General features: G+C 62.9%; 50 protein-coding genes (2 of these 50 running past the window's edge). 21 read left to right on the forward strand and 29 right to left on the reverse strand.

The window, feature by feature from the left end:
* The 3 genes from AC5E6W_RS08855 to AC5E6W_RS08865 all read right to left on the reverse strand — a co-directional run.
* Positions 1 to 340, reverse strand: partial view of an MFS transporter gene (locus tag AC5E6W_RS08855; protein ID WP_491751919.1) — the 5' end (the start) only. 1019 nt of this gene lie to the left of the window's left edge; the window shows 340 of its 1359 coding nt (coding positions 1-340); the start codon lies at positions 338 to 340; its stop codon lies off the left edge, out of view.
* A gap of 256 nt (positions 341 to 596) precedes the next feature.
* Complete coding sequence (gene gatB, locus AC5E6W_RS08860) at positions 597 to 2105, reverse strand: Asp-tRNA(Asn)/Glu-tRNA(Gln) amidotransferase subunit GatB (RefSeq protein WP_491751920.1); 1509 nt, start codon at positions 2103 to 2105, stop codon at positions 597 to 599.
* Positions 2106 to 2117: 12 nt separating this feature from the next.
* Positions 2118 to 2756 carry a DUF6338 family protein gene (locus AC5E6W_RS08865; protein ID WP_491751921.1) on the reverse strand — a complete coding sequence of 213 codons (639 nt, stop codon included), beginning with the start codon at positions 2754 to 2756 and terminating at the stop codon, positions 2118 to 2120.
* 218 nt (positions 2757 to 2974) lie between these two features.
* Between AC5E6W_RS08865 and mfd the strand changes: the two genes are divergently transcribed.
* The 5 genes from mfd to AC5E6W_RS08890 all read left to right on the forward strand — a co-directional run bounded on the left by mfd (position 2975) and on the right by AC5E6W_RS08890 (position 11926).
* A complete protein-coding gene (mfd, locus tag AC5E6W_RS08870) occupies positions 2975 to 6976 on the forward strand; it encodes a transcription-repair coupling factor (protein ID WP_491751922.1) in 4002 nt (1333 codons plus the stop codon).
* Between the two features lie 157 nt (positions 6977 to 7133).
* Complete coding sequence (locus AC5E6W_RS08875) at positions 7134 to 7535, forward strand: GIY-YIG nuclease family protein (RefSeq protein ID WP_491751923.1); 402 nt, start codon at positions 7134 to 7136, stop codon at positions 7533 to 7535.
* Positions 7536 to 7669: 134 nt separating this feature from the next.
* Positions 7670 to 9439: a DUF885 domain-containing protein gene (locus AC5E6W_RS08880; protein WP_491751924.1), complete on the forward strand. Its 1770-nt coding sequence runs from the start codon at positions 7670 to 7672 to the stop codon at positions 9437 to 9439.
* 265 nt (positions 9440 to 9704) lie between these two features.
* Positions 9705 to 10580 carry a UTP--glucose-1-phosphate uridylyltransferase GalU gene (galU, locus tag AC5E6W_RS08885; RefSeq protein ID WP_491751925.1) on the forward strand — a complete coding sequence of 292 codons (876 nt, stop codon included), beginning with the start codon at positions 9705 to 9707 and terminating at the stop codon, positions 10578 to 10580.
* Between the two features lie 284 nt (positions 10581 to 10864).
* Positions 10865 to 11926: a hypothetical protein gene (locus AC5E6W_RS08890; protein WP_491751926.1), complete on the forward strand. Its 1062-nt coding sequence runs from the start codon at positions 10865 to 10867 to the stop codon at positions 11924 to 11926.
* Between the two features lie 102 nt (positions 11927 to 12028).
* Here the strand turns inward: AC5E6W_RS08890 and AC5E6W_RS08895 are convergent, their stop codons facing one another.
* The 3 genes from AC5E6W_RS08895 to moaA all read right to left on the reverse strand — a co-directional run bounded on the left by AC5E6W_RS08895 (position 12029) and on the right by moaA (position 15318).
* Positions 12029 to 12550, reverse strand: a complete 522-nt coding sequence (locus tag AC5E6W_RS08895) for an energy transducer TonB (RefSeq protein ID WP_491751927.1) — start codon at positions 12548 to 12550, stop codon at positions 12029 to 12031.
* A gap of 362 nt (positions 12551 to 12912) precedes the next feature.
* On the reverse strand, positions 12913 to 14022 hold the full coding sequence (locus tag AC5E6W_RS08900; RefSeq protein WP_491751928.1) for a GGDEF domain-containing protein: 1110 nt from the start codon (positions 14020 to 14022) through the stop codon (positions 12913 to 12915).
* A gap of 204 nt (positions 14023 to 14226) precedes the next feature.
* The gene (gene moaA / locus AC5E6W_RS08905; protein ID WP_491751929.1) at positions 14227 to 15318 is read right to left on the reverse strand and encodes a GTP 3',8-cyclase MoaA; all 1092 of its coding nucleotides are present in this window, start codon (positions 15316 to 15318) and stop codon (positions 14227 to 14229) included.
* A 346-nt stretch (positions 15319 to 15664) separates the two neighbouring features.
* Here moaA and AC5E6W_RS08910 point away from each other — a divergent pair, with 346 nt between their 5' ends.
* Positions 15665 to 16126, forward strand: a complete 462-nt coding sequence (locus AC5E6W_RS08910; protein ID WP_491751930.1) for a hypothetical protein — start codon at positions 15665 to 15667, stop codon at positions 16124 to 16126.
* A 146-nt stretch (positions 16127 to 16272) separates the two neighbouring features.
* Here the strand turns inward: AC5E6W_RS08910 and AC5E6W_RS08915 are convergent, their stop codons facing one another.
* Together AC5E6W_RS08915 and AC5E6W_RS08920 are read right to left on the reverse strand one after the other, a co-directional pair.
* Positions 16273 to 16443: a hypothetical protein gene (locus AC5E6W_RS08915; protein ID WP_491751931.1), complete on the reverse strand. Its 171-nt coding sequence runs from the start codon at positions 16441 to 16443 to the stop codon at positions 16273 to 16275.
* 351 nt (positions 16444 to 16794) lie between these two features.
* Positions 16795 to 17412 (reverse strand): FmdB family zinc ribbon protein, encoded by a 618-nt coding sequence (locus tag AC5E6W_RS08920; RefSeq protein ID WP_491751932.1) that lies wholly within the window; start codon positions 17410 to 17412, stop codon positions 16795 to 16797.
* Between the two features lie 225 nt (positions 17413 to 17637).
* Between AC5E6W_RS08920 and AC5E6W_RS08925 the strand changes: the two genes are divergently transcribed.
* The 4 genes from AC5E6W_RS08925 to AC5E6W_RS08940 all read left to right on the forward strand — a co-directional run bounded on the left by AC5E6W_RS08925 (position 17638) and on the right by AC5E6W_RS08940 (position 22677).
* Positions 17638 to 17913: a hypothetical protein gene (locus AC5E6W_RS08925; RefSeq protein WP_491751933.1), complete on the forward strand. Its 276-nt coding sequence runs from the start codon at positions 17638 to 17640 to the stop codon at positions 17911 to 17913.
* Between the two features lie 68 nt (positions 17914 to 17981).
* Entirely contained in the window at positions 17982 to 19313 is a 1332-nt protein-coding gene (locus AC5E6W_RS08930; RefSeq protein ID WP_491751934.1) for a class I SAM-dependent methyltransferase, read from the forward strand.
* Between the two features lie 196 nt (positions 19314 to 19509).
* On the forward strand, positions 19510 to 21021 hold the full coding sequence (locus AC5E6W_RS08935; protein ID WP_491751935.1) for a sulfatase-like hydrolase/transferase: 1512 nt from the start codon (positions 19510 to 19512) through the stop codon (positions 21019 to 21021).
* 147 nt (positions 21022 to 21168) lie between these two features.
* A complete protein-coding gene (locus AC5E6W_RS08940) occupies positions 21169 to 22677 on the forward strand; it encodes a glycoside hydrolase family 27 protein (protein WP_491751936.1) in 1509 nt (502 codons plus the stop codon).
* A 234-nt stretch (positions 22678 to 22911) separates the two neighbouring features.
* Here AC5E6W_RS08940 and AC5E6W_RS08945 read toward each other — a convergent pair whose 3' ends face one another.
* A complete protein-coding gene (locus AC5E6W_RS08945; RefSeq protein ID WP_491751937.1) occupies positions 22912 to 24522 on the reverse strand; it encodes a DUF8728 domain-containing protein in 1611 nt (536 codons plus the stop codon).
* Between the two features lie 126 nt (positions 24523 to 24648).
* Here AC5E6W_RS08945 and ruvB point away from each other — a divergent pair, with 126 nt between their 5' ends.
* The 3 genes from ruvB (at position 24649) to AC5E6W_RS08960 (ending at position 27377) form a co-directional block, all read left to right on the forward strand.
* Entirely contained in the window at positions 24649 to 25749 is a 1101-nt protein-coding gene (gene ruvB / locus AC5E6W_RS08950) for a Holliday junction branch migration DNA helicase RuvB (RefSeq protein WP_491751938.1), read from the forward strand.
* A gap of 91 nt (positions 25750 to 25840) precedes the next feature.
* Entirely contained in the window at positions 25841 to 26725 is an 885-nt protein-coding gene (locus AC5E6W_RS08955; protein ID WP_491751939.1) for an AbiJ-NTD4 domain-containing protein, read from the forward strand.
* Positions 26726 to 26861: 136 nt separating this feature from the next.
* Positions 26862 to 27377 (forward strand): REP-associated tyrosine transposase, encoded by a 516-nt coding sequence (locus AC5E6W_RS08960; RefSeq protein ID WP_491751940.1) that lies wholly within the window; start codon positions 26862 to 26864, stop codon positions 27375 to 27377.
* A gap of 361 nt (positions 27378 to 27738) precedes the next feature.
* Here the strand turns inward: AC5E6W_RS08960 and AC5E6W_RS08965 are convergent, their stop codons facing one another.
* Positions 27739 to 28875, reverse strand: coding sequence for a GGDEF domain-containing protein (locus AC5E6W_RS08965; protein WP_491751941.1), 1137 nt, complete (start codon positions 28873 to 28875; stop codon positions 27739 to 27741).
* Between the two features lie 848 nt (positions 28876 to 29723).
* Between AC5E6W_RS08965 and AC5E6W_RS08970 the strand changes: the two genes are divergently transcribed.
* From AC5E6W_RS08970 to AC5E6W_RS08980, 3 genes are all read left to right on the forward strand, one after another.
* A complete protein-coding gene (locus AC5E6W_RS08970) occupies positions 29724 to 31028 on the forward strand; it encodes an MFS transporter (RefSeq protein WP_491751942.1) in 1305 nt (434 codons plus the stop codon).
* A 150-nt stretch (positions 31029 to 31178) separates the two neighbouring features.
* Positions 31179 to 31832 carry a hypothetical protein gene (locus tag AC5E6W_RS08975; protein ID WP_491751943.1) on the forward strand — a complete coding sequence of 218 codons (654 nt, stop codon included), beginning with the start codon at positions 31179 to 31181 and terminating at the stop codon, positions 31830 to 31832.
* Between the two features lie 103 nt (positions 31833 to 31935).
* Complete coding sequence (locus AC5E6W_RS08980; protein WP_491751944.1) at positions 31936 to 32718, forward strand: hypothetical protein; 783 nt, start codon at positions 31936 to 31938, stop codon at positions 32716 to 32718.
* 4 nt (positions 32719 to 32722) lie between these two features.
* Here the strand turns inward: AC5E6W_RS08980 and AC5E6W_RS08985 are convergent, their stop codons facing one another.
* From AC5E6W_RS08985 to murQ, 12 genes are all read right to left on the reverse strand, one after another.
* Positions 32723 to 33262 (reverse strand): cupin domain-containing protein, encoded by a 540-nt coding sequence (locus AC5E6W_RS08985; protein WP_491751945.1) that lies wholly within the window; start codon positions 33260 to 33262, stop codon positions 32723 to 32725.
* Between the two features lie 220 nt (positions 33263 to 33482).
* Positions 33483 to 34433, reverse strand: coding sequence for a hypothetical protein (locus AC5E6W_RS08990; RefSeq protein ID WP_491751946.1), 951 nt, complete (start codon positions 34431 to 34433; stop codon positions 33483 to 33485).
* 118 nt (positions 34434 to 34551) lie between these two features.
* Complete coding sequence (locus tag AC5E6W_RS08995) at positions 34552 to 35196, reverse strand: LPXTG cell wall anchor domain-containing protein (protein ID WP_491751947.1); 645 nt, start codon at positions 35194 to 35196, stop codon at positions 34552 to 34554.
* A 7-nt stretch (positions 35197 to 35203) separates the two neighbouring features.
* Positions 35204 to 35788: a class D sortase, LPxTATN-specific gene (srtD, locus tag AC5E6W_RS09000; protein ID WP_491751948.1), complete on the reverse strand. Its 585-nt coding sequence runs from the start codon at positions 35786 to 35788 to the stop codon at positions 35204 to 35206.
* Between the two features lie 125 nt (positions 35789 to 35913).
* Positions 35914 to 36384, reverse strand: a complete 471-nt coding sequence (locus AC5E6W_RS09005; RefSeq protein WP_491751949.1) for a CcdC family protein — start codon at positions 36382 to 36384, stop codon at positions 35914 to 35916.
* A 44-nt stretch (positions 36385 to 36428) separates the two neighbouring features.
* The gene (locus AC5E6W_RS09010) at positions 36429 to 37145 is read right to left on the reverse strand and encodes a TetR/AcrR family transcriptional regulator (protein ID WP_491751950.1); all 717 of its coding nucleotides are present in this window, start codon (positions 37143 to 37145) and stop codon (positions 36429 to 36431) included.
* 41 nt (positions 37146 to 37186) lie between these two features.
* Positions 37187 to 38005, reverse strand: a complete 819-nt coding sequence (locus tag AC5E6W_RS09015) for an SDR family NAD(P)-dependent oxidoreductase (protein ID WP_491751951.1) — start codon at positions 38003 to 38005, stop codon at positions 37187 to 37189.
* A gap of 117 nt (positions 38006 to 38122) precedes the next feature.
* Entirely contained in the window at positions 38123 to 39064 is a 942-nt protein-coding gene (locus AC5E6W_RS09020; RefSeq protein ID WP_491751952.1) for an EamA family transporter, read from the reverse strand.
* Between the two features lie 102 nt (positions 39065 to 39166).
* Positions 39167 to 41386, reverse strand: coding sequence for a catalase/peroxidase HPI (katG, locus tag AC5E6W_RS09025; protein ID WP_491751953.1), 2220 nt, complete (start codon positions 41384 to 41386; stop codon positions 39167 to 39169).
* A gap of 128 nt (positions 41387 to 41514) precedes the next feature.
* Positions 41515 to 43206, reverse strand: coding sequence for a carboxylesterase/lipase family protein (locus AC5E6W_RS09030; RefSeq protein ID WP_491751954.1), 1692 nt, complete (start codon positions 43204 to 43206; stop codon positions 41515 to 41517).
* Positions 43207 to 43314: 108 nt separating this feature from the next.
* Positions 43315 to 43932, reverse strand: coding sequence for a GNAT family N-acetyltransferase (locus AC5E6W_RS09035; protein WP_491752024.1), 618 nt, complete (start codon positions 43930 to 43932; stop codon positions 43315 to 43317).
* Positions 43920 to 44855, reverse strand: coding sequence for an N-acetylmuramic acid 6-phosphate etherase (gene murQ / locus AC5E6W_RS09040; RefSeq protein ID WP_491751955.1), 936 nt, complete (start codon positions 44853 to 44855; stop codon positions 43920 to 43922). The genes AC5E6W_RS09035 and murQ overlap by 13 nt, the downstream gene beginning before the upstream one ends.
* Positions 44856 to 44993: 138 nt before the next feature.
* Here murQ and AC5E6W_RS09045 point away from each other — a divergent pair, with 138 nt between their 5' ends.
* From AC5E6W_RS09045 to AC5E6W_RS09055, 3 genes are read left to right on the forward strand one after another with little or no spacing between them, the layout of a single operon-like run.
* A complete protein-coding gene (locus AC5E6W_RS09045) occupies positions 44994 to 46172 on the forward strand; it encodes a DUF2157 domain-containing protein (protein ID WP_491751956.1) in 1179 nt (392 codons plus the stop codon).
* The gene (locus tag AC5E6W_RS09050; RefSeq protein ID WP_491751957.1) at positions 46169 to 46711 is read left to right on the forward strand and encodes a hypothetical protein; all 543 of its coding nucleotides are present in this window, start codon (positions 46169 to 46171) and stop codon (positions 46709 to 46711) included. Before AC5E6W_RS09045 ends, AC5E6W_RS09050 begins: the two co-directional genes overlap by 4 nt.
* A 35-nt stretch (positions 46712 to 46746) precedes the next feature.
* On the forward strand, positions 46747 to 47187 hold the full coding sequence (locus AC5E6W_RS09055; RefSeq protein WP_491751958.1) for a DUF1801 domain-containing protein: 441 nt from the start codon (positions 46747 to 46749) through the stop codon (positions 47185 to 47187).
* Here the strand turns inward: AC5E6W_RS09055 and AC5E6W_RS09060 are convergent.
* Both AC5E6W_RS09060 and iscU read right to left on the reverse strand, forming a co-directional pair.
* Positions 47184 to 47591, reverse strand: a complete 408-nt coding sequence (locus AC5E6W_RS09060; RefSeq protein ID WP_491751959.1) for a DUF1801 domain-containing protein — start codon at positions 47589 to 47591, stop codon at positions 47184 to 47186. The two genes, AC5E6W_RS09055 and AC5E6W_RS09060, sit on opposite strands and share 4 nt — an antisense overlap.
* A 160-nt stretch (positions 47592 to 47751) precedes the next feature.
* Positions 47752 to 48171, reverse strand: a complete 420-nt coding sequence (iscU, locus tag AC5E6W_RS09065; protein ID WP_491751960.1) for a Fe-S cluster assembly scaffold IscU — start codon at positions 48169 to 48171, stop codon at positions 47752 to 47754.
* Between the two features lie 274 nt (positions 48172 to 48445).
* On the opposite strand from iscU, the gene AC5E6W_RS09070 reads away from it, so the two are divergent.
* Positions 48446 to 49822 carry a TCR/Tet family MFS transporter gene (locus AC5E6W_RS09070; protein WP_491751961.1) on the forward strand — a complete coding sequence of 459 codons (1377 nt, stop codon included), beginning with the start codon at positions 48446 to 48448 and terminating at the stop codon, positions 49820 to 49822.
* Between the two features lie 9 nt (positions 49823 to 49831).
* Here AC5E6W_RS09070 and AC5E6W_RS09075 read toward each other — a convergent pair whose 3' ends face one another.
* From AC5E6W_RS09075 to AC5E6W_RS09095, 5 genes are all read right to left on the reverse strand, one after another.
* Positions 49832 to 51970, reverse strand: coding sequence for an O-linked N-acetylglucosamine transferase, SPINDLY family protein (locus AC5E6W_RS09075; protein ID WP_491751962.1), 2139 nt, complete (start codon positions 51968 to 51970; stop codon positions 49832 to 49834).
* A gap of 117 nt (positions 51971 to 52087) precedes the next feature.
* A complete protein-coding gene (locus tag AC5E6W_RS09080; RefSeq protein ID WP_491751963.1) occupies positions 52088 to 53653 on the reverse strand; it encodes a zinc dependent phospholipase C family protein in 1566 nt (521 codons plus the stop codon).
* 74 nt (positions 53654 to 53727) lie between these two features.
* Positions 53728 to 53868 (reverse strand): hypothetical protein, encoded by a 141-nt coding sequence (locus AC5E6W_RS09085; protein WP_491751964.1) that lies wholly within the window; start codon positions 53866 to 53868, stop codon positions 53728 to 53730.
* A 76-nt stretch (positions 53869 to 53944) separates the two neighbouring features.
* Entirely contained in the window at positions 53945 to 54283 is a 339-nt protein-coding gene (locus tag AC5E6W_RS09090; protein WP_491751965.1) for a hypothetical protein, read from the reverse strand.
* A gap of 128 nt (positions 54284 to 54411) precedes the next feature.
* Entirely contained in the window at positions 54412 to 56181 is a 1770-nt protein-coding gene (locus tag AC5E6W_RS09095) for an AsmA family protein (protein WP_491751966.1), read from the reverse strand.
* 114 nt (positions 56182 to 56295) lie between these two features.
* On the opposite strand from AC5E6W_RS09095, the gene AC5E6W_RS09100 reads away from it, so the two are divergent.
* Positions 56296 to 57328 carry the 5' end (the start) of an ABC-F family ATP-binding cassette domain-containing protein gene (locus AC5E6W_RS09100; protein WP_491751967.1) on the forward strand. Its footprint extends 1157 nt past the window's final position, so 1033 of the gene's 2190 nt are visible here — the first part of the coding sequence; the start codon lies at positions 56296 to 56298; its stop codon lies off the right edge, out of view.

Here is a 57328-nt window from a genome sequence, read left to right on the forward strand (position 1 = left end):
GCTCCGGAAACACATTCGCAATGATCGACAGCGCGACCGGGTTCATCATCGACGCACCCAACCCCTGGATCGCGCGGAAGATGATCAGCCACTCAATCGTAGGAGCCGTGCCGCATAGCAGCGACCCCGCAATGAACCCCACCATGCCGATCAGGAAGATCCGCCGCCGCCCGAACCGGTCGCTCATCGCGCCCGAAAACATCAGCAGGCTCGCCAGCACCAGCGTGTACGCATCGATCACCCACTGCAGCTGCGCCACGCTCGCATGCAGGTCACGCTGAATCGCCGGCAGCGCCACGTTCACGATCGTCACATCCATGCTGAGCAGCAGCACGCTCATGCAGCAGATCGCAAGGACCGCGTTTGGATGGGTAGCTTTTTTCGTTTGGGTCGTAGTCACCACAAGTTGGATTCGATGCACGCCACGAGGATGCAGCAACCCACCGCACCATCACGCAGAAGCAATCTCAACCGGACAAGAACAGCTTCGCGAGGCAATAAACCTCATACCTGCCTCCCTCAAACCTCATAGCTCTACAGAAAAGCCCTTCGCCAATAAGCACTATGGAACTCAAGGCTTACGACAACCGGGCGCCCTACGCGTCCAGCTTCTTCACCACCAGCTCATTCAGCAGCGCTGGGTTCGCCTGTCCCTTGCTGGCCTTCATCACCTGGCCCACAAAGAACGCGCTCACCGTCCGCTTGCCGCCCTTGAACTGCGCCACCTGGTTCGGGTTCGCCGCGATCACCTCATCGATCATCGCTTCCAGCGCCGAGGTGTCCGTGATCTGCTGCGGCTTGTCGCGGTCGTAGATGTACGCAAAGTCGCGACCCTCTTCAAAGCAGCTGTCCAGCAGTTGCTTCAGCTGCTTGGAGCTGATCGCCCCACCTTCGGTGAGATCCGCCGCCAGCACCAGCCCATCCAGCGATACCGGCGACTTCGCCAGCTCGATCTCCCCCGCACGCAGCCGCATCGTGATCTCGCTCAGCAGGATCGACGCCACGCGCTTCGGGCTCTTCGCCTTGGCCGCAGCCTCCTGGAAGAAGTCTCCCAGCTCGCGATCCGTCGTCAGCGTGGCTGCATCCTGCGCGCTCAGGCCATACTCGTTCGCAAGCCGCGCTCGACGCGCCTCCGGAAGCTCCGGCATCGCGCTCAAAATCTGCTTCTGCCACTCCGTTCCCACCACCAGCGCCGGCAGGTCCGGCTCCGGGAAGTACCGATAGTCATGCGCCTGTTCCTTGCTGCGCATCGAGTACGTGCGGCCCTCGGCGTTGTTCCACAGCCGCGACTCCTGCACCACCCGCCCGCCGTCCTCAATCACATTGATCTGACGCTCAATCTCGTACTCCACCGCCGACCGAATGTACCGGAACGAATTGACGTTCTTCACCTCGGCTTTGGTGCCGAATGCCTTCGCGCCATGCTGCTCCCAGTCGGACTTCAGCATCACCGACACATTGGCATCGCAGCGCAGCGAACCCTCTTCCATGTTGCAGTCGCTCACGCCCGTGTACAGCAGGATCTCCTTGAGCTTCGTCAGGTACTCGAAGACCTCATCCGCCGTGCGCAGGTCGGGCTCGCTCACGATCTCGCACAGCGGCGTCCCGCAGCGATTCAAATCGATGTACGTCCGCGTGCCAGAGTCCGGAAAGCCATCATGCAGGCTCTTGCCCGCATCCTCTTCCATGTGCAGCCGCGTGATGCCAATAGCCTTGGTGATCGCATTGCCCGCCTCATCGAACGCGGGCACATGCAGTACACCGTTCTCCGCAATCGGCTTGTCGAACTGCGAGATCTGGTAGCCCTTCGGCGAGTCCGGATAGAAGTAGTTCTTGCGCGAAAACACGCTCGTCTCGCGGATCGTGCAACCGATCGCCTTCGACGCGAGCACCGCGAACTCCACCGCCTGCCGGTTCAACACCGGCAGCGCGCCAGGCAGCCCCAGGCAGGTCGGGCAAACATGCGTATTCGGCTCGCCGCCGTACTCGTTCTTGCAGCCACAGAAGGCCTTCGTCTTCGTCAGCAGCTGAACATGAACCTCAAGCCCGATGACGGGCATGTACTTGGCGCGAACTTCAGGCGAAAGACCAGCAGCAGCAGGCATGGTGCAAGTTTATCAACCTTCGCCAGCTTCCTCCTTGTTGGCCGAAGGCGAATCCAGCAGCGAGATGCTTTTGATCTTCGCTTCTTTCGTCAGCAGCACACCGGGGCCAATGACCGGCGTCTTGGTTCCGTCCTGGGTGACCCACTGCGCCTGCTGGATATAGAGGGAGCCATCATCCGCGGAGTCCGACCAGTAGGCCAGCACTCCGATCACGCTGCGGTCGTCCTCCAGTTCCACCTGGACGGCCTGGTCGGTCGCTGCCTCTCCCTCGAAGATGTCATTCCAGACGGAGCGGCGCGTCGTTCGAGTTGTAAGTCCAACCCTCCGCAGCAGCTGGTTCCCATCTTTATTGATGTACACCACCGCAGCCACTGCCACCAGCAGCGTTACGCCCAGCAGGATGACCAGGCTCTTCGGGTACCAGTTGATGGTGGGGTTCGCTGTGTTCGCGCCGATCAGGACAAAGGGCAGCTTTCCCCGGCTGATGGCCGAGTAACCACCGTAGATCAGCACGCTGTACAGCGCCGCTTCAATCACCTTGTCGAAGTCAGTCTGCGCGCCGCGTACGGCCAGCATCTGCACGACATAAGCCGCGGCAAAGCCCGGCAGCAGGATCAACAGCACCTGCAGGGCAAGCAGCGAGGTCGGCATCCTACCGCTCGGTCACTCGCGGCACAGCCTGCTGAGGCGGCTCAGGGGCCATCGGCCTGCTCGGAGGAATGCGGACGGGCTCAGGGAGTGTTTTGCGAATCGGGCGTCCATCGGGTCCGCGCGTTACCTTGGCGTATGGCATCGTCTCGCCCTCCTGGTTCGACTATACGCTCCGCTGTAACGGCCAATCGCGCGCCAGTTGCTATCCTGATATCTGCATGATTCTTCCCTTCGTCCGCGAACTCATGGCGGACCTGGAGAGCTCCGCCGCCTTCGAGCGTGTGCGCCGCCATCTCGCGGGCGGCACGGGGCGGCGACGTGTGTCCGGACTCACCGCCACGGCTCGCTCTCTCTATCTCCCCTACTTCGTTCGCGCAGCCAATGACGCACCCGCGCTCGTCCTCGTCGCCGACAACAAGGCGGCTGAGGCCCTGCATGCCAACGTCCTTGCTGCCTGCGAGCTCACCGGAGCCCTCAAGTCCGACGAAGTCCTGCGCCTCCCCGCGCACGACGTCCTGCCCTTCGAAAATCTCTCGCCCCACGGCGAGATCCAGGAGCAGCGCGCCGCCACGCTCTGGAAGATCGCCACCGGCACCGCCCGTCTCGTCATCGCGCCCATGGAAGCCGCCTGCATGCGGCTCTTCCAGCGCGACTACTACGCCGCCCTCGCGCTGCGCCTGGCCAAAGGCGAAGAGCACCTGCCCGAGATGCTGGTCGAGCACCTCCTGTCGGTGGGGTATACGCGAGTCGACGTCGTCGAGATGCCCGGCCAGGTCACCATCCGCGGCGGCATCGTCGACGTCTACGGCCCGGAGCCCAGCGGTTTGGATTTCGCCCGCCCCGTGCGCGTGACGTTCTTCGGCGATGAGATCGAGTCCATCCGCCGCTTCGATCCCGAGTCCCAGCGCTCCAGCTCGCACATCGAAGAAGTCCTGCTGCTCCCGCTCACCGAGACACCCGCAACCGAGAAGCTCCTCCGCGCCATCAACGCCCGCCTCGTCCGCGGAGGCAAAGCCGGCGCCGACCTCGAAGGCGGCGAGACGCCACGCGAACTCGAAACCACCGTCGGCAACGACTGGCGCGAAGCCACCATCTTCCCCGGCTGGGAGTTCTACGCCCCCGTCGCCGGCGCCAAGTCCTCGCTCCTCGAGCTCATGGGCAAGACCACCCGCGTCTTCGTCGAAGAGCCCGCCATGGTCACCAACCAGGGCGAGCGCTGGTGGAACAAGGTCGAGCAGCGCCACGACCGCTCCGGCATCGGCTCGCTCGTCGGACCTGGCGATCTCTACATCTCGCCCTGGGAGCTTGAAGACCAGCTCCGCTTCTACGCTGGTTGCGACCTCGACCAACTCGGCGCGGTCGACATCCTCGAAGGCGACTCCTCCAACGCCTCCGAGATCGAGTTCGCCACGCGCCCCACGATGCGCTTCCACGGCTCCATCCCTGCGTTCGTCGATCAACTCCGCGCGCTCATGGAGTCCGAAGCAAGAATCCTCGTCGCCGCGCCCAACCAGGGCGAAGTCGAGCGCCTCGCCACGCTCCTGCAGGAGTACGGCGTCGCCTACCGCATCGGCTGGAGGCCGCAGCAGGGCCAGTCCACCACCATGGTCTCGGAGTCCAGCTACCTCGCCGGAGACCTGCGCACGCCCGTCATCGTCCGAGCCGCCGTAGCCAACGGCGTGCAGGTCCTCGACCTCGACCAGCGCACCGCAAGACAGTTCATCGTCATCGGCGCCAACGACATCTCGGACGATGCCGACGTCCACGCGCGCCCCGTCCGCAAGTCCAAGACCTCGGCCTTCGTCTCCGACTTCCGCGACCTCGCCGTCGGCGACTACGTCGTCCATGTCGAGCACGGCATCTCCCGCTACGACGGCCTTCGCGTCCTCGATAACCCTGATGGCTCTCAGCTCGAGCTGATGATCCTCACCTTCGCCGAAGACGCGAAGCTCTACGTCCCTCTCACACGCCTGGACCTCATCCAGAAGTACCGCTCGACCGACACTGGCCCGGCCCCGCAGCTCAATCGCCTCGGCAGCCAGTCCTGGACCAAGACCAAGGCCCGCGTGAAGAAGGCCATGGAGGACATGGCCGAAGAGCTGCTCAAGCTCTACGCGCAACGTCACGCCGCCGTCGGCTACGCCTTCGCGCCCGACAACAACCTGCAGCGCGAGTTTGAAGACGCCTTCGACTACAACGAGACCGAAGACCAGCTCCGCGCCGTCGCCGACATCAAGGCCGACATGGAATCCACCCAGCCCATGGACCGCCTCCTCTGTGGCGACGTCGGCTACGGCAAGACCGAGGTCGCCATGCGCGCGGCCTTCAAGGCCGTGCAGGATGGCAAGCAGGTCGCCGTGCTCACGCCCACCACCGTGCTCTGCTTCCAGCACTTCGAAAGCTTCAAGCGCCGCTTCTCCAAATTCCCCGTCATCATCGAGATGCTCTCGCGCTTCCGCACCGCCAAGGAAAAGAAGGAAGTGATGGAGCGCGCCGCTGAGGGCAAGGTCGACATCCTCATCGGCACGCACGCGCTGCTTGGCCAGGGCCTCAAGTTCCAGGATCTCGGCCTGCTCGTCGTCGATGAAGAGCAGCGCTTCGGCGTCAAGCATAAAGAACGCCTCAAGCAGATGCGCGCGAGCATCGACGTGCTCGCCATGTCCGCGACGCCCATCCCGCGCACGCTGCACATGTCGCTGCTCGGCCTGCGCGATATGTCCGTCATCGAGACTCCGCCCAAGGACCGCATGGCCATCCAGACCATCGTGGCCAAGTTCGACGAGAAGCTCATCCGCACCGCCGTCGAAGTCGAGCTCGAGCGCCAGGGCCAGGTCTACTTCGTGCACAACCGCGTCGAGACCATCTACGAACTCGCCTCCAAGATCCGCGAGCTCGTCCCGCACGCCCGCGTCATCGTGGGCCACGGCCAGATGCCCGAAGCCGAGCTTGAGCGCGTCATGCTCGCCTTCATGAACGGCGAGTACGACGTGCTCTGCGCGACCAGCATCATCGAAAACGGCCTCGACATCGGCCGCGCCAACACCATCATCATCAACCGTGCGGATCGCCACGGCCTCTCGGAGCTCTATCAACTCCGAGGCCGCGTCGGCCGCAGCAATCGCCGCGCCTACGCCTATCTCCTCATCCCCGCCGAGCAGCAACTGACCGAGATAGCACGTCGCCGTCTCGCAGCGCTCAAAGAGTTTTCCGACCTCGGCGCCGGCTTCAAGATCGCCGCCCTCGATCTCGAACTCCGCGGCGCCGGCAACATGCTCGGAGGCGAGCAGTCCGGCCACATCGAAGCCATCGGCTTCGAGATGTACACCACCATGCTTGAGGAAGCCGTCTCGAAGCTCAAGGGCGAAGGCCACGAAGAGCGCCCCCAGGTCACCATCAACCTCGGCATCAGCGTTCGCATCGAGGACACCTACATCGAGGAAGAAAACCAGCGCCTCCGCATCTACAAGCTCATCGCCGGCGCAACCACCGAGCAGAACCTTACCGAGATTCGCGACGAGCTGGAAGACCGCTACGGCAAGCCCCCCGAAACCGTCCTCAACCTCCTCGTAGCCTCCGAGATCCGCCTCACCTGCGAACGCCTGGGCATCGCCCAGATCGAACGCAAACGTGTAGCCATCGAAGACAAGTCCGCGAAGCCGGCAACGAAGCCGGGTGGCTCACCATCACGTCCGGGTGGCCCATCCTTTGCGGCCTCATCGCAAAGGGTGGGGGCAGGACTGCCACCGCATCCCAGCACCTCACGTCCCTACGAACGCCAGTGGACCGCCGGCACCGCTCCCCGCCCGCAATACCCCCTCGCCGGACGCCACGGCCAGGCTCCACAGTCCGCTTCGCTCAACTTCTCTCCGCGCGCCGCGTTGAATCGCGCCACCACCGTACCCGACTCCAACGCCACCCGAGCCCTCCGCGAGACTGCGGCAGCCCGCCCCGCCAACGCTCCCCTCGCACAAGCCGGCAAGATGCAGGCTATGCGCGACATGCTCTACATCACCTTCTCCGATAAGCTCCACAACGCCCCCCAAGGTGGCGACAAAGGAGTCAACGTCGGCGCACTGATGAAGCTAGTCTCCCGCAGCTCCAAGCAAGGCGCCCAGCTCACACCGCAAGGAGTCCTCCGCTGGCCCCTCACCGGCCCCCAGGCCGACATAGTCCTGAAGGAAACCCGCGAACTCCTCGCCCAGCTCGGTACGCAGGCATAGTTCGCACCTGAACTCTCTCGCACGTTGCCCTTGTCGTTGCCTTTCTTGGTTGTCATCCTCGGAGAGGATCGGCTTCTGCTGCTGCAGTTGCCCTTGCTTTTCTGGCTTGTCATCCTCGGAGAGGATCTGCTTCTAGCCGGGTGCTACGATACCCGCCATGCGCCTGCGCGAGTACCACTTCTGGGTTTATATCCTGTCGAGCCGTTCCCGGAACCTCTACGTCGGCATGACCAATCGCCTCCTCCGTCGCACGGAGCAACACCGGGAACATCGGATTGGCGCCTTCACCGCACGCTACAATATCGATCGCCTGGTCTACTTCGAATACTTCCAGTACGTCCGCAGCGCGATCGCTCGCGAAAAGGAACTGAAGCATTTCACGCGAGAGGAAAAGATCGCGCTGATCGAGAGAGTCAATCCAACCTGGGACGACCTGTATGTCCGCATGACGACGGAATGGGATGGCAAGCTCGCGAAACTCCAGCAGGCTGGTGCCATCGAGCCAAGCGAGAAGCAGATCCTCTCCGAGGATGACAAACCAGAAAAGCAAGAGCCCTGAGTCTGGGCTCCTTCCGTTGCGGTGCCGTTGCTCTTGCCGTTTCTTGTCGTTGCTCTTCTTTCTGTCATCCTCGGAGAGGATCTGCTTCCCAGTTAGCCTCCCCGTAACCCCCGCAGCAGCGATAAACTCCCCCTATGCGCCAGCTGTTCCTCGCGTCCCTCGCCGCCGTCGCCCTCGCTGCCACTCCGCTTCCCGCCCAACGCGTCTCCGCCGACGGCGCCCCGCAGACCTTCCACTTCCTCTCCGAGCAGTACTTCCACGACATCTACTTCAAGTACTCGCCCACCGCCGGGACCTCCGCCGGCTTCCACGACTACGACACCCAGCTCGAGGACTACTCCGCTGCTGCCGCGAAGAGCGAAGCCGCCGCTCTGCACGCCTTCGAGAAGAAGCTCACCGAGATCGATCCCTCAGCGCTCGATGCCGAGCCTGCCGCCGACTACGCTCTGCTGCTCAACAGCGTGCGCCTCCAGCTGCTGCACCTCGAAGTCATCCGCGACTGGGAGAAGAATCCCGACAACTACTCCTCCGGCGTCACCAACTCCATCTTCGTCATCATGGAGCGCCCGTACGCGCCCGTGAACATCCGCCTGCGCGCTGCCGTCGAGCGTGAAAAGCTTATTCCGCAGGTCTTCGCCGAGGCTCGCAAGAACCTCAAGAACCCGCCCCACATCTACACCGAAATTGCCATCCAGCAGATCGATGGCGACGTCAGCTTCTTCGAGCACGACGTCCCCGAAGCCTTCAAGGACGCCACCGACAAGGCCGACTTCGCCGAATTCCAGACGACCAACGCTGCCGTCATCGCCGCGCTCAAGGACTACGGCGCCTGGCTCAAGTCCGATCTTCTCCCGCGCTCCACCGGAGACTTCCGCTACGGCGTCGACACCTATCGCAAGGCCCTCGCTTATCAGGAGATGGTCGACATTCCCCTCGATCACCTCCTCCAGATCGGTCTCGACGACCTGCACGAGAATCAGGCCGAGTTCGCCCGCGTCGCGAAGGAGATCGATCCCAACAAGACCCCGCAGCAGGAGCTCGCCGAGCTGGCATCCGTGCATCCCGCGCCCGCGAAGCTGATCGACGCCTTCCACGCTGAATTCGCCAGCGAGATCGCCTTCATCCACTCGCACCACATCATCACCATCCCCACCGAGGTCCAGCCCACGCTCGAAGAAACACCGCCCTTCATGCGCGCCACCACGCAGGCCTCCATGGACCCACCAGGTCCTTTCGAGACGCACTCCACCAAGGCTTACTTCAACGTCACGCTCCCAGACCCCAAGTGGAACGCGGCGAAGACCGAGGAGTACATGGCAGCCTTCAACGTCGGCACGCTCGTCTCCACCAGCGTGCATGAGGCCTACCCCGGCCACTACGTCCAGTTCGCCTGGACGCATGACGTGTCCGATCAATCCAAGGTCCGTCTACTCATTGGAGCCGCCACCAACGTCGAAGGCTGGGCTCACTACTGCGAACAGATGATGCTCGACGAAGGCTTCGCGCAGACCGTTGCAAAGGATGATCGCGAAGCCAAGCTCATCAAGCTCGGCCAGCTGCAGGACGCCCTTCTCCGCGACGCTCGCTTCGTCGTCGCCATCCGCATGCACACGGGCATCGGCGGCCCCATGTCCACCGACGAAGCCATCGCATTTTTCGTCAAAGAGGGATATCAGGCGCCCCCTATCGCCGAGGTCGAAACCAAACGCGGCACCTCCGACGCGCTCTACCTCTACTACACTCTCGGCAAGCTCGAGATCCTGAAGCTCCGCGAAGACCTGAAGAAAAAACAGGGCGCAGCGTTCTCGCTGCAGCAGTTCCACGACGACTTCATGCGCGAGGGCACCGTCCCCGTCAGCATCATCCGCAAAACAATGCTGCATGACAGCTCGCCGGTGCTATAACACGGTCTAACACCCCGCCGTTTCTACATCCAGGGGTCCTACAGCATTCAGAGTTGATACGGGTCCTGGGATCATTCGGCTCTAGACTGGTGTACATTGGCGCGGTTCGTCCCATTTCGCGCCCAGGTCGACTGCCATGACGACATGTTCTCGCAGTAGTCGCGCACTCGTCTCGGAGTGAGGTACATCCCGTCACCTTGGATGGAGACCAGCTCCTGTACGATTTCCTTGCTCTGTTCCGTTTCCATTTCTCTTGGAGGTGAATTTGTCCCTGAAAGTTCGAAAAGCGGTCTTCCCGGCAGCCGGCCTTGGCACCCGGTTCCTTCCTGCAACGAAGGCCATGCCGAAGGAGATGCTGCCCCTCGTCGACAAGCCGCTGATCCAGTACGGCGTCGAAGAGGCTGTCGCCGCTGGCTGCGAAGAGATCATCATCATCACCGGCCGCGGCAAGAACGCGATGGAGGACCACTTCGACAAGAGCTTCGAGCTGGAAGCGACCCTCGCCGCGCGTGGCAAGAAACACCTCCTCGAGGTGGCACGTTCGATGTCCAGGCTCGCGAAGATCGTCTACACGCGCCAGCCGGAGGCACTCGGCCTCGGACACGCCGTGCTCATGGCCAAGGAACTCGTCGGCGACGAACCCTTCGCCGTCATCCTCGCCGATGACGTGGTCGACTCCCAGCAGGGCTGTCTCAAGCAGATGGTCGAAGCCTTCAACAAGACCCAGTGCTCCATCATCGGCTCCGAGGTCGTCCCCGGCGCGGCCATCCAGAACTACGGCTGCCTCGACTGCACCCCCGACACCAACGACCCACGCCTCCTGTTGATCAAGGACATGGTGGAGAAGCCGAAGCCCGAGCTCGCACCTAGCCAGAACGCCATCATCGGCCGCTACATCCTTACACCCCGCATCTTCGAGATGCTCGAGACCATCACTCCCGGCGCCGGCGGCGAGCTCCAGCTCACCGACGCCATCAAGGCGCTGCTCCAGTATGAAAAGGTCTACGGCTTCCATTACGAAGGCAAGCGCCACGACGCAGGCGACAAGCTCGGTTGGCTCAAAGCCAACGTCGAGTTCGCCATCAAGCACGCCGACTTCGGTGACAGCTTCCGCGAGTGGCTCCACGAACAGAAGTTCTAGGGCGGCGGCTTCGCCGTTAGCCGCTGCGCGGTGAGTGCTCCGCGTCAGCGCCTTCGGCGTTAGCTCTTCTGGTGAGCTCGTCACCTGTCAGCTCCTGGCGTGACGTTGCGCAGCCAGCACTTTGGCGTCAGAACGCCACCGCGTCGACGCTTTGTCAGGGCGGGGCTTCAGCCCCGCCATTTGACTCCCGTACCACCGGACAAGCTACCGCCGCAGGCGCCAACGCGAAGCGCTAACCCCGCGCAGCGGGCTAACGGCGAAGCCGCTACGTTACCCTATTCCCCATGCGTCGGTTGCACGTTCGCTTCACTCTCGTTGCGTTGGCGTCCGCACTCGCGGCCTCTGCCGCGCCGGCCGTGGCGCAGCATCAGCCCATGCTGCCGGCCGACCGCCAGACCCAGGCCCAGCCGCAGCCCGTCCGCTCGCGGCTCTATCTCAAGAACGGCAGCTACCAGCTCGTCCTCAGCTATAAGGTCAGCGGCAAACTCGTCCTCTACCAAAGCGCCGAGCGCAACGGCGAGACGGAGGAGATCCCCCTCGAACTCGTCGACCTCGTCCGCACCCGGCAATGGCAACGCGACCACGATCCATCTCAGCCGCAGGTCGCAGGCTCTGACGAGGACCAGCATGGCCCCGTGCTCTCTCCGCAGCTCGCGCGCGAGGAAGCCGCCCGCGCTGCGCGCACCCCGCTCGTCGCGCCCAATCTCAAGCTCCCCGCCGAAGTCAGCGTCCTCGTACTGGATACCTTCGAAGGCACGCCCGAGCTGATCCCGCTGGCCCAGCAGGGCAGCGACCTCAACAAGGAAACCGCCCACGCCGTCCTCAAAGGCCCCATCAATCCTTCGTCCGGCGCGCACCGCATCCTTGATCTCAAAGGCCAGTCTTCGGACGTCCAGCTCCACGTCGACGATCCCGCCTTCTTCGTCCGCCTCGGCCAGGACGACGAGCCCGCCGACACCGGTGGCGCCTTCATCGTCGATACCTACGGCGCCGGCGACCGCCCAGTGCCTTCCGGTAGCGCCCTCACCAGTGGCTATGTGCTCGAACGCGTGGAGCCGCGCCAGGACGAGCGTATCGTCGACAGCTTCCGCATCGCGCTGCTTGAAACCGGCCGCCGTCAACCCGACATCATCGAGCTCGACGCTCAGCCCATGCCAGGAGGGAAGTGGCTCAAGCTCACGCCCAGGCAGCGCCTGGAATTCGGCGAGTATGTGCTGATCGAGGTCCTCGACGACCGCAACCTGAACCTGAACGTCTGGGACTTTGGTGTCCACTCCGACGCGAAAGAAAACCTCGAAGCGATTCGCCCCGAAGCCCCCCACACCTCGATCCTCGGCCGCCACTAACCGGCCGGGCACTCCAACATCGGCCCCCAAAAACAAATCGGCCCCGCCACAAGCTCCGCAACTGCGGGCTAAGGCGAGGCCGTTCTCTGGAGGAGGTAAAGCTTACGACTTCTTCAGGTCAATCGATACGGTGACGTTCGACGCGACAGCCATGCCGCCCTGCTTCGCAGGCTCGAACGTGTACTGCTGCACAGCCTCGATCGCGCGGCGGTCCACGGCGTTGCCGGCCGAGCGGACGATCGCCAGATTGGTGGGCTTGCCGCTCGCGTCGACGGTCACACGAACCACAACCACAGCGTGCGTCGCTTCAGCGCGCATGTCGGCCAGCGAGAGCGTGATCGGCACCGAGCGGATCAGCTTGGGGGACGTGCTCAGCGAGCCGGTCGCGCTAAACGCGGACTGATCGCCGTTCTGCTTTACTACAGTCTGGACGACGGGAACCATCAGGCTGCTCGCATCCAGGGTCGCCTTCGCCGGGGCAGGTGCACCCATCGCGCCAGTCGGCGCAGCGAGCATCACGTGCGGCAGGTGAAGCATCGCAACCATCGGGTTCGCCGCGGTCGGGGCCTGAGCGGAGGCCAGGGCTGGGATCAGGGCAAGAGCGGAAGCAAGGATTCGACGCATCGTGTTGTCTCCTAAATGTTGAACTGTGTCCGTCATCAACATATCCCGCCAGCAAAACGATTGTCAATAAAAATGTGCGACGAAGATCATAATTTTTCCAGTCCACCCGGTACCCCGCGCCGAAAGCGGCTTGTCTCGCCCTTGAAAATGAGCGCTGTTCGCCGGGGTGATCGGTAATCGGCTATTTTCGAAGCGCCCCGAAAATCTGCCCAAAAATGGTGCAAGCGCAGCCCGCCTCCGTTTGCGCCCTTCGGAGTGCAGCAGGGCATCGTGCTGAGGCAAACCATTGCCCCAAACAACAACACGCCCCTCAGGGCGTGTTCTCTGCAGCTTCTGGATTTCGTGGGGCGTTTGCGGCAGCCTTAACTGTGCCGCGAGGTCTTCGGCGGAGGCATCGGCATCGGCTTGGTGGTGTCCGCCACGGCCACGCAGTCGCGGCCCTGGGCCTTCGCCACGTACATCATCGTGTCCGCCGCGCGGATGATGCCATGCAGATCCCCGCCGTCCTGTGGGAAGGTCGCGAGTCCAAAGCTTGCGGTCAGCTTCAGCGTCATCGCCGCCCCGGTAAGGAAGTTGGTCGCATTCAGCGTTTCGCGCAGTTTGTGGGCCAGCTCCGTGGCCTCCGGCTTGTCGAGCCCTCGCAGCAGCAGCACAAACTCATCGCCGCCGTAGCGGAAGCCTGCATGGTCCGGCCCCAGGCAGCGCTTGATCACGCTGCCCACCTCTGCTAGCAGGCGTGAGCCCACCAGGTGGCCATGCGTATCGTTCACGCTCTTGAAGCGGTCGAGATCGAAGAACACCAGGCTGAAGTGCGGGTTGATGGGGATGATATTGGGGTCCGTCGCCGCCGCAATCTCCTGCTCCAGCAGCGTGTACAGATAGCGCGCGTTGAACAGCCCCGTGCAGTCGTCCGTGATCGAAAGGTGATGGATCAACTTCACCTGCCGCGCGTTCTCCAGCCCAATCGCCGCATAGTCGCACAGCACCCGCAGGAAGCTGATGGCGTTGTCCGGCAGGCGGTCCAGGTGGCTGTTGTTCAGCTGCAACACGCCCAGCGTGCGAGCGCCGTGCCGGATCGGAAGACACGCAATCGAGTGCAGGTTCAGCTCAGGATGCGCCGCCGCAAACCGCGCCCAGTTCGCATCTTTGGAGATATCCGGAACCACCAGCGCATTGCCGCTGGCGGCCACCCAGCCCGCGATCCCCTGGCCCTTCGCGATGCGCACCCCGCGGAACTGCGAGTCATCCACGCCCACGCTGAGAGCGTAGTAAAGCTCCTCGGTCTCCTCGTCCACCATCATGAGCGACCACTGCTCCGGGCCGAAGAAATCCTCCATCTGGCTCATGATCGCGCGCAGAAGAGGCTCCAGCTCCAGGTTCGAGGTCAGCGCCCGCGCCACGTCATGGAACACCTTCAGGTGATCCAGCTGGCGATGTTGATCGACCGCCTCGACCTTCCGCTTATCGCGCAAGCCCATCCCCTGCCCCGTCAAGGGGCCTGGCGATGCGACAGACTGCACCGGACCCGAAGCCCGAGATGGGAAAAACGGTCGAAGTTTTTGGAGCATAGCCAAAGGATTGCGTCTTTGTTCGCTCTATCGGCAACAGCTCTGCGGGTGGCGAGGAAGAGAGTGATTCCCGAAACAGGATAGCGGAGACCCGTTGCGAAACAACAACTAGCCGCCAATCTGAACCATGCTGCGCACTGGTTTCAGAAATCCAGGCTCGCCGATGTGATGCCGTTCTTCCTTGCCCCGCACCACCGAGCGCACCCACAGGCGCAACTCCTCGTCGCTCATTCCTGCCCGCATCTGGGCCAGCAGGTCATGGTCGAAGGTCGAAAACAGGCACGTCCGCAACTTGCCATCGGCCGTCAGCCGCAGCCGGCTGCAGTGGTTGCAGAACGGATGCGACACCGGAGCAATGATCCCGATCTCAACGCCCGCAAAAGCCCCGTCCGCAAAGCCAAACCGCCGCGCCGTCTCTGACGCATGCGTCGGCGTCAGCGGTGTCAGTTTGCCCATCGCGCCCAGCCGCGCCACGATCTCGTCCATCGGTACCACCGTCTCCGGCGACCACGCCTTGGAGTCTGCGATCCCCGGGGAAGGAGCTTCTTCCAGCGGCATGAACTCGATAAAGCGGAGGATCACCTGCTCCCGCCGCGCAAACTCCACGAAGCCCTCGATCTGGCTGTCGTTATAGCCGCGCAGCAGAACACAGTTCACCTTCACCGGACCCAGCCCCGCATCCTGCGCCGCGCGAATGCCCGCGATCACCTTCTCAAACGCCCCCGGAACCCGCGTGACGCGTGTAAAGGTCTCCGGATCGACCGCATCGAGGCTCACCGTGACTCGCGTCAGGCCCGCTTCGGCCAACGGCTTGGCCAGCTTCGCCAGCCCAAAGCCATTGGTCGTCAGCGCCAAGTCCAGCCTGTCTCCGGAGATCGTGCGCAGCCGGCCAATCGCGGCCACCAGGTCGACCAGTCCCTCGCGCAGCAGAGGTTCGCCGCCGGTAAGCCGTACCTTCTCAATTCCAAGGGAGACGAAGATCCGCGTCAGCCGCTCGTAGTCGGCCAACGGCAGTTCCATCCCGGCCGGTTCGCCCTGCCCGGTCCGGCAGTAAAGACACCGGAAGTTACACCGTCCCGTCACCGAAACCCGCAAATCCGTCAGCCGGCGGCCATGCCCGTCAATCAGCATAGGCTCACCCCCGGGCGCAAAGGCGGCAGGCAGCGATGGAGCGACGATCGGAAGCAGGGAAGAAGACATAAGGAAAAGGTCCGCGAACTGGCTAGCTCATAGATAGGACGCCGAAACGACGCCGCGGAAGCAGACTTATCGTAGCTCCCGGATTGCGCCGTCACAACCAACCGGAAAGACGGACAGACCGCAGTTAGTTCCTGCCCATATCGGACACGGTAAGACAAATATTTCTTCAGCCCGCCTGACTTTTGACCCCGCAAAAACTCCCTGTGGCATAATTTGATCGTATTCGCTGACAGGACAAACGTGCACGCCAGATTGGCGTCTATGTCTACTGCCTCTAAGGCAGTAGAACGCGGGCGGTACCTTGGTCTATCCGCCACCAATTCGAGTCGCTGGAGCTTCCATACTGATGGCAACTCACAACCCGTTCTCGCTCAGCCTGCAGGAACAGGCGATCCCGATCCTGGCGATCGTCCTTTGTCTCGGTGTGGCGTTTCTTCTCCTCAAGTGGGTCGCCAGCCGCCGTCACCGCGCCCTTCAGCGTGAGCGCGAAGGTGTGGATGAGGCCAGCTTCTCCCACCAGATGCAGATGCAGGGCTTCGATCCCGTTATCGCACGCTCCACCTTCCGCTATCTCCAGGAGGTGCAGAAGGTGCCCTTCCCGATCCTGCCCGCCGACGACCTCGACACCGATCTTGGGCTCGATTCCGAGGACATTCAGCAAACCTTGCGGGATCTCACGTCAGCCCTCGGCCGCCGCCTCAACGCGATCCTTCTGCACAAGCCCCTCATCACCGTCGAAGATCTCGTCCGCGTCCTGCAGGCCTCACCCCGCGCCGATATGGAAGCTGGAAACGAAGCCGTAGCATAACAAAAGCGACCGCTGGGTACCGCACGTCTCAAAACGAAAAACCCTCCCAGCCATAGCAGCGGGAGGGTTTCGTGTCTGCTCTCGACAGCCGGCTGCCTCTCAGGCCTGCCAACTGTCTACTGTCTAATCTCTAGCTGCCTGGCGCCCTAAATCCCGACTCCGCATTCCACGTCGGTCATCGGATCGCCCGCATGCGCATACGCGTCATACGGCGTGCGCCGGTTGAACTTGTAGCGCTCCCGCAGCTCTCGTCCTACGACGACTCCCAGGGCCAGCGCCGTCACGCCAGCCGATACCCAGCCAATACTCCGCAACATGGTGCGCCTCTTCCTCGAGCGACGTCCCGTGACAGCCTTCATGTTCAGCGAACGACCGTACCTCATGGCTTGCATGATAGCGCAGGCAGATGTCGGTTGGCGTGTGCCCGTCTACAACCCCAGGCGGGAGTTGCGCGAGGGTTAACAGCCAGTCATTCTCCGTCCCGAAACGTGCGCTCTCCCTTTCAAAAATTCAACCCGGTCGCCTTCGACCACAAGACGGGACTGCCGGTTGGATGCATCTTGGACTGGCGGCGAAGTGTATACGTGATCTGCAGGATCCCGGATTCGATGCGCTCCACAACGGCCTCGCATCCTCATCCGTTCAACCCGTGCAGCCCGCCCCCTGCCTTACGATCCAGCCTTGGTTCCCGTTGAGGGACTTGAGGAAGACGAAGAACTGGCAGCAGAGCTCGCCGTCGATCCTGAGCCCGACGAATTCGAAGCCGCACTCGAGCCCGAAGACGCCGGAGCGCTCGACGAGGAGTCCGAGCTCGCCCCCGAACCGCCCCCCGAGTCGCCCGATCCTGACGTCCCCGAAGCTCCCTCGCTGTTGCCGCTCGAGGCAGGCTTCGCCGAAGCGTACCCATCCTTGTACCATCCGCCTCCCTTGAACGACACGGCCGCCGCCGTCACCGTTCGTTCCAGCGCGCCGCCGCAGTGAGGGCAAACGGTCAGCTCCGGATCGGAGAACTTCTGGATCTTTTCAATTCGCCGGGAACACTGCCGGCACTCGTACTCATACAGAGGCATGGGGTCTCGCTGTTCCTTTGCCCGCGCAGGCTTCCGGAAGATCCGGAAAGCCGCAGGCGCAATCGTTGGGCGCACGCGTTGCGCGTCGGCGCCTTCGTCAAGGATACGATGCGCAACCCTGTACCTCGTTTCGCAACGCCCGATCGCCCGCGCTACGTTCACGCCAAACGGCCCAAAATAGCCGTAAACTTCAGCCTTCCTTCCAGGATGTCGCATGCAGAGCTATCAAAAAGTTTTGTGCCCCCGTGAATCTTCCGTCATCTGCCGCCCGTCACTACCTCTACGTGGCACGAGACATTCGTCACGGCGCACGGCGAAGATTCCTTGCAACTTCTCCGCCCTCTGCGGTTTTGCATCAAACAGGTTTCGGGCGCAGAGACATCGAATTGTGCCTCGGGATTTTAAGACCTTAGTCCATGGGTCCATGACGGAGCAGATTCCATGAAGAAGTTTTCCTCGATCGTTTTGGCGCTGTTTATCGGGTTCTGCCTGCTGGTCGCGACGGACCACAAGGCCTACGGCTATGTTGACCCCGGAACAGGCATGCTCGCGCTCCAGAGTGTAGCCTCCATGGCTGCCGCCGCCGGCTACTTCATGCGTCGCCGCATCAAGTCCCTCTTCACCCGTAAGGACACGACGGAGACCGCCCCCAAGGCGCCCGAACGCGTGGTCCTTCCCGTTCGCGCAACCCGCGACGACTCCGCCAACGCCGCATGAGCCTCAGCGGGCTTCGGCCTACCTTTCGCGATCCCGCCGGATCGCTCTCTCTGACAGAAGACTTCGCAATGCGCACGATCCATCCAGGATCGCGCGACGCCGTGCTGTCGTTCCTTTCCTCGCCCTTCTACCAGGAAGCCGTAGCCCGTGGCGAGATCTCCGCGACCACGATCGAAAATCCTGACGCCGCCGGCCCCGACGCCCCGCTGATCCTCAAGCATCCCCGCATCGCCATCCCCACCTACCCCTGGGAGTGGACGCCCTCGCAGTGGCTCGCCGCCGCTGAGCTCACGCTCGCGCTCGGCCAGCGCGCCCTCGCCGCCGGTTTGATCCTCAAGGATGCCACTCCGCTCAACATCCTCTTCGACGGCCCCAACCCCGTCCTCGTCGATGTCCTCAGCTTCGATCCCTTCGACCCTCTTGCGCCCGGCAACGCCACCTGGCTGGCGTACGGCCAGTACATGCGAACGTTCCTCTTGCCGCTCCTCGCCCAGCGCCTCCTCGGCTGGCCGCTCGAGCTTTCGCAGCTCCGCCGCGACGGCTACGAAGCCAGCGAGATCTACGCCGCCCTCAGCTGGCCCCAGCGCCTCTCGCCCTCCGCACTTTGGCCCATCTCCATGCCCTTCTGGCTGGAGCGCAAAGGCAACGAAGACGCCGCACAGGGCAAGGCTGCTAGGAAGACGCTCGACCCCGAGGCCGCTACCCACGTCCTCACCCGCCTCATGCAGTCGCTCGGCAAACGCACCCGCGCCGCGGCCGGCAGCCACGGCGTCTCCGAGTGGAGCGAGTACACCGGAACCCTTACCCACTACACCGCCGAGCAGGCCGAAGCCAAGCGCGCGTGGGTCGAACAGCAGCTTGCGGCACTCAAGCCCCGCCGCGCTCTCGATATCGGCGCCAACACCGGAGACTTCTCCGCGCTCGCCGCCTCGCACGGCGCGCAGGTCATCTCGCTCGAGCGCGATGCCACCGCCGCCGACCGCATCTACCAGCGCAGCCTCGCGCAGAAGCTCGACATCCAGACCATCCACGCCGACCTCTCCCGTCCCACACCGGCGCTCGGCTGGGAGAATCAGGAATCGCTCGCGCTGCTCCCCCGCCTCGCCGGCCAGTTCGACCTCGTGATGATGCTCGCGGTCATCCATCACCTCATCCTCATGGAGCAGATCCCCCTCCGCGCCATCGTGGAACTCGCGTCGCGCCTCACGAGCCGCCATCTGATCGTGGAATGGGTCCCCGTCGAAGACCCCATGTTCCAAAGCCTCATGCGCGGCCGCACCGACCTCTACGCCCATCTCCATGAGCGCGACCTCCTCGCCGCCTGTGAAGGCCTCTTCCGCGTCAGGGACGAGCATCGTCTCACCAACGGCCGCGTCTTGTTTCTTCTAGAGAGCCTCTGAACGATCGCGCTTGTCAGGGCGGGACTTCAGTCCCGCCACAACTGTAGGGCCGACGACGCGGCTTCGGCCGCTGAGGGAATGCTCGGACTGATCAAATGTTCCATGCAACGAATCGACGAGCGAATCGGCGAGACAATCAAGGCATGAGCAGCGCCCAACTCGTCCCGCGCATCCCTCTTGTGACGGGATCCCGCGCATGATCAAGAAGTTCTCCCAGTGCCTCGGCCTGGCCTCTCTCATCCTGGTAATGAACTACGGCGACCTCCTCGGCGGAGGCTCGGACGTTCGCATGCACGTCCCCTATCGCCTCACCGCCATCTGCCTCGCCCAGATCGCCGACATCCTGCTCGTCGCGCTCTTCCTCTTCGCCGTTATCGGCCCGCTCTCCCGCACCCGCTTCGAGCCTTGGGTCAAGCTCATCGTCGCCATCGTCATCCCCCCGTACCTGGTCGAGCGCACCCGCCAGCTCTATCCCTGGGACATGACCGGCAGCATGATCGCCCTCTTTGGCGTCATCTGGGCAGCCTTCGTCCTGCTCATGCTGCTGCGTTTCCGCCGCCGCTACCACCAGATCATGCAGCTCGGCGAGTTCGCCAGCATCGTCCTCGCCATCTTCGCGGTCGGCTCCATCGTGCAGCTGCTCTTCGTCATCGTCTGGAAGCCCGCGCCGCATCAACACACCGTCGCCTGGGCCACCACACCGCAGCCGCCCCGCCAGCACAAGCGCCTCGTCTGGATCATCTTCGATGAGCTCAGCTACGACCAGGTCTTCGAGCATCGCGCCCACAACCTCGCGCTGCCCAACTTCGACGCCCTCCGCGCCCAGTCCACCGTCTTCTCCAACGTCGAGCCCATCGGCCTCCGCACCGTCAAAATCGTGCCGTCACTCCTCAGCGGTCACAGCATCGACGACTTCCGCTTCAGCTACGTCAACACCCTTCACGTCCACTACACCGGCGTCCACGGCTGGCATCGCCTCGATGGCGAAAAGACCGTCTTCAACGACGCACAAAAGGCCGGCTGGCGGACAGGAGCCGTCGGTTGGTACAACCCCTACTGCACCATCTACGGCGCGCAGATCGACGACTGCTACTGGAACAATCTCGACATGGTCGATGGCCCCATGTCTCCCACCGCCAGCTTCGGCCGCAATATGTTCACGCCCATCGCCGCCGTCGTACGCGAGATCGACTCGCTCGATCGCGCCGACCGCGACCACTGCACCTTCGACGTCCGCACCCGCCTCAAGACCTATCTCGATCTCCGCGCGAAGACGATGGAGAAGCTTCAGGATGACCAATCCGACTTCATCTTCATCCACCTGCCTGTCCCGCATAGCCCCAACATCTGGTCGCGCATCAAGGACGATTACACCGAGTGGTGCGACTCCAGCTATCTCGATAACCTCGCCCTCGCCGACCGCACCCTCGGCGAGATGATGCAAGTCGTCGAAGGCTCGCCCCGCTGGAAAGACACCACCGTCATCGTCGAAGGCGACCACAGCTGGCGCACCATGATCTGGAGCTCGCAGCCCTCCTGGACTGAAGAGGACGACGCCGCCAGCCGCGACACCTTCGACCCCCGCCCCGCCGTCATCATCCACCAGGCCGGCCAAACCAAACCGCAGCTTCACCCCGAAAAATGGGACCTCCTCAAAATCCACGACGTGGTGGAACAAGTCCTCCACGGCGACAAGGTCACCTACTAGAAGCAAGCAAGAACGGGTGCCCCAGGATGCCGAACAGGAGCACGACACTCGGGGCCCGTAAGAACCGGGTGCCCCATATCTCGAAGAGATGTGGGCCGGCAACGACCTCATCGTCACGAGCACGAATCACGATCTATAGTGGCTCCCATGAACGCCCTCCGCGCTCTTGTGCTCTCCGCGCTGCTCGTCGCGAACTCCGCCCACGCACAGAAAGACCTAGTCGCCACCCCCACCGCACCCATGGGCTGGAACAGCTGGGACGCCTACGGCCTCACCATCACCGAGCAGCAGTTCCGCGACAACGTCAAAGTCCTCCACGAAAAGCTCCAGCCCTTCGGCTACAACTACGCCGTCATCGATGAGGGCTGGTTCTTCTTCAATCCCGAAGACCGCGAGACGCCCGACACCCTCCACTACGCGCTCGATCCATATGGTCGCTACGTCCCCGTCCCCGAGCGCTTCCCATCCGCCACCCCACCACCGGTTCGTCCGCTCGCAGGACGAGGGGCGCACCCCATCTACAAACTCCGCGTCGACATCCTCAACACCACCTTCAAACCCCTCGCCGACTGGGTCCACGCGCAGGGCCTACTCTTCGGCATCCACATCGTCCGCGGCATCCCCCGCGCCTCCGTCGAGCGCCATCTCCGCATCGCCAACTCAAATTTCACCACCTCCGAAGCCGCCGACACCACCGACGCCTGCCCCTGGGACCCCACCAACTGGGGCGTCAAGGACACCCCCGCCGGACGGGCCTGGTACGACTCCCTCATCTCGCAGTACGCCGCCTGGGGCGTCGACCTCCTCAAGGTCGACTGCATCTCCGACCACCCCTACAAGGCCGACGAGATCCGCATGATCCGCCGCGCCATCGACAAAGCTGGTCGCCCGATGGTCCTCTCGCTCTCGCCCGGCCCCACCAACCCCTCCCACGCGCAGGAAGTCGCCAGCCTCGCAACCCAGTGGCGCGTCTCCGACGACGTCTGGGACGTCTGGCAGCCCGCGATCGGCAAAGACGGCAAGCTCCCCGATCCCGACAAGACCTGGCCGCAATCGATCAAAGGCCAGTTCGACCGCGCCACCCAGTGGGCCACTCTCGATCTCCCTCCCGGCCACTATCCCGACCTCGACATGCTCCCCTTCGGTGAGCTCCGCCCCGCACCCGGCTGGGGCACCCCACGCACCTCCCGCCTCACCCTCGACGAGAAGCGAACCCAGCTCACACTCTGGGCCATGATGCGCAGCCCCCTCATCCTCGGCGCCAACCTCACCCAACTCGACGACGAAACCCTGAAGCTCCTCACCAATCCCGCACTCATAGCCCTTGACCAATACGGAGCCGGCGGAGGCCGCATCGAACCCCCGCTTGAGAAGTATGACGAGCACCTGCCCAAACCCATCCCGGGGCTACAGGTCTGGGGATCAACGTTAACAGCCACGGGCGGCCCGGACACCCATTGCGTTGCCCTCTTCAATCTCAGTGACGCTCCCGTCCACGTCTCCCATAGCCTTGCCGACCTCAACCTCGTTCGCAACGCTCATCGCCAGAAATCCGCCGCTGTAGCCGACGTCTGGAACCAGCGCGAACTGGGCGTCATCGACCACATCGACACCACCATTCCACCCCACGGAGTCGTGCTGCTGATGAGCCGCTGACCGCAGTTCCTCATACACTCGTCATTCCGAGCGCAGTGAGGAACCCCTGTATTCCTCCGCAGCGGCGATGACCCGGGCTCACTCGCGATGATCAATGGGGAAGCCAGGCGTGACGTAATCAAGCCCCAGGCGCATGAACTGGTAACTGGGATCTGGTAACTCGCAGCTCGCAACTCGCAACTCGCAACTCATACCGCATACCGCATACCGCATCCCGCCTTACCGCATCCCGCCTTACCGCGACGCACGAGTCCCATGCCACCGTCGCAGCACTCGATCCACCACCCGCGGCCTGTTGAGCTGGGTGCATTGTCCTGGTGCCAACCACGAGTCTCCAGCCGGCAGCGTCGCCGCAAACTGCGCGAGTTGCCTCTCCAGAACCCTGCGATCCGCCGCCGGCGTCGCATAGAAAATCACGCAATCCCTCGCCGAGCTCGAATAGAACAAATCCTCCGAAAGCGATCCAAGCTCCGTCCACGACGCAGGCACGGCCCCCAGCCCCTCAAAGCTCCTGTAACGCATCACCAGGCCAAGATGATGTTCCGCAACCATCTGTTCTTCCCACGCCGAGGTCTGCCGCCGCTCCCGAGCCGCCTCCACCGAACCCAGCCCAATCAGGTCGAATACATATTGATCCGGAGCCTTGTCATAAGCCACCCAGCCCAGATCATTCACTGCCGCATTCGCCGGATCAATCTCCCGCAGGAATCTCCCCATCTGAAATTGCTGCAGATAAATCGACTGCGAGCACGCCGGAATCACCGCCAGCGCCTTATACGATTGCAGCCCCAGCACAACAAGAAACGCCGCCAGTAGCGCCGGACTGCCTCCAGTGCGCCTCGTTCCCACCGCAGCCAGCGCCACGCACGCCGCAAAGCTCACCACATAAGTCTCATACCGATGCGCCAATCCAAACCGGCCAATCAGCAGGTGCATCAGCGCTGCCAGCGTAACTCCTGCGAGTATCATCCGCCGCGATTTGTCCTGCTCAGTAACTCCAAGATAGCCGAGCACCGTAACAACCAGCAGCAGCACCATCCGGTCGAATTCCGTGAACGTCCTCCGTATCGCCTCCAGCGGTAACTCCCACAGCAGGTGTAAGCCGGTGATACCTTGTCCCGCCCCACCCTTCACCATCACCGAGAGCGGAAGCAGCGGCAGCCCCAGGTGATGAAGGTAAGCGGAAAACAGCACTAACGGCGCGACAGACAGCGCCAGCAGCCCCGCGGCCTGGGCTCTTCGCCCACGCGCCCAAAGCGCAATCGCAACCGCAAGAGTAATACCCACATCCTCGTACCGGATCATCGGCGCGACAAGCGCCGCAACAAGACACCACGCCGGAACCGGCCGATCCGCATAACTCCGAATCACCGCAAACGCACACGCCAGGCAAACAGTTACCTGCAGCGTATGTTCCATGCCCGTAAAAGTAAGTCCCACCAGGTTAGCGACAAAGATAGCCAGCACGACCAGCGCGCACTTCCATCGCATGCTGAATCGAGAAGGAAGCTCCTCCACAATCATCCCGAGGACCCACACCCCGCCCAGCCCCGCGCCCACGTTCAGCGCCAGCGCCCACCACGGCATCGCCGCTGTCCTCCCGAACACCGCCAGCAGGTACGGCCACAGTATGCTCGACGACGGCGAAGAAGCCTCGCCGAGGTTGATCCCATAGTGCCCATGGGCGATCCCGCGCGCCAGCGCCATGTGGATCATCGGATCGTCCAGCGTGAACACCAGGTGGCCCTGCGTCACATGCAGCATCAGGCCTAGCGCCGCCACGCAGCAGACCAGATACACACCCATCCCCGTCAGCGCAGATCTTCGTGAAAAAGAGGCTGGCACCACGCCGCGGGGCTCCATCATTCAGTGATCGCTAGGGAACTGGGCGAAGTCTACCATGGCCTCCGTCCCCCGCCCGGCACCCACCTTCGCCAAACCATCGCCCCCTTGCAGTATCCTCAAGAGCAAATGTCCTCCGGCTTCAACCCGAACGCTCCCTTTGGCGGCAACCCAGCCGGCAAGAAGAAGCTCGACCTCGGCGCCCACTCTTCCACATCCGAGCGCTTAGTCTCCGCCGCCCCCGTCGACGATGACGACGCCGTCGAGCTCAAGCTCCGCCCCCAGCGCCTCGCCGAGTTCATCGGCCAGACCAAAGCCAAACAGCAGCTCCAGATCGCCCTCGAAGCCGCCCGCACCCGCGGCGACGCCCTCGACCACGTCCTCCTCTTCGGCCCTCCCGGCCTCGGCAAAACCACCCTCGCCACCATCATCGCCAACGAGCTCAACGTCGGCTTCCAGCAAACGTCTGGTCCCGCCTTACAAATTCAAGGCGATCTGACAGCCATCCTCACCAATCTCCGCGAGAATCAGGTCCTCTTCCTCGATGAGATCCACCGCCTCCAGGCCGTCCTCGAAGAAAAGCTCTACACCGCGCTCGAGGACTACCAGATGGACATCATCATCGGCCAGGGCCCCTCCGCGCGCACCCACACCCTCGAGCTCAAGCCCTTCACCCTCGTCGGCGCAACAACACGCCCGGGCCTCTTGACCTCTCCGCTGCGCGCCCGCTTCGGCATCCTCCTGCGCCTCGAGTTCTACACCGAGGACGAGTTACGCTTCATCGTCGAACGCTCCGCCGAGGTGTTAGGCGTCCCCATCGATCACGACGGCGCCGCCGAGATCGCCATCCGCTCCCGAGGCACACCAAGAATCGCCAACCGCCTGTTACGTCGAGTAAGAGACTACGCCCAGGTCCGAGCCCAGGGCATTATCGACCGCGCCACCGCCATGGCCGCCTTAGAGATGTTAGAAGTGGACGCCCACGGCTTCGACGAGTTAGACCGCCGCTTACTCCGCACCATCATCGAAAAATACGACGGAGGCCCCGTAGGCCTCAACACCCTGGCCGCCGCCCTGGCCGAAGAGCAGGACGCATTAGAAGAAGTCTACGAACCCTTCCTGATCCAGATAGGCTTCCTGGACCGAACCCCCAGAGGCCGCGTAGCTACACGACTAGCCTACGAACACCTGGGCATAGAAATGCCCCGGAAGCCAACACTGTTTGGATAGCGGGCCGTCGCCATAGCGTCCCACGAGATTTTTGTTTCGCACCCGGAACCCATCAGTTGAGCTCAACTCGGTATTTAGCAGAGACCCAAATATGACGCCGTTTTCGTTTAGAAACAGACGCGAACAGACCTTCGTGGATGAAGACTTTCCATCGACTGCGCGAATCGGCCTGCTGCATATCATCGCAAGCGCCATAGACGGGGACTATGTCGACTCTTGGGCGGCAGCTGCGCAGGAGCTGGCTAGAATCCATCGGGTTCCTCGCCGTGAATACAGCGTCTCCTCAGTCCAGAGTATTGCTACAGCGAGGGACGACGCCGCCTCTTTCTTGAACAAACTGGAGTGGGCCAAAGCGTACGACTTTTGCGAACGCCTATATAACGACCTAGCCCAAAGTGGGGTCACATGGCGCAAGGAGGTAGCAGTGAGCTTCACTCTTGAAGACTCACGAGAGCACATCGGCAAAGAGCTTGAACGTCTCTTCCAAGAGGAGTGCCTTGCGTATGAGTTTAAGGATGGGATGGTTCAACGAAGGGGACAACGCCACACAATGAGTCAAGTGGCCGGAGCCCAGGAATCCCTACAGGACCCCAGGCTGAATGCAGCTCGAAAGCATTTCTCAAAGGCTCTCCGATATTTCCGCGACCGGATTAATCAGGATTTCGAGAACGCAATCAAAGAGTCTGTTTGCGCGGTCGAGGCCGCAGCTAAGGAACTCTTCCCGGCAGCTAAAGCGACAACGCTTGGCGATTTTGCCAAATGGGCGAGCGGGAACGGTAATTTGTTGCCCAAGACGATCAGCAACACGATAAGTGATATCTATGCATTCCGGAACAGTGGCGACGGGATAGCGCATGGTGCGGCATCGGGTGGCGCGGCCAATGCGGAACTTGCCGAATACGTGTTAGCAGTCTCCGCATCTCAAATAATTTTGCTTTCAAGCGTAGCGAGCCCTCCCGACGAGCCTCCATTCTAAGAATGTTGTCCACCACCCACTCTCTGGGTAGCGACTAGGGCATCTCCGGCCCACCACAAACCGGGTGCCCCACATCTCGAAGAGATGTGGGTTCGCAGGATGTCTCATTCAAAACCCCCATGTTAGGCTTCCTCCCATGCCAGACGGCCTGGAGAGACGTTACGGCGACGGCGACCACCACTTCGTCACGTTCTCCTGTCACGAACGGCGACCGTATCTCGCGACCCCGCACGCAAGAGATACCTTCCTCACATCCCTCGAAAAGACCCGTCAGAAATACGGCTTCACCGTCGACGCTTACGTGGTCATGCCCGAACACGTTCATCTCCTCCTCAGCGAGCCCAAAGAGAAGGACCTCTCCGTAGTGCTGCAGGCGCTCAAGGTCTCGGTCACCCGCAACCTCAAGCCGCGTCCATTCTGGTCGCACCGCTTCTATGACTTCAACGTCTTCTCCGCTAGGAAGCAGCTCGAGAAGCGCCGCTACATCCACCGCAATCCGCTTCTCCGCGGTCTCGTCGCACATCCCAAAGACTGGCCGTGGTCCAGTTATCGTCATTGGGCCAATGGAGAGAAGGGAATCGTCGAGGTCGAGTCCAACTGGACCTTCGCCGAACGAATGCAGCGCGAGATGAATCCCCAGTCATCCTGCTAACCCACATCTCTTCGAGATATGGGGCACCCGGCCGCTGAGGTCGAAACAATCGGGTGCCCCGGGTCCCTCGCACTTGGGGACCCGGGCCGCCACGGAACTCCCCGGACGACCACAACCCGGAAGCGCCCGGTTCAACTTGGCCATCCAGCCTCGCCCACCCCGGAACGAACGACAGGTTGCCGAAATCCCCATCCCAACTCTCTACAATGGAATCAAGCTCCAGCACGCTTGTCTTCTGGCCCCTAAGCCCTTGGCCCTGTTTTAAGGTCCGGACCTAAAGCCTCTGCTTTGAACACTTGCGAAAAATGCGGGGGGGGGGGGAGGGGGTACCTACCGGGCAGCCCCTGAGGTGCCGCCACCGCTACATCCCCTCCGACGCCCCCTGCATCGCATCGACCCCGACCGCGTCGTCGCGCAGCCAGCCGGCCACCGTCTGGTTTTTCCCATTTCTCTTGGCCACGTACAGCAGCTCATCCGCGGCGCGAATCGACTCCTCCAGCGCCTCGCCCGCCTCCGCCTCCACCACCCCGAAGCTGGCCGTAATTGTCCGCTCCAGCAGCTCGCCGCTCCCGAATTGCGTGCACGCGATCTCGTTGCGCAGTCTCTCCGCCAGCGCGAACACCTCGTTGCGGCCGGGATGCGCCAGCAGCACCGCAAACTCCTCTCCCCCCAGCCGCGCCGCCCCGTCCGTAGCGCGGATATTCGAAGAGAGCACCGCCGCCACCTGGGTAAGAACCCGGTCCCCCGCATCGTGCCCATAGACATCATTTACCGACTTGAAATTGTCGATGTCCAGCACGATGACGCAGCGCAACCGCGCTCTCTTCAACGCCCTGCCCTCTGCAAACTCCCGGAAGCCCCGGCGGTTATAGAGCCCGGTCAGCGGGTCGGTGTTGGCATTGCGATGCAGGATCGCGACGATGTCCGACACCACCGCAATCGCGTACACCAGGCCCAGCGCCACCGTGAAGAGGATGAACGAGAAGTTCAGCCAGATCCAGAACGGCGAACGCACCACCATGTCGCGATCAGGATGGCTGCCGACATATCCCACGGTCAACAGCGTGCGCGGAAAGAACTGGAGCGCAAAAATCAGCAGCACCCAGAACAGCGTCCTGTCGATCGCGCCGCGGACTGTCTTCGCGATTCGCAGCGCAGCCACCAGCAGCAACAGGCCAAACCCGAAGTTCATCACGTAGACGCGTGCATCCAGGTTCCGCTGCCCGTAGTAAAACCAAGCCGTCGCCGCCACGATGGCCGCCGCCGCTCCGAAATTCAGCAGGTAGTTCGGCCGAAGCTGGAGCCTCCGCAGCGTCGCATCGGCGAACAGCACCGTGGCCATCGCGTAGAACATGCAGCTGATCACGGCGTTCTGGCCGTTGTCCTGCGGGAAATGCAGGATCTGCAGCAGGATCGCGATGCTGAACAGCAGGAACGACCCCGCCATCCAGAGCAGCCACGACAGCCGCCGCCAGCGGCTCCAGAAACCCAGGAACATTGCGGAGAACAGCAGCGCAATCAGCGGGGTCGTTAGCGTCAGCAGCCGGATCTCCGTGGTGGGCGAAAGATGGCTGATGGCTGGACCTCCGGGAATCGACGTATCGATTCTAGAGTCTTTTCACGCCGCCACTCTGCTTCGCCCGCTGGGGACAAACTCACGCTCACCGCGAACGACGGTGCCCAGCCAATAGCTCGCCGAATCCGATGTCTTACCCTCCTTTTGGCGCTCGGATTGCTTGCAAGAAACGGGAGGGAAGCCTTTCTCTAAGAATCGGCTTCCCCATGCCGTATCAAGTCGAGAAGGGGGAAGGTCATGCACGTACACGGAATTCATCTCAATCCGAATTTGCAACTCAACCAGAGTCTCTCCCCGCAGCAGGTGGCTGCCGAGAAGAGAGCGGCGGAAGTCCGCAGAAAGCTGAGACTTGCAGCGTCGGACGCTGAATCCATCTCCGATGAATACGTTCCTGGACAGCAGGAGCGTGGAGAGCAGGGAGGCCAGCAGGACGAGAACGAAACGGCCGACAACGCTTCTCAGAAAGAGGAGACGCCGGAATCCGAACCCGAGGCTCGCCAGATTTCCAGTTGGGCCTGAAGCTGTCTCCCCGCATCGCTCGGCTTACCAGCGGCCTCGGCGCTGAAGCGCCTCGCACGCCATTGGCATACTTTATGTCGAGACTCTCTACAATGGAACCAGGCCCCCGCATCATCCGAAACCCAGAGCTCTCCGCCGGCGCACCTGATCCTGATCCCTAACTCCTGATCCCCGTCCTGAAGTCCGCCCCGAAAGTCTTTCCTTCGAAGACTTTGCGCAAAATGGGGGGAGGGGGGACCCATCCGTGCGCCGTGCCCGGATTTGGCTCCCCACCCTCCCACGGGAGACACTATTCCTCGGAGCCCAAAACGTTCGTGGCCGAATCTTCCTCCCTCTTCCACCGGATCTTCCGAGCCTTCCGTTACCGCGACTTCCGCATCATGTGGCTTGGCGCGTGCGTCTCCACCATCGGGACCTTCGTCCAGCAGTTTGCGCAGAGCTGGCTGGTTTACGACCTCACCAAGGATCCGTTCTACCTCGGCCTCGATCTCTTTCTTGGTCAGCTGCCGATCATGCTCTTCTCGCTCTTCGGCGGCGTCTTCGCCGACCGGCTCGACCGCAAGAAGATGCTGCTCGCCTCGCAGTACATCCAGATGACCTGCGCCTTCATCCTGGCCGCGCTCTTCGCCACGCACAGCCTCCATGGTCATATCTGGCCGATTCTGCTGCTCTCCTTCGTCGTCGGCGTCGGCCAGTCCTTCGGCGGACCGGCCTACTCGGCGCTGCTGCCCACGCTGGTCGATCCCGAAGACCTCACCAACGCCATTTCGATGAACTCCATCCAGTTCAACCTCGCGCGGCTCATCGGGCCCACGCTCGGCGGCCTCGCTTACACGGCGTTCGGCGCGACCTGGTGCTTCGCGCTCAATGGCGTCTCGTTCATCGCGGTCATCATCTCGCTGCTGGTCATCCGCGTGAAGTTCGTCGCCCCCAAGACGCACGTGTCGGTGATGAAGAGCATGAAGGAAGGCATCCTCTTCATCAAGGATCGCGAAGGCCTCTCGTCGCTGGTGCTGCTCGCCTTCTGCACCACACTCTTCGGCTTCTCGCTCACCGGCTTTCTGCCTGTCATCGTGCGAACCACGTTCCATCGCGGCCCCGGAACCTATGAGCTCCTGCTCGTATTCTCCGGCGCCGGCTCCATCTGCGGCGCACTCGGGGTTGCGGCCATCGAGAAGCTCAAGGGGCAGCGGCGTCTCGCCCTGCTCGGCATGATCGCGCTCGGCCTCACCACCGCAGGCTTCGCCATGTCGAAGTGGCTGCCGCTCTCCTGCTTCCTCATCTTCCTTACCGGGATGGCCGTCATGGCCTCGGCCTCGCTGCTGCTCTCCGTCGTCCAGCTCACCGTGGACGACTCCATGCGTGGCCGCGTGATGAGCGTCTACAACATCGCCATCCGCGCCGGTATCCCGCTCGGCGCGCTGCTGCTCGGCAAGCTGATCCCCGTCCTCGGCATTCCTATCGCCATCTCAGGATTCGGCCTGAGTCTGGTAGGCATCGCCGCCTGGTTCCTCATCCTCAAGGCTAAGGTCCCCACCGCCCAGCAAGCCGCGTAACTCGGCGTGCGCTATATCTCATACCCGCACAATTCCGGGTGCCCCCTATCTCGAAGAGATGTAGGTTCGAGCTAACTAAAATGAGTTTGGGAGATCAGCCAAAAGCGAGTTGGCAGGAACAAAGCGATCCGCGCCGGTGTCTAACTGCCCATGCGCGCCATCCTCATCGTGCTCTTGCTTACTGCGATCCCGCTCGACGCGCAAACCCCGGCGGTAACCCCATCGCCTAAGTCGCTTGAGACGGTCAAACAGCTCTTCCTCGAAGACCAGAACGACCTCCCCGGCCACGGGCCAAGCCGCCCTGCCAGCTTCTACGAGCAGGAATACAACGCTCGAACCGACGTCCGAAAACAAAAGGTCCGTGCCCTCCTTGCGAACGGTGACATCAAGACCGGCGAAGAGTTCTACGATGCCGCATTTATCTTCCAGCACGGAGATGTTGCTGACGATTATCTCTTCGCGCATGTACTGGCTATGGACGCTGTCGTCAAAGGCTACGACATCGCTAAGTGGGTTGCAGCCGCTACTCTCGACCGCTATCTGCAGATGATCCATCAGCCACAGATATTCGGTACGCAATATCCGTTGGACGCGAACAAGCCGCACCAGCCGAGCGACGCGACACCGGCCGGCCGCTTCAAAGGCCGCACCCAGCAGCCCTACAATGATTCCCTGATCTCGGACCCCATAAGAACCGACTTCTGCGTCGCCGGCCGCGACCAGCAGATGCAAGTGCTCGCATTCATGGACACAGGCAAGCGGCCGCCTGGTTCGCTCATGGTGGCCTCGGGGTGTAAGCGGTAGCTGCCGCACCGGTTTCAACCGCGTCAACCATTCTCCGGCCCAGCCGTTGAGGTACCATCCCATCAGAAGGCCTGATCCCTGTAGCAGAGCAAGGACGCGGACCATGCGACGTCGGTCTCTTCTCTCCCTCGCAGTGCTCTCTCCCCTGGCGTTCCTCCAGGGCCGCTTCGGCGTACGTGCCCCGGGTAACTCATCCCGGCGCAACCTCCTACAGGAGACTCTCGACTTAGATCGTCTCGCCACGGAGATACATACTCCCGACGACGCTCGCCGCTTCATTGACCGCATCGCCGATATCTTCTCAGACATCGTGCCCAGCGTCTTCCTCCGCAGCGGTCTGCTCACGAGCATCGCCAACGCGGAGTTCGCGGCCGTGACAAACCCAGCCAGCCTCATTCCGGAGCAGCGCATTGCCCACGCGTGGAACGACTACGTGCTCACGCTGCAAGCGCCTGCGGAGACGCACGTCACCGCGGCGGAGTTCCACAATCTGCGCGATTCGCTCTATATCAACGCACGCTACTTGTGGGCGTATGGCTCGCGGAACTTCTGGGCGATGCCTTCTATCTACGCCACGCTGCCTGGTGGCAGCCTCGCCCCAGGCTGTCGCGCGATCGAGGCGATTCGGCTGCTTTGGGATCTCGGCAACATGCCCAGTAACGTGCAGGGTGCCCGCGACCGGACGCGCCAGGGCGTGCTCGTGTCGGACACCTTCAAGCAGCCCCCGCCCACTCGGTCGATCCGAGCTTCGACGCACGGCACCGTCATCAATGGAGCTGCCATGAGCAATCCCGTCGAAGTCTCAGCCAGGCGCTATGCGAGCACTCACGGAAACGGTGCGTTCCTCTCCGCTGTGACGACGCTCCTCGACCGCACTTTGGCCTAGCTCGCTACGCATCCTTCAGCAACTCCGTCTTGTACTTCGGCGCCAGCGACATCACCTTCTTCAGGAACGCCGCCTGTTCCTCTTCACTCAGCTTGGGTGGTGGCGTCGTCCGAGTTGCCACCGGCACTCCCACCAGCGCGAAGAATTCGTCCTGCCCTGCGGGAGAGCAGATACATAACAGCCGCGTCGCGTTGGCAGACGAGTTATGAAACTGGTGCGGCGCGTTCGCGGGAATGTTGATCGTATCTCCTGCCCTCACCCTCGTCTTCTTCCCGCGGAACGTCGCTTCCATCTCGCCCTCGAGAAGAATGAACGTCTCTTCAAAGTCATGCCGATGCGGCGGAGGCCCTCCACCCGGTGGGATGTGCATGTCGATCACGCAGAACCGCCCCGCCGTGTCCGCACCGCTCACGGTGATGGTATAGGTATCGCCTACGAGGCCGATGTGCGGCAGGCCAGTATCTTCGTTGGCGTGGGAGACCGTCAAAGCACGATGAAGGTCATCGGCAGGAAGGGCAGCATGCGGGGGTGTCTGTTCGTCCATGGCGTTTCTCCTGCAAAGAGTCTCGCCGATTCCCGCACATCGCATCCGGCAAAAAATGCCGCAACAGGCAAAGGGAAGGCCTCGTAATTCCACCCTGCAGGAATCAGGGCGTTTTTGTGCCTTCGTTCCGGTGACCTCGACCCGAACTCGTAGTCCATCTCCCGAAAATCTTCCGCTCGAAGACTTTGCGTGAAAAAAGGGGAGGGAGCACCCACCCTCCTCACGTGCTATGCGCCTCGTCTCCGGTCAGTCCCACGTGGTAGTTGAAGACCATCAGCGTCAGGATCCCGAACACCATCGCCATCAGCGCCAACGGGGCGCCGTACGGATATCCTTCCGTCAGCGAAAACCGAATCATGATGATGGACACCACGAACGCTGCATTGCGAAAGACATTCTCATACTGTGCCGAGACAACCAGCGAGAGGATCAGGATCAGCACATCCGTAAAGATCATCACCGTGAACAGGTCGTCGTAGAACGTCGTCGCCGGCGCCATCGCGGTATAAGTGGATTGCATTCTATGCCAGACGGCAGCAAAGAATAACCAGAGGTTGTAAGTCGCCATGCCCAGCAGAAGTGCCGTAAGACCCGCGGCAATCACCTTCTTCTGCGCGATGAATCGAGCTCTCTCTGGCGTGGCCGCCGGCGTCTGTCTTCGCCGCTGCGCCACGTTCTGAAACACGGCCACCAGCAGGTACATCAGAAATCCCGCACCCATGTCCAGGAACATCGGCAGCGTCTCCAGAGTCACCCGGTGCGCCGAAACCATGTTTCCCATCTTCGCGATATCCCGAAAGACATCGCGAATGTAGATCAGCGACACGATCTCGAACTGGTTCGCGATCGATCGCGTTGTCGATTCCGGCAGCGCCGCAATCAACGTCAGGACCTCATAGAAGAGGATGAAGTTGAAGGGTGTCGAAATCGCAGTCAGGTAGTTGGTTCCTACCCCGGCAATCCATTGCGGCGCCGGTACCGCCGACCGCACCCAGCAGATCAGCGCCAGGTGAATGAGGAAGCCCGCGATGCTCAGCCGGATGACGAATTGTCGCAGCCTGGCCTTGTTCGCCTCGGTGAAGACCCCGTCGTGCGCTGCCTCCAGCCGATGCCACACGCGCAACCACGCGCTATCCGTGCTATCGTTCAGTGCGCGCTGTGCATTTGCCATAGTCGATCTTCCGGGAGCCGGAAGATCATGACGTTAGCATGGCCACTCGTCCCGCGCCTGTGACCCAAAGCACAGCCTGTACCAGCCTCGTGTAGTCGAGTGATCATCCAACACCCGCTTATGCCGGTGAACCGGCCTTTCGCCCCCGCAGCAACGCAAAGCCCAGCAGCAACATCAGTCCGCCAACCAGCCCGTACAGGGGCAGCCGCGTTCCCGTTGCTGGCAGGTCCTCCAGCTTTGCCACCAGCAGCACACCGCTCAGCGGAGGTGTGGCCGGAGCCGTTGATGGCTCCTCGCCCTCACGCGCAGGGGTAATCACCGTCGCCTCCAGCATCGTGCCGCTGGAAAGGTCGCTGAGCCCTACTGTCTTGCCGTCCACGCTGAACTTTGTTCCCAGCGGAACGATCACGTTCAACGCTCCCTCTGGGGACGAGATCGTCAGAAGATTGGGCGGTGTCGCCGAGAACACCTTCGTCTTCACCACCGCGATGCTCGCCACCACCTGCGGGTCGGTGCCCGTATCTACCACAGCGGTAAGCTTGTCGCCCGGCTTCAGCTGCTCCAGCGTCGCGGGCTTGCCACTGTCTGTAAATCCGTATCCCGCCGGTACCGCATAGTTCAACAGCTTGCCGCTCGCCGCCTTGATTACCAGATCGTTGCCGCCGACGTAGACCACGGTCGAGCTGGGTCCCGAGGTGGCGGCAAACGAGGGTATGGCTACAGCTGCAAGCAGCATGGTCGCGAGTCTGAGGTGGATCGTCATAGTCGAGTCAATCTCCTGAAGAATTCGAAGCTGGCAGAAGCGAGGCTTGGACGATGTAACGCTGCGGAGCGGCTCCCAAAAAATAAAACGGGTAGCACGTCACGAGCGTCAGGTTGGAGTCGGTGGTTGGCTTAAGTACGCTCGTGTCCTGGGGAAAGACGATCGAGATCCTGCGCACCACGTAGCGTTGCGTGCTCGTGTGCCCCTGCACCTCAATCACGTCGCCAACGGAGGTATCCTTCAGTGCACGGAAGAACCCGTCGCGGTGTCCGGCGATGACCACATTCCCCGGCTCGCCGGGAAGCGCTGTTCCGGGAAGGTGTCCTACCCCACGATTCAGCGTCAGGGCATCGGTGCCTTCCAGCACAGGGACCTCGATCCCGAGCCGCGGCACCGACAAGACTGCCTCCGGCGCGGCGAACCTCAACCGCAACGCATGCTCGTGGGCCTGAAGCCGCGATTTATTCCAGAGGATGGTGCTCGAGCGCGCCGCACGGAACTGCGCCACTCCCGCCCGCGCCATCGCCGCTCCATAGAGCGTCGGCACAACATACATTCCGAGCAGCATCCCACCTACCGCAATCAGGGACACTCCGATCCTGCGCCGCGACGTCATCGGGACTGCTCCGGAAAGCTGGAATTGGGTGGACGTCTCCAGAATAATCGCGCTCTGCCGATTCGAACAACTGCACGGGGCCACAGAGCTCCCGCCCTGCGCTAGGCGCGCCCCTCGATGACCTTCTTGTACTCGAAGTACATGCTCGTTCTCCAGGCCACGATCATCCCGAACGCCAGGATGAAGAACAGTCCTGCCGTCTGCTCCACCGAGATGTACTTCCCGATGTAGCCCCTCGCGAAGTACCGGATCGCCGCCAGGAAGATCACGACCCCGAAGAAGACCTTCGACCGCCGCACCATCACCGTGTCGCCCTCCAGCACCAGGCGCGACGTGCGGATGAGCGGAATGGAGAGCACGAGGGCTCCGACGAGGAACGCCTCCAGTGCCCACAAGGGGTGCACCCGGAACGGCGGAGCGAGGAACATGCAGAAGCCAGTGGACATACCCGCTGGAGGAATCACGATAGCCTTCGGCGTCACCGGCCGGCGACCCTCCCGCAGCCGCCACAGCATCACGCCACAGAAACCCAGCACCGCACCAACAATCGACGTACCCGGAGCAAAGATCATCTCTTCCAGAGTACCGGCACCCAGCCGGTCGCGTGTGATCCAAGTTACTTCGCCAGCAACTCCTCGAACACAAAGTACAGAAAATCCTTTAGAGGAACATCGCTTTTATCGGCCTGCGAGCGCAGCAGCGCGCCCTCCCAGCTGTTCAGCATGAAGCCCGCCAGCGCATCCGACTTCGTGGACTTCGACAGATCGCCTTTGTCGACGGCCTCCCGGACCACGCCGGCAACCGCAGCCTGCCAGCCTGCGAAGCTCTTGCTCATGCAACCCTGCAGCAGAGGGCTCGCGCCGGCGACCTCCAGGCTGAGGCTGCCGAGAAGACAACCCTGGATCGGCGCCGCGGGCCCGGCAGATTGGATGAGCTCCTCGAAGTACCTCCGGAGCCGCTTCAGTGGGGCCTGGCGCGCGTTGCCCAGCACCTTCTGGGCATGTTCATTCGCAAGGACGTAGTAGCGGTTGGCCACTGCCGCTGCGAACTCCTCCTTGCTGCCGAAGTGGTGATAGAACGACCCCTTTGGCACCTCGGCGGCCTGCAGAATCTCCTGCAGCCCGGTGGCGCCGTAGCCATGGCGGCGCATCAGATCCAGTCCCACCGTGATGAGATGTTCGCGGGTCGTTGATCTCGCGGCCGTCGCGACCGCTTCTGTCTTCGCGGGGCTCTTGCCGTGTGTCTTTGGGGTGTTGTCCGTAGCCGCGGTGGTCATGGTGTGCTCCTTCTTCGGTCCCAGAACGTACGCCCCCGCACCGCAGTGCGAGGGCAACGTTCCTATCGTACGGTTGCGTGTCGAGCCTTTGCTGGTGCTTACTTCTGTGCTCCGACTCCATAGCGTGCCGCAGGCTCACGGCGCGAGAGGTTCGGAGCCAGTGCGAGACGAGCCTTCTCGTACGCTTCAAAGTCCGCAGCATTGGGCAGCGCGGGGATGGTGACGAACTCGCCCTGATCGAGACCGGCTAGCGAAGCGTCCACCATGTCCTCGGTGGTCATGACCCACTCGGCCGGAAGGCTATGCACCGGCACGCCGGCGTTGCCCCACAGCGGGGTGGCGGTTGCGCCGGGCAGCACCACCTGCACCGTCACGCCAGTACCTGCGAGCTCGTTCTTCAGGGACGTCGAGAAGTTCTGCACATAGGCCTTGGTGCCGCTGTAGGTGCCATTCAGCAGCTCAGGCGCAAGAGCCACAACAGAGCCGATGTTGATGATGAGTCCCTTGCCGCGTGCGGTGAAAGCAGTGGCTGCGGCGTGCGCGAGCCGCGTGAGAGCGGTGACATTGAGGGTAATCATCTGGTCGAGATAGTCGGGGTCGGATTCGAGAAGCTTGTTCGCCGCAGCGATGCCGGCATTGTTCACCAGCGCGGTGATGGAGAGGTCGGTGGCGAGACGCTCGACGACGCGCTTCACATCGGAAAGCTGGACGAGGTCGGCCTGCAGTACCTCGACCTTGCGGCCGGTAACGGACTTGATCTGCGCGCCGACCTCGTTGAGGCCCTTCTCGCTGCGTGCGACGAGGATGAGGTCGTAGCCGCGCTTGGCGAGGCGGTCGGCGTAGACGGCGCCGATTCCGGTGGAGGCGCCGGTGACGAGGGCTGTTCCCTTGGTGGACGACGAGGACGGTGTGGACATGAGAGGTCTCCTTTTCGTAGGCCGCCCTCGATTGGAGGAGCTCCAGGGCGGCACATTTCATACGATTAGACCAGTCGGTCTATAGATTCAGAAAATACTCTCCCTTGGTGCGCTGGGTCAGAAGCCAGGTTCCTCCAGCGCTCCCGGCGCTTGATGCACGGCGGTCCCCATCCGAGTGACGATCGCCCCGGCCACCAGCAACACCGCCGCTGCCGTCGCCTTCGCAGGGATGGGGATGTGCAACATCAGGCTCGTGGTGATCAGCGAAAGCCACGGGATCAAGTCCGCGAAGAGGCTTAGCAGCACCACATTGCCACGACGCATGCCCGCGTCCCAAGTCAGGTACGCGACGAAAAGAAGGAAGCAGTAGCCCAGGAGCAGTGCAGCTAACTTCGGCGTGAAGTTCGACCACGCCGTACTTCCCGGCAGGAACGAGAGCGCGAGGGTCATGCCAAGTGTTGCCTGGAAGAGCGGCAGCACGCTCGCGCCGCCCGTCTGGGCTCCGGACTGTCGCGAGAGCGCCGAGTACATGCCCCATAAGATCGCACCGACGAAGGCCAGCAGGTACGCCATGCCGTCCCTCCGCGTAGCAAAGAGGTCTGCGGCCGACACGCCCGGCCCAAGCACCTCGAGGCCGATGCTGGCGAGGACGAGGAAAGATCCCGCAGCCACGCTCCACCATCGCGTGACGGAGACGACCGACAGGAGCACCGAGCAAAGAATGATGGCCGTGGGCCACAGGTAGTTCAGCAGGATCACGAACGGCATATGCCGCCGCTGCACCAGCACCAGCGCGCCTGCAAGCGAGCCTTCATGCAGCACGAAGCAGAGCCACCGCGCGTAGAGCCTCCAGTTGCGAAAGATGCCGCCATCGGGCAGAGGTTCGCGCAGGAGGAAGTGACGCATCGCGCCAAAGATCGCCATCGCGGTGAACGCGAAGCCCAGGAACGCCGCAACTCCGACCGCATCTTCTACGGACTTGGCGATCGGCAGGGCGCAACCCCAGACGAGCACGGAGAAGCCACCGGTCAGCGTGGGATCAAGTTTCAGTCGAGCCATGCGGTAGGGCCAGTCTACGTCGTACCCATCCCACAAACGGCGAACGGCTCACCTGCAACCATCGTGGTTGCGGATGAGCCGTTTGCCGATCTTGCTGTCTCGTTACTTCTTCAGGTCGAAGCGATCAGAGTTCATGATCTTCGTCCACGCTGCAATGAACGCGTTGACGAAGGTCTTCTCCGCATCGCCGCTGGCGTAAACCTCGGCGAGGGCGCGCAGCTGCGAGTTGGAGCCGAAGATCAGGTCGACGACCGTAGCCGTCCACTTGATCTCGCCCGTCTTGCGGTCCTTGCCTTCGAGCACGTTCTCATCGGCGGTCGAGCGCTCCCACTTCGTGCTCATGTCGAGCAGGTTCACGAAGAAGTCCGTGCTTAGCGTCTCAGGCCGCGTGGTGAAGACACCATGCTTGGTGCCGCCGAAGTTAGTGCCCAGGGTACGCAGGCCGCCGATCAGCACGGTCAGCTCGGGCGCAGTCAGGTTCAGCAGCTGCGCCTTATCGATCAGCAGTTCCGGAGAGTACTTCTCCAGTCCCTTGTGGACGTAGTTGCGGAAGCCATCGGCGATGGGCTGCAGAACCTTGAAGGATTCGATGTCGGTCTGCTCCTGGGTCGCGTCGGTGCGGCCCGGCGCAAAGGGAACCTTCACGTCGTGGCCTGCCTTCTTCGCCGCTGCCTCAACACCTGCATTGCCCGCGAGGACGATGAGATCGGCCAGCGAGATCTTCTTGCCGCCGGTCGCGCTCGCGTTGAACTCCTTCTGGATGTCCTCCAGCTTGCCGATGACCTTGGCGAGCTCGAAGGGCTGGTTGACCTCCCAGGTGTTCTGCGGAGCCAGACGGATGCGAGCACCATTCGCGCCGCCGCGGCGATCGCTGCCGCGGAAGCTGAAGGCCGAAGCCCACGCCGTCGTGACGAACTGCGAGATGGTGAGGCCAGAGGCAAGGATCTTCGCCTTCAGGGCTTCGACATCCGCGTCATCGACCAGAGCGTGATCCACGGCAGGAACAGGATCCTGCCAGAGCAGCTCTTCCTTCGGCACCAGTGGTCCAAGGTAGCGATCGATCGGACCCAGGTCGCGGTGGGTGAGCTTGTACCAGGCGCGTGCGAAGGATTCGGCGAACCTGTCGGGGTGGGCGAGGAAGTAGCGGGTGATCTTCTCGTAGGCAGGGTCCACGCGCAGCGCGATGTCGGAGGTCAACATGCGGGGCTCGCGTTTCTTGCTCGGGTCGAAAGCGTCGGGGATGGTGCCCTCGCCGCCGCCGTCCTTGGGCTTCCACTGGTTTGCGCCGGAAGGGCTCTTGGTCAGCTCCCACTCGTACTTGTAGAGGTTCTCGAGGAACTCCATACCGAACTTGGTCGGAGTCGAGGTCCAGGTAACTTCAATGCCGCTGGTGATGGCATCGGGACCGCTGCCGGACTTGTACGTGCTGATCCAGCCCAGGCCCTGCTGTTCGATTGGTCCAGCTTCGGGCTCCTTGCCTACCTGGTCCACCGGGCCGGCGCCGTGCGTTTTGCCGAAGCTGTGTCCGCCGGCGATCAGCGCGACGGTCTCTTCGTCGTTCATCGCCATGCGGCCGAAGGTCTCACGGATATCGCGTGCCGAGCCTAGCGGATCGGGATTGGCGTTGGGGCCTTCGGGGTTCACATAGATGAGGCCCATCTGCACGGCCGCGAGCGGGTTGGCGAGGTCGCGGTCGCCGCGATAGCGCTCATCACCGAGCCAGACCTTCTCCGGGCCCCAGTACACATCGTCCGGCTCCCACGTATCGATGCGTCCGCCGGCAAAGCCGAAGGTCTTGAAGCCCATGGACTCGAGTGCGACGTTGCCGGTAAGCACGATGAGGTCAGCCCAGGATAGCTTCTTGCCGTACTTCTGCTTGATGGGCCAGATCAGGCGGCGGGCCTTGTCGAGGTTCGCGTTGTCGGGCCAGCTATTCAGCGGAGCGAAGCGCTGTGCGCCACGGCTGGCGCCGCCGCGACCATCGTAGGTGCGATACGTGCCGGCCGAGTGCCAGGCCATGCGAATGAAGAACGGACCATAGTGGCCGAAGTCCGCGGGCCACCAGTCCTGCGAGTTGGTCATGACCGCGTGGAGGTCCTTGATGACCGCATCGAGATCGAGGGTCTTGAACTCCTCGGCATAGTCGAAGTCCGCATCCATCGGGTTCGAGAGCTGTGAGTGCGAGTGCAGGATGGAGAGATTGAGCTGCTCGGGCCACCAGTCCCGATTGTGCGATGTGCCCCCGTTGACGTGGTCAACGGTGCCCGTGCCTTGATCTGTGCCTGTGGCGCCCGTAACCGGGCACTTCGATTCGTCGGACATGTGTCTCCTCTTGTCAGCGGGGCTTACCCCAGCATCGTCAGTATAGGAGTCCTGCCGACCCGGGAGGATTCGATTGCCTAATGATTTCGATAGGTTTTGACAATGCGTGTATTCCGGAAGCCCGAACGTCATGCGGAGGTGCGCGGCACGTTCGCCCACACCCTGCGCTCGAGCGGCTCGGGATCGTTGACTACGCTGCACTTGGCGTCGAGCGTCATCGTCGCCCGCTGGTCGAGCGTGTACGCCGGCCACGCGGGCTGCCCCTTGGCTGCGGGCTTGCCCGTGCGGGCGAAGGTCGCCCACATCTCGCTCATATTGTGTGCGGTCATCGGCGAAGCCGGGCCAGGGCCGATGGCCTTCATCAGGTAGGCCTGCAGCTCCGTCTTCGGCTTGCCATCGCCCGGCGGGAGCAAATTGTCGAAGCGGAAGGCGACATCCCAGGAGTGATACGCGCCGCGCTTGTGCTGCGTGCCGGGCACGAGCTCATCACAACCATGGGTGTAGACGTACATGTACGTCGGCGCGCCGTGCTGTGCCACCTTGCGCTCGGCCAGCGTGATCGAGTCGGTGCGGAAGCGCTCTGCAGTGACGATGGCGATGTACAAGTCGGTTGGCGAGTCTTCCGGTCGGCTGTGGCGATAGGCCTCGCAAATCGCCGTGGCGTGTTCGCCATGGGCTTTTGTCAGGCGTTCGCGTAGCGTGGCTTCCGTGAGCTGATAGGCCTCGGGATCTTTGCCGAGGAAGAAGTTCGCTTCGTCATGGCATGTGCCGACGATCAGCGGCTTGTCCTTCGCGAAAGCCGGCGCGGCGGGATCGAACGGATGGTGCGGCAGCTCGCCGCCCAGCACAGGCCAGAAGTTGAGGCGGTCGGCTGTGGCATTCGGCAGGGCTGTGACGGCGAGTTGGGCCTTGAGCAGATCGGCTGCAGGCAGCTCGAGCAGCTTGCGCCAGTCGTTCGCGCTTAGGCCGAGCTGCTGCAGCACGGCGCGAGTGGTGGCTTCGGCGCGATCGCGCGGAAGGCCGTGCAGCATCGGCCCGCTCTCGATGGAGGCCTTGTGGAACAGCGTGGCAGCGGAGGGCATCGCGAGCAGGCTGGAGACCTTCCAACCGCCTCCGCTCTCGCCGAAGATCGTCACGTTGCCCGAGTCCCCGCCGAACCGCGCGATGTTATACCGCACCCAGCGCAGGCCGTCGCGGAGGTCCGAGAGCTGCGCTGTGCCGGAGCTCGCATATTCCTCGCCGCCCAGTTCGCCGAGATAGAGATACCCCAGCAGACCGAGGCGATGGTTGGTCTCGACGACCACCACGTCGTACTCGCGGGCAAGGTTCGCGCCATCCTGGAAGAACGCACCGGCTGAGCCAGTCACCAGGCCGCCGCCGTGGCAGTAGAACATCACGGGGCGCTTGCGATGGTCGCAGGCTGGAGTCCAGACATTGAGGACGAGGCACTCTTCCGCGGGCTCGGGCTCGTCGATGCCATAGAGCCCGCCTGGAGGCTGGATCGACGGCGGCCCTAGCTTCATCGCATCGCGCACGCCAGTCCACGGCTGCAGTGGCGGAGCAGGCTTGAAGCGGTTGGCCCCGGAGACGGAGCCGGCATAGGGAACGCCCTTGAAGGCGAGGACGCCGTTCTCGCGCAGGCCGCGGATGCGACCATATTTTGTATCCGCAACGGTGGTTTCGGCGACTGCAGAAGAAGCAGTCTGCGCGAGACTTTGCAGGGAGGGCAGCAGGGCAGCGCCTGCGAGTGAGGCCACGCCGCGCCGAAGCAGGCCGCGACGAGTGAAGCGAGACGAACCCAGCCGGGGGGCATGGGGCATGGTGATCCTCGGTCTCCGCGCGTAACGTCAGCGTCGAAGCTGACTCCAGACTATCGGATCGCGATGCGAGGTGCATGACAGCGAGGTTGATGCCGCGACGAGCTCGAATTAGTCCGCACGCCTCAACTCGTAGAACGGATGCAGGATGCCGTCCACTCCCCAAGGTTCTTCATGGGTAAAGCGGAAGCCAAGCCGCTCGATGAGCTGCTGCGAGTTGGCGTGTCCCGGGCCATGTCCGGCCGTCAGGGCTTTGGCGTGAAGCGTGTCGAAGCCGTAGTCGATGACCGCGCGGGCGGCCTCTTCGCCGATGCGCTGGCTCCACAACCGTGGATGCACATGGACGCCGACTTCGAGCACGGTCATGCTGTCATGGAAGGGACGCAGGCCACAGACGCCGGCAAAGCCACGATCCTCAAGCAGTTCCATCGGCCAGTAGCAGAAGCCGAGGCGCTCCTGCCGCCTCATCTCGAGTTCGAAGCGAGCCAGCACCTGAGCCTCGTTCATAGTGCCTCCCATGAAGCGCATGACGCCGGGATCGCTCCACAGCTCGCGCGCGAGCGGAAGGTCGTCAACGGTCCAGGGCCGGAAGCCCAGCCGTTGCGTTGTCAGGAAGTATGAGGAGTTAGCCAGCGTGCCCTCCGTCGATGTACGCGGAAGCGTTGGTGCAGATGTCCCAGGCAGGTTCAGGTGCGGTGGCGAGCCCGAGCGCAGCGTTACCTGGCGAATTTCCCGGGCTGCAGCACGCGGGCGAGCACGCCATGGGCATGGCCCAGCGCGGCTTCGGCTTCGCGCTTGGGCAGGCGGAGTCGACCCATCACGATGGCAGTCTTCACGTCGTGGCCGCTCTCGGTCAGAAGCTCGGCGGCCTTCTCGAGCGAGACCTCAGCGGCTTCGGCGATGATGCGGTGGGCGCGGTCGATCAGCTTGGCGTTGGTCGGGCGCAGGTTCACCATCAGGTTGCCGTAGGTGGCCCCGGTGCGGATCATGACGCCGCCAGAAAGCATGTTGAGCACCATCTTGGTGGCGGTGCCGGCCTTGAGGCGTGTCGAGCCGGAGACGACCTCGGGCCCAACGACGGGGGTGATGGCGAGGTCGGCTGCCATGGCCACCTCCGAATGCGGAACGCAGCTCAGTCCGATGGTGAAGCAGCCCATCATCTTGGCATAGTTCATCGCGCCCAGAACATAGGGCGTCCGTCCGCTGGCGGCAATGCCCACGAGCACGTCCGGCCGATGTTCTTTCGCAAAGCCGGCGCGCCCAAGGTCGCGGGCGCCGTCTTCGGGGGAATCTTCGCTCTGCTCGCTGGAAAGCCGCAGGGCTGCATCGCCGCCGGCGATGATGCCCTGCACCAGCTCCGCGGAGACATTGAAGGTCGGCGGACACTCGCTGGCGTCCAGCACGCCGAGGCGTCCGCTGGTGCCGGCGCCGATGTAAAACAGTCGACCGCCCTTCTCGAAGCGCGCGGTGATCTCGTCCACGGCCTTGGCGATGAAGGGGAGCTCGTGGCGCACGGCATGTGCGACCTTGGCATCCTCATCGTTCATCAGCTCCAGCATCTGGAGCGTCGGCACCTCATCGAGGTGCATGGTCGCGGGATTGCGCGACTCCGTTACCAGCTTGGAGAGATCGACATTAGCGGGAGCAGCCATAACCTATCCATCATATCGGCTTAGCCGGGGCTGAAGGTGAGCGTATCCGGCGGATTAACGCGAAGTCATTTCCGTCCGAGTCCGCGTTTCCCCCTTGGCGGGAGGCTGCGACCCGTGATGTACTGCGCTCACCAGCCTATGACGAATTGGGAGCAGTACCTATCTCGCTGGACTGCGGCGGGCCTTCTCGACGAAGAGGCAGCGCGGCGCATCCGTGCCTTCGAGGCTGGCGAGGAGCGGCCCGCGGGACACCGCTGGCAGGTGCTGATCGCGCTGATCCTGGGCGGCATCCTGCTGGGAGCGGGTGTGTTGTTGTTTGTCGCCGCACATTGGGACCAGGTGTCGCCGACCTCGAGACTGCTGCTGGTGGTGGGCATCCTTGCGCTGTTGCACGCCGGAGGCATCGCGGCTGCAGGGCGCTTCGATGCGCTGGCTACCGTGCTGCACGGCGTCGGCACGGTGGCTGCGGGCGGAGCGATCGCCATGGTGGGCCAGATCTTCAATATGCAGGAGCATTGGCCGGGAGCCGTGATGCTGTGGGCGCTGTGCGCAGCTGCCGGATATGGTTTGCTGCGCGACCAGTTCCAGCAGATCTGCCTGATGCTGCTGGCTCCGGCATGGCTGCTATGCGAGTGGGGCTTCTATGCGGGCCGCTATCCGGGCTCGGATATCTATCTCGCCCGCATGATCGCGGCGCTGGCTGCGGTGTATCTCACGGCGTTCGTGCATTCGCGGAGGGCCGTGGTGTTTGGTGTGTTGTTCGGGGCCGCGGCGGTGGCGCTGGCCGTGACTACCGGCTTGCTGAGTGAGGGTTGGCTCTATCCCTATAACGCGGCGGTCCATCCCATGCCGTGGAGCTTTCGGATGTTGGCTATCGCGTTCCTCGTGCTGTGCGTGGGGACGACTGCGTGGAGGTCACGCCGCACCGTGTTGCCGGTGCTGGCCGTGATCGCGATGAGCTACCTTGTGCCGTGGTTGCGGACCACGATCACGGAGCAGAACCAGTGGGCGCGCCAGCCATATACGCACTCGATACCAAGCGTCCTGATGTACGTGGTCGTCGCGCTGACCACGGTCTACCTCGCGTGGTGGGCCGTGCAGCAACGCTCGCGTGCGGTGGTGAATTATGCGGTCGCCATGTTTGCGGTGACGGTGATGTGGTTTTACTTCTCCAGCCTAATGGACAAGATGAACCGCTCGCTGGGGCTGATCGGGCTGGGGCTATTGTTCCTGCTCGGCGGCTGGATGCTGGAGCGCCTGCGCCGTCAGCTGATGGTGCAGATGAAGTCGCAGCCGAGTGAAGGTGGTGCCGCATGAGCGCTCGTGCCAAGGGAGTGATCGTGCTCGCGGTGCAGCTGGTTCTGGTGCTCAGTGTCGTGGCCAAGTTTGCGTGGGAGCGACATAGCTGCCCCATGGTGTGGACGCGGACGTACCAGTACGACCCTTCGCTTCCGCTTCGCGGGCGATACGTTGCGCTGACGTTGACGGCGAACGCCTGCGACATGCCGAAGGGAGCTTTGGAGACACGTGTTCCGTTCCGCGAATGGATGCAACCCTCGGCCCAGAGTTCGCGGGTGCATACGGTGGCCCGCAAAGGTCAGCTGGCGCTGCAGCCCGCTCCAGAAGATGACTCGCGGAACGCACAGCAGGCGGTACTGGGACGGGGAATCCCGTGCGAGGCCGCAAGACTCCAGGAGCCGATCGACTTCTTCATCAGCGACAAGGCTGTTGTTCCTCCGTTGAAGAAGGGCGAGGAGATGTGGGCGCTGGTTACGGTGCCGCCATCGGGGCCGCCGCGCCCGGTGGAGCTCGCCATCTCCGATGGCAAGAGCTTCCACGTGCTCGACCTGCGCTAAGCGAGTTACACTTTTTGCGTCTTTCGGAGCCACGCATGAAGAGTCCTGTACCGGCAGAGTCGGCCTCTGCACTCATCGACGCGAAGATCGACGAGCTGGGCGACTGGCGAGGGCAGACGCTCGCAAAGATTCGCAAGCTCATCCACACCGCAGATCCCGAGATCGTCGAAGAAGTGAAGTGGCGCGGCGTGCCAGTCTTCTCGCATGGCGGCATCGTGTGCACGGGAGAGACTTACAAGAGCGTCGTCAAGCTGACCTTTGCGAGAGGCGCTGCGTTGCCGGATCCTAAGGGTCTCTTCAACTCCAGCCTTGAAGGCAACGTGCGACGCGCGATCGATATCCGCGAAGGCGAGAAGATCAATGAGCCGGCGCTGAAGAAGCTCATTCGTGCGGCTGTAGCGCTGAATCTCGAAGCCCGGAGCAAGCGGACTCCCCGGGCGAAGAAGTCCACAACCAGCAGACGGCTCGCAGGCTAACCGTTCTCGACGCGCGCCTTGATGTCCGCATACGCGTTTTCGATGAGCCTGTGGAGTGATGCGGCGTCCGTGGCAGTTCCCGGCTTCAACTTCACATGGCGCATGAATTTGCCGGTTCCCTGCAACAGGCGCGACGGATCGGGAAGCGCTGCACCCTGAAAGAAACCCACGTTGACGTGCGCCGTGAAGACGTTCACATAGCCGAAGGGCACATCGCCGAGACACGCCACGGGGCAGCCGTCATGCAGGAGCTCCCGAACCTCGTCTCCGCACTGCCGCATCACCTCAAACCACTCGCGGGCGATCACTCCGAGCTCGCCATTGCGTTCCTCGAACCACAGATCGATGGCGGGATCGCGTTCAACAGCACCATCGAACCGCAGCAATTGAGTCTTCATCGCCATGCGTCCGCCTCCTCCTCTGGAACGAATCATAGAGAAGGCGTTGGGCCTCGCGCCTGATCGCACGTGCTGATCTTCACCTGAGGCATCCGAGGATGCGCGGCAAAAACACAACAGCCAGCCCGAAGGCTGGCTGTGTAGGTGGTTTACTTGCGCGTCGAGCTTAGTGTGCAGCGACGGCAACTGCCGCATTCTCGGCCACGTGGTTCTTCTTCTTCCAATCGCCGATGGCGGCGCGGATCGCGTCTTCCGCCAGCACCGAGCAGTGGATCTTCACCGGGGGAAGCGCGAGCTCCTTCACGATGTCGGTGTTGGAAATCTTGAGCGCCTCTTCGACGGTCTTGCCCTTCACCCACTCGGTGGCGAGCGAAGAGCTCGCGATGGCCGAGCCGCAGCCGAAGGTCTTGAACTTGGCGTCTTCGATGACCTGGGTCTCGGGGTTCACCTTGATCTGGAGGCGCATGACGTCGCCGCACTCAGGCGCACCGACGAGGCCGGTTCCGACCTCGGCCGAGCTCTTGTCGAGCGTGCCAACATTCCGGGGATTCTCGTAGTGATCGACAACCTTGTCGCTGTATGCCATGGATGTGTTCCTCGCTGTCTTGGATGATAACTCGGACTGTTTCGGTGCGCAAATATTTCACGGCGGTCTGTGACGGTTGTCACAGCGGAATCGCCCCGTCCCGAGAGGGGCAACACGCCAATTCGGGAATGCGGTCGCGGCGCTGCTCCGCCAAATCGCACCGCGTTTCAGGAAGCGGAAAACGCCATCTATAACAAAAATAAAGGACTGCCCCGGGGCGGCCAGTCGCGCGGCCATCACGCTGTCCGCATATCGCCCCGTTATACTGGCGCGCATGGGCAACTCCCCTTCCAATCCCGCCGAGAATCCATCCAAGGACAGCCCTCGCGCCGTCGACCCTTCCGAGCAGCCCAACCCTATGCTGAGCGAGCCGGAGACGGTGGAGGCGATCGGCGCTGACGGGGTCGAATCCGGGATGCCCTCGGTCGAGGCTCCCAAGGGCCGCCGCGCGGCCGCGACCTTCATCTTCCTCACCGTGGCGCTGGACATGCTTGCCATGGGCATGATCCTGCCGGTGCTGCCCAAGCTGATCGAGGGCTTCCTCAACGGGAACGATGCCGCTACGGCCACCTGGCTCGGGATCTTTGGCACGCTCTTTGCCGTGATGCAGTTCTTCTTTTCGCCGGTGCTGGGCTCGCTCTCCGATCGCTTCGGACGCCGGCCGATCGTTCTGCTTTCGAACTTCGGCCTCGGCGCGGATTACGTGGTGATGGCGCTGGCGCCGACGTTGCCGTGGCTGTTCCTGGGGCGCGTGATCAGTGGCCTCACCGCCTCCAGCGTGCCCACGGCGATGGCCTACATGGCGGACGTGACGCCACCGGAGAAGCGCGCCGGGGCTTTTGGGATGTTGAACGCGGCCTTTGGTGTGGGCTTCGTGCTCGGGCCTGCGCTGGGCGGCGTCCTGGGCAACATCAACCCTCGGCTTCCGTTCTGGATCGCCGCCGTGCTCTCGCTGCTGAACGGCATGTATGGCCTGTTCGTATTGCCGGAGTCGTTGAAGGCCGAGCATCGCAGCCGCTTCTCGTGGAAGCGGGCGAACCCGGTGGGCTCGCTGCAGCTCTTCCGCAGCGTGAAGGGTGTGCTGCCGCTCGCGTTCCTGCTGCTGCTGGGCTACATCGCGCAGCAGTCGCTGATGAGCGCGTACATGATCTACGTCTATTCGCGCTACCACTGGACGGCGCAGACAGGCGGCCTGTCGCTGGCCGTGGTGGGCATCGTCACGGGAATCTATGGCGCGATGCTGGTCAAGCCTGCGGTGAAGTGGCTGGGCGAGCGGCGATCCATCCTGCTCGGTTATGTGGGCGGGGCCATCGGCTACTGGATGTTCGGCTTTTCGAAGACCGGCCTACTGGTCTGGCTTGGCATCCCGTTGCTGAACCTGATGAGCATCGCCTGGCCTGCGGCGCAGTCCACCATGTCGAGGGTCATCCCGCCGGATCAGCAGGGTGCGTTGCAGGGAGCGACGAACTCACTGCGCGGCATCGCGGGCCTGATTGGGCCAACGCTATTCACTCGGGTCTTCGCGGATTCCCTCGGGGTGCATCCGGTCTTCCCGACGGAGGGCGCACCGTTTTACCTTGCGGGGCTGATGCTGTTGGCCGGGCTGGTGCTGCTGTTCATGACTTCGATAGGGCGAGCGGCGGAGGCATAGCCTTCGCCGCTAGAAGCCGCTGGCGTGTTTCAGCTCGGTCGTCAGCTTTGGATACACCGCGGCAACGGGCTTCGGCAGGGGGCGCTCGGCATGCTCGCCACCATTCAGCCAGCGTTCGTACATCTGTTCGAACGCACCTTCCAGCGCGTGGGTGAGCGAGACGGAATCACACAGCGGGCTGGTTGCCATTTGCTCTCGCAGGTCGTTGCGCATCGCAAGACGTGAGGCGCTGTCGTCCGCGCAGGTGCGAGCGATGCCCGCGGCGATGGCTGCGAACTCCTCCGCGTCGCGGGCAATCCACTCCGGCCGTCCCAGCGCATTCAGCGCAGCTCCCGTGATGCGAGCGCCTTCGGTCTGGCCCTCCATCGTGATTACCGGTACGCCCATCCACAGGGCATCGAAGCTGGTGGTGCCGCCGTTGAAGGGCACCGTATCGAGTGCGATGTCGAGCTGGTGGTAGAGACTCATGTGGAGCTCGTGGCCGGGTTCGAAGCTGAGAAACTCAATGCGTTCCGGCGTGATGCCGTGGGCTGAGAGCCCCTTCCGGATACGTTCGTGCGACTCGTTCTCCGCGGTGCCGCGGTCTTCCAGCAGCAGCACGGAGTTGGGCACGGCATGCAGCGCCTGGGCCCAGAGAGCGAGTGTGGCTTCGCGAATCTTGGCGTACTTGGCGAAGGCTCCCATGCGGATCTTGCCTTCAGGATGCGGCTGCCAGCCCAGCGCCAGCTCGCGGTCGCCGCGATAGCAGGTGCCAATGCGCGGCAGACGCCAGAAGCGCTCGGAGAAGTGTGCCTCGATGGCCGCAGGAGGGTCCTGGTCGGCGATGAAGTAATCCATCTCCGTGAGCCCGGTCGTGGACCAGTAGCCGATGTACGTCGCCTGCACTGGCGCAGCGCGGCGCGCGAAGATTCCCAGCCGGTTGTTTACCGTGTGCCCGCTGGTGTCGATCAGGACATCGATCTGTTCGCGGCGGATGCGCTCTGCAGCGGCGGCATCGCTGAGTGTGGTCAGCGGAACAAAGCCATCGGCCAGCTCGCGGATGCGCGCGGCGCGTTCGCAATAGCGACCGGTGACAGGGAAGAGTGTGAGGTGGAAGCGCGAGCGGTCAAGCCTGGAGAGCACAGGCTCCAGGAACTCCGCCACAGCATGAGTACCAAGCTCCGCCGAAACGATGCCGATGCGCAGCTTGCGGCGGGCGACACCCGCTCCCAGTGGCTCGGCCGGGAAGACGCCGCTCCACGGACAGGAGGCTGCGCGGGAGGTATTGCGCTCCTCGTCGGTGAGCAGGAAGCTCTCGAACTGGCGCGCCAGCGCGAGCTCGCCCTCAGGCGCGATCTCGCGGGTGAAGGCATGCAGATAAAGGAGGTTGGAGAAGGCGATGGGGCTGCGGGGATTCACGGCAAGTGCGGCCTCATAAGCGCGTGCAGCGCTGGCTGGCTCGCCCTGGTCGCGTAGCGTCTCGCCGAGGTTGTTGTAGCCGCGGGGATCGCGGGGGTTCAGCGCGACCACGCGCCGGTAGCACTGTGCAGCCTCCTGCAGCATGCCTTCCAGCTTGAAGGCGTTGCCCAGGTTGAGCACGGCTTCGAGGTTCTTGGGGTCCAGATCGAGAGCATGGCGGCTGGCCTCCGCTGCTGCGGCATGCTTTCCCATGGCATTGAGCGCAGCGCCAAGGTTCACCCAGCCATCGGTCAGCTTTGGATCAATCTCCACGGCCTTGAGAAGGCTAATGGCGGCATCGGCGTTGCGGCCGAGCGCAATCAGAGCCTGTCCCAGATTGCTGTGCGCGTTCGCGAACTTCGGATTGAGTTCCAGGGCTTTGAGATAGCAGACGCGGGCGCGCTCAGCGTCGCCAAGGGAGTACAGCGCAACGCCCAGGTTGGACACGGCATCAGCCGAGCGCGGATCGAGTTCGATCGCCGCCGCGAGGCTGGTCGTCGCTTCCCGCCAGCGTGCTGCGCGCAGGTGGGCGACGCCTTCCCTCATCCGCGCCTGGAAGCGTGACTCCCGCTCGGCATCGGCCTGGGCCGCAGCCCGGGCGATCGCCTTCGCAGGCAAGCCCTGCGGAGCCTGCTTCGAGCGATCCTTGAAAAATATCTGCGCCGGTCCGCCTACCGCTGTAGCCGGAGTCTGCTTGTCGTGAAAACCCATGTGTCCGGTTCCTGCTCTTCGGTTGATATCGCCTTATCGGCAGATACCTGTCCGGAGTTGAAGCAGTATCGATCCCGGACACCACCCCGAAGGTCGCACGGGTGTGTCCCAATGGGACTACCGGAACGGATTGGGGGAGGGCGGGGTGGACGAGGTGGGTGAGGACGGTGTGTTGGGATGGGCCGTGCCGGGAACTGAGTTGGGGCCTGCGTCGGGACCCGGATCGCCGCTGCCGTCCGCGTACGTGGGGAACGGCATCGGCTCCGTGCTGGTCGGCATCGTCTTCAGCACTTCGAGATCCTTCAGCACCTGCGCCCACAGCTCGGGCTTCTTCTTCGTGGCGAAGGGCAGGTCGAGGTTGGCGTAGTAGACGAGGATGTCATCCTTGATCCCGGGCGGGACCGCGACCGTGGGCGTCAGCGTAAGTCGATGCAGCAGCGTGGCATAGGTGTCGTCTGTGAGGCGATATCCCGACGGGTGGACGGGGCTGCCGGTGTCCAGATCGCGATTCAGCAGGGGATGGCGGGGGTCGTTGGAGTCGCGCGGGATGATCTGTTCGGCGTTGGGATTAGCGGGCAGGGGATCGGAGGGTGGCGGATCCGAGTGAGTGTCGCTCGCGGCAGCCAGTGCCGCGGTCGAGCGGGTCGCAGGTGGAGGGGTGAAGCGGCGCACCTCGTTGTTCAGCAGGTCAGAGGAGAGCAGCAAGGAATGCACATACTTCGCCTCCGTCTCCCGGGTTGGCCCTTTTACGGCGGCCAGGCTCAGCGGTCCAACTTTGGGCAGGATGTAGAGAACTCCCGCCAGCGTGTAGGTCCCGATTCCTGCCTTGTGGCGATATTGGTCCCAATCGTTCTTCTGCGCCACGGCAGTCGTCTCGCGGATGAGCCGCTGCACGTCCGGGCTATCTAGCTCGGTCGGTTCATGGCGACGATGGAGGATGGTCACAGCGTAGGCGATGCGCGGGATGAAGTCATGGACGGCCCAGCGATACGTGCCGACGTTGATGCGATGGTGGCGGGTGTCGGTGAAGTCTTCGCGCAGGCCGTAGGTCTGGTAGAAAGCCAGCGAGAGCTGCCGGACGGGAACCTCGAGGCCGACGTGGCGAAGATAGTGCACGGGCGCCAGCCGGCGCTGCGCGATCTCGTCGATGTCGAAGGCGAACTCGGTCTGCACATGCTGGTGCGCGCCCTCGGCGTAGTTCACGCTCTTGCCGTACTTCTTGGCGAGCTTGGGGAACTCCACCGGGACAGCGACGTTGGTCGCCGTCGCGTGGCCCACGGAGTCGCCAATGTAATGCGAGAGCGCACCGATGGCGAAGGCCAGCTCGTCGGCGTTTCCTGCATTGCGAAAGAGGTTGATAACGAAGTCGCCCGAGCGGACGTAGTGCGTCAGGTCGGAGAAGAAGGCGTCTCCGAAGGGGTAGTAGCCGATGTCCTGGATGACGCAGCCACCGTACGCATAGGCGCGCGCGTGCTCGATCTGCTCCGGCGTCAGCGTGGGATAGCGGCTCTTGAGCAGCGGCACGATCGACGAGTCCCAGGTGAGGTCGATGAGCTGCTCATGCGTTAGCACGGAGTACGCCCCCGCCGGTTCGGCGGGGAAGAGCATTAGAGCCGCGAGTAGGAAGAGAACTGAACGCCAGGGAGCACGCATGAGGTTGGTGATGAGAGGTTTAGCGCGCATCGCGAGTTGTACCGTTCTACGCTTTATGAACGACGCGTCATGCGGGTGTGGAGATGTCGCGTTCCGCGCCCGAATTACAGCGGATGTCCGCCCAGCGCGACGTAGAAGACATACAGCAGCACAATCACCACGGTCCACAACGCAATCTGCGCGGGAATGCTCTTCTTCTTTTCGATCTTTTCGTCGACCTTGGCGTAGGGGGCATTGTGCGGCATTCGTTTGAGTCTCCGATGGACTGTGATGCCGTTGCGCGTCAGCGAGATGTAGCGGGACTCTGCGGAGTCGCCTGCGTCAGCCCTTGAAATCACGATAGTGAATCAGCTCGCTGATGCCGATCCACACATCCACCAGCCCGATGCCGGAGACCAGACCGCGCATCCATCCCTGGATTGCGAGGGCGTCGATGGCGGGGTGGGCCATCAGCCAGCCGTTCTGGTCCCAATAGCGGGGCGACCAGGGCAGCACCGCCAGGATGCCGCCGATGTAGAAGCAGAACAGCACGAACACGATCAGGCTCATCCGCTGCAGCCACACGGGTGCGGGAACCACCGGATCGTTCGGGCTTCCGGGGGCGCCGGATGTGATCACCGGGGACGCACTCTCGGTCGCGCTGGAGGGCTGCAAGGACATCCTATTCACGTTAGCAGGGGATAGGCCCGGTGTCTCGCCGGACTCCAGGAGAGACGCAGGGGTTCGGCAAACGGAAGCCGCACTCCTTAAAAGAGTTACGCCCGGCGTCCCCGAGACTTGCCTCCTCGTTACTTCTTAGGAGCCTGCTTGGGCGGTTGCTGAGGTTCCGGCGCGGCCCCGACGGGTTGCTGCTTCATCTCCTCCGCGATCTCCGCGGCGGTGGCGTCGGCGCGTCCATGGAACGCCAGGCCGAAGTGCAGGTCCTTCTTCTGCCCGCTGATCTCAATCGGCAGCTCCAGTCCCGCGCCGTTCTTGGCCAGGAATCGGTCCACCGGCTTCAGCAGCAGCGACTTCCATCCGGTCACCATCTGCGAGGCCTTGGCGTCGGTCTTCACGTGGCCGCGGAAGTCATAGCGATCATGGTCCATCAGGTACGCTCCGACCAGCTCGATGTGCGCCCCGGGAACGTCGTAGTGCACGGTACTGAAGAGCACCTGGCTGTGCGCGAGGCTGAAGGTGGTGGTGAGCTGCGAGTTCACTTCGGCCTTGCGGTCCGAGCCCGCATCCTTCGATTCCTCTGGCCGGCCCTGCGCTCGCATGCTCAGCCCGTCGATCTTGTCCTGCACCTGCGGATTGCCAAAGACAATGTTCCGCTCCGAAAGCGTTCCCGCCAGCTCAACCTTGGTCGCCACACGCACGTGCCCGGGAGGGATGTGCAGCTTCGCCTTCAGCGTCACGGGAGCCCGCATCACGGGCGGCTCGCTCTTCATGCCCAGCTCCAGCAGGTCTTCCATGCGGCCACTGGGCACGGTCACGTCCAGCGAGATGTCATGGCCCAGGTGGTCGACGCGAGCCACCAGTCCCTTGGCAAGGATGTGGGTGTTGCGCAGCCAGCCGTCCACGGGATCCAGCTGCGTGTCGCCGCTGGTCGCATCAACGAACGCGTGGTACTTGGTCTTCAGTGGCAGCGGATGATTGGAGATATCGAGGGAGAAATCGGGCACGTCCGCAGTGCCATCCACGGTGAGCTTCTCCATCACGCCGGCGAAGCGGCCCACCGAGGACATCATGCCGCCGAGGCCTTTGATGGTGTTCAGGTCGGCGTGGGTGAAGGCGAAGTCGCCATCCAGCGGGGTCTCGCGCGGGGCGGCGACGTTCCAGGGCCCGAAGTTGCCGGTCGCATGGATATCGCCCTTTGGCTTCGGGTTGGTCAGCTGCGCGTCGTAGCGCATCTGCGCCTCCCGGTCGACGTTCGTCAGCTTGAGCGATTGGATGTCGAAGACCATCGGGTCCTTGTTGGGGTTCGAGGTCTCGAGGATCAGCTTGACGTTGCTGCAGTCGATCTCCTCCGCGGTGAAGGCCAGCTTCATCTGCGACTTCGGCTCCAGCTGACCCTTGTTGTTGCGAAAGAGCTCCCCGCGCTGTGGCCCGGGAGGAAGGTCGAGCACCATGCCGTCGACCTCAATGCGGCCGATCTGCGTGGGCTCGTGCAGCAGGCCCTTGAAGGTGGTGCGGAAGCGGAAGTGGTCGACCTTGAGGAAGGCGTTCGGCGTCGCCATCTGGGGAACAGCGTCGGCGTCGCTCTCCGGACCCGGCACCGTGTGCGTCGGCGAACCAAAGGGCACGCGCAGGCCGCTGCCTTCCACCTCGATCCCCTTGAGCAGCGAAATATCCAGCCGGTCAAGCTCCACCGGGGTGTGAAAGCGCGCGGAAAGGGTGTCCACAACGCGCTTGCGTACGATGGGACCGGCGTGCTGCAGCACGTACTCCACGCCGATGCCGAGCGCGATGACGGCCAGCAAGGCGCTGCCCACCAGCCACTTCAGCCAAGTGCTCTGCCACCAGCGGCGTGGCGCGTTCCCGTTGGTTCCGTCTTCGCTTCGTTCCGTCGTGCTCAAAGGACCTGCTTTCCGTACCTTCCAGCGTTAGATTGCGAAGGGGCGTTTGCCGTTGCGTGAGCTTTCGTCGCAAGGGGTTTCGGGCCATCTGGAGCGGATGAGAAGATAGAAGTGATGCTCCAACTCTCCTCGGCCGGTAAGCGATTCGGTCACAAGCTCCTCTTTGAAGATTTGAACTGGCTGGTGACGCCCAATGAGCGCACCGGTCTTGTGGGTGGCAATGGGACTGGAAAGTCCACATTGTTGAAGATTCTGGGCGGATTTGAAAGCCTGGACTACGGTCAGCGCACGCTGGTGAAGGGAATGACCATCGGCTACCTGCCGCAGGATGGCCTGGCCATGCGCGGCAAGACCGTCTTCGACGAGTGCCTTAGCGTCTTCGACGAGCTGCGCGCGATGGAGCAGGAGGCCGAGGACCTGACCCATGTGCTGAGCACGGCTGACCCCAAAGGCAAAGAGTACGCCGCCGCTGCTGACCGTTATTCCGAGATCGCCGACCATCTGCATGTGCACGACATCTACACGCTGGATGCGCAGGTAGGAGCTGTGCTCGGCGGCCTGGGCTTCTCCAAGGAAGACTGGGAGCGCAAGACCGAGGAGTTCTCGGGCGGCTGGCAGATGCGGATCGCGCTGGCCAAATTGCTCCTGCAAAAGCCAAGTCTCTTGCTTCTAGACGAGCCGACCAACCATCTCGACCTCGAGAGCCGCAACTGGCTCGAGGAGTATCTCAACAGCTATGAGAACGCGTTCATCCTGATCTCGCATGACCGCTACTTCCTGGACCAGACGGTGAAGAAGATCGTCGAGGTCTGGAACAAGCGGATGCACGTGTACCACGGCAACTACGAGAAGTACCTCACGCTCAAGGAAGAGCGTCGCACCCAGATCATGGCCGCGTACAAGAATCAGCGCGACCGGATTGAAGCGCTGGAGTCGTTCATCAACCGCTTCCGCGCGCAGGCCACCAAGGCTAAGCAGGTGCAGTCGCGCATCAAGGAGCTGGAGAAGATCGAGCGCATCCAGGTGCCGGAGGAAGAAGCGACCATCAACTTCAGCTTTCCGCAGCCGATTGCTTCTGGGCGTACTGTGATCGATGTCCGCAACCTGACCAAGCACTACCCCATGCCCGACGGCGGCATGAAGGTGG

The organism is Bryocella sp., from assembly GCF_058498515.1.

Excerpts from the sequence above, each read along its gene's own strand:
- ruvB (WP_491751938.1), top strand. The coding sequence starts at position 24,649 with ATGTCCTCCGGCTTCAACCCGAACGCTCCCTTTGGCGGCAACCCAGCC.
- AC5E6W_RS09005 (WP_491751949.1), bottom strand. The coding sequence starts at position 36,384 with ATGATCTTTGCTCCGGGTACGTCGATTGTTGGTGCGGTGCTGGGTTTC.
- mfd (WP_491751922.1), top strand. The coding sequence starts at position 2,975 with ATGATTCTTCCCTTCGTCCGCGAACTCATGGCGGACCTGGAGAGCTCC.
- AC5E6W_RS08935 (WP_491751935.1), top strand. The coding sequence starts at position 19,510 with ATGATCAAGAAGTTCTCCCAGTGCCTCGGCCTGGCCTCTCTCATCCTG.
- murQ (WP_491751955.1), bottom strand. The coding sequence starts at position 44,855 with ATGGCTGCTCCCGCTAATGTCGATCTCTCCAAGCTGGTAACGGAGTCG.
- AC5E6W_RS08925 (WP_491751933.1), top strand. The coding sequence starts at position 17,638 with ATGAAGAAGTTTTCCTCGATCGTTTTGGCGCTGTTTATCGGGTTCTGC.
- AC5E6W_RS09085 (WP_491751964.1), bottom strand. The coding sequence starts at position 53,868 with ATGCCGCACAATGCCCCCTACGCCAAGGTCGACGAAAAGATCGAAAAG.
- AC5E6W_RS09090 (WP_491751965.1), bottom strand. The coding sequence starts at position 54,283 with ATGTCCTTGCAGCCCTCCAGCGCGACCGAGAGTGCGTCCCCGGTGATC.
- moaA (WP_491751929.1), bottom strand. The coding sequence starts at position 15,318 with ATGTCTTCTTCCCTGCTTCCGATCGTCGCTCCATCGCTGCCTGCCGCC.
- AC5E6W_RS08955 (WP_491751939.1), top strand. The coding sequence starts at position 25,841 with ATGACGCCGTTTTCGTTTAGAAACAGACGCGAACAGACCTTCGTGGAT.
- AC5E6W_RS08920 (WP_491751932.1), bottom strand. The coding sequence starts at position 17,412 with ATGCGACATCCTGGAAGGAAGGCTGAAGTTTACGGCTATTTTGGGCCG.
- AC5E6W_RS09020 (WP_491751952.1), bottom strand. The coding sequence starts at position 39,064 with ATGGCTCGACTGAAACTTGATCCCACGCTGACCGGTGGCTTCTCCGTG.
- AC5E6W_RS08980 (WP_491751944.1), top strand. The coding sequence starts at position 31,936 with ATGCGACGTCGGTCTCTTCTCTCCCTCGCAGTGCTCTCTCCCCTGGCG.
- AC5E6W_RS09015 (WP_491751951.1), bottom strand. The coding sequence starts at position 38,005 with ATGTCCACACCGTCCTCGTCGTCCACCAAGGGAACAGCCCTCGTCACC.
- AC5E6W_RS08990 (WP_491751946.1), bottom strand. The coding sequence starts at position 34,433 with ATGGCAAATGCACAGCGCGCACTGAACGATAGCACGGATAGCGCGTGG.
- AC5E6W_RS08875 (WP_491751923.1), top strand. The coding sequence starts at position 7,134 with ATGCGCCTGCGCGAGTACCACTTCTGGGTTTATATCCTGTCGAGCCGT.
- AC5E6W_RS08895 (WP_491751927.1), bottom strand. The coding sequence starts at position 12,550 with ATGCGTCGAATCCTTGCTTCCGCTCTTGCCCTGATCCCAGCCCTGGCC.
- AC5E6W_RS08975 (WP_491751943.1), top strand. The coding sequence starts at position 31,179 with ATGCGCGCCATCCTCATCGTGCTCTTGCTTACTGCGATCCCGCTCGAC.
- AC5E6W_RS08930 (WP_491751934.1), top strand. The coding sequence starts at position 17,982 with ATGCGCACGATCCATCCAGGATCGCGCGACGCCGTGCTGTCGTTCCTT.
- AC5E6W_RS08880 (WP_491751924.1), top strand. The coding sequence starts at position 7,670 with ATGCGCCAGCTGTTCCTCGCGTCCCTCGCCGCCGTCGCCCTCGCTGCC.
- AC5E6W_RS08910 (WP_491751930.1), top strand. The coding sequence starts at position 15,665 with ATGGCAACTCACAACCCGTTCTCGCTCAGCCTGCAGGAACAGGCGATC.
- AC5E6W_RS08960 (WP_491751940.1), top strand. The coding sequence starts at position 26,862 with ATGCCAGACGGCCTGGAGAGACGTTACGGCGACGGCGACCACCACTTC.
- AC5E6W_RS09055 (WP_491751958.1), top strand. The coding sequence starts at position 46,747 with ATGAAGAGTCCTGTACCGGCAGAGTCGGCCTCTGCACTCATCGACGCG.
- AC5E6W_RS09050 (WP_491751957.1), top strand. The coding sequence starts at position 46,169 with ATGAGCGCTCGTGCCAAGGGAGTGATCGTGCTCGCGGTGCAGCTGGTT.
- AC5E6W_RS08865 (WP_491751921.1), bottom strand. The coding sequence starts at position 2,756 with ATGCCGACCTCGCTGCTTGCCCTGCAGGTGCTGTTGATCCTGCTGCCG.
- AC5E6W_RS09030 (WP_491751954.1), bottom strand. The coding sequence starts at position 43,206 with ATGCCCCATGCCCCCCGGCTGGGTTCGTCTCGCTTCACTCGTCGCGGC.
- AC5E6W_RS08890 (WP_491751926.1), top strand. The coding sequence starts at position 10,865 with ATGCGTCGGTTGCACGTTCGCTTCACTCTCGTTGCGTTGGCGTCCGCA.
- iscU (WP_491751960.1), bottom strand. The coding sequence starts at position 48,171 with ATGGCATACAGCGACAAGGTTGTCGATCACTACGAGAATCCCCGGAAT.
- AC5E6W_RS08965 (WP_491751941.1), bottom strand. The coding sequence starts at position 28,875 with ATGTTCCTGGGTTTCTGGAGCCGCTGGCGGCGGCTGTCGTGGCTGCTC.
- gatB (WP_491751920.1), bottom strand. The coding sequence starts at position 2,105 with ATGCCTGCTGCTGCTGGTCTTTCGCCTGAAGTTCGCGCCAAGTACATG.
- katG (WP_491751953.1), bottom strand. The coding sequence starts at position 41,386 with ATGTCCGACGAATCGAAGTGCCCGGTTACGGGCGCCACAGGCACAGAT.
- AC5E6W_RS08915 (WP_491751931.1), bottom strand. The coding sequence starts at position 16,443 with ATGTTGCGGAGTATTGGCTGGGTATCGGCTGGCGTGACGGCGCTGGCC.
- AC5E6W_RS08985 (WP_491751945.1), bottom strand. The coding sequence starts at position 33,262 with ATGGACGAACAGACACCCCCGCATGCTGCCCTTCCTGCCGATGACCTT.
- AC5E6W_RS09060 (WP_491751959.1), bottom strand. The coding sequence starts at position 47,591 with ATGGCGATGAAGACTCAATTGCTGCGGTTCGATGGTGCTGTTGAACGC.
- AC5E6W_RS08940 (WP_491751936.1), top strand. The coding sequence starts at position 21,169 with ATGAACGCCCTCCGCGCTCTTGTGCTCTCCGCGCTGCTCGTCGCGAAC.
- AC5E6W_RS08995 (WP_491751947.1), bottom strand. The coding sequence starts at position 35,196 with ATGACGATCCACCTCAGACTCGCGACCATGCTGCTTGCAGCTGTAGCC.
- AC5E6W_RS09070 (WP_491751961.1), top strand. The coding sequence starts at position 48,446 with ATGGGCAACTCCCCTTCCAATCCCGCCGAGAATCCATCCAAGGACAGC.
- AC5E6W_RS09080 (WP_491751963.1), bottom strand. The coding sequence starts at position 53,653 with ATGCGCGCTAAACCTCTCATCACCAACCTCATGCGTGCTCCCTGGCGT.
- AC5E6W_RS09045 (WP_491751956.1), top strand. The coding sequence starts at position 44,994 with ATGACGAATTGGGAGCAGTACCTATCTCGCTGGACTGCGGCGGGCCTT.
- AC5E6W_RS09075 (WP_491751962.1), bottom strand. The coding sequence starts at position 51,970 with ATGGGTTTTCACGACAAGCAGACTCCGGCTACAGCGGTAGGCGGACCG.